The organism is Paenibacillus sp. TC-CSREp1, assembly GCF_050171015.1.
GTDB classification, from domain to species: Bacteria; Bacillota; Bacilli; order Paenibacillales; family Paenibacillaceae; genus Paenibacillus; species Paenibacillus silvae.
Window position 1 is genome coordinate 57,672 of the sequence record NZ_JBNOKM010000002.1, and the last position, 57,671, is coordinate 115,342.

At 45.5% G+C, this 57,671-nt stretch carries 54 protein-coding genes (2 of these 54 cut by a window edge); 12 read left to right on the forward strand and 42 right to left on the reverse strand.

All coding sequences use genetic code 11. The features are described from left to right. The 7 genes from ACQSGY_RS02940 to ACQSGY_RS02970 all read right to left on the reverse strand — a co-directional run. A protein-coding gene (locus tag ACQSGY_RS02940; RefSeq protein ID WP_427050599.1) for an ABC transporter permease crosses the window boundary here: on the reverse strand, positions 1-2,381 show its 5' portion. It extends 271 nt beyond the left edge of the window; the window shows 2,381 of its 2,652 coding nt (coding positions 1-2,381); the start codon lies at positions 2,379-2,381; the stop codon falls past the left edge of the window. After that, on the reverse strand, positions 2,374-3,066 hold the full coding sequence (locus ACQSGY_RS02945; protein ID WP_427050600.1) for an ABC transporter ATP-binding protein: 693 nt from the start codon (positions 3,064-3,066) through the stop codon (positions 2,374-2,376). The genes ACQSGY_RS02940 and ACQSGY_RS02945 overlap by 8 nt, the downstream gene beginning before the upstream one ends. Positions 3,067-3,179: 113 nt before the next feature. After that, on the reverse strand, positions 3,180-4,424 hold the full coding sequence (locus ACQSGY_RS02950; RefSeq protein WP_427050601.1) for an ATP-binding protein: 1,245 nt from the start codon (positions 4,422-4,424) through the stop codon (positions 3,180-3,182). After that, positions 4,424-5,125: a response regulator transcription factor gene (locus tag ACQSGY_RS02955; RefSeq protein ID WP_427050602.1), complete on the reverse strand. Its 702-nt coding sequence runs from the start codon at positions 5,123-5,125 to the stop codon at positions 4,424-4,426. The genes ACQSGY_RS02950 and ACQSGY_RS02955 overlap by 1 nt, the downstream gene beginning before the upstream one ends. 249 nt (positions 5,126-5,374) lie before the next feature. Next, positions 5,375-5,563 (reverse strand): hypothetical protein, encoded by a 189-nt coding sequence (locus ACQSGY_RS02960; protein WP_248062012.1) that lies wholly within the window; start codon positions 5,561-5,563, stop codon positions 5,375-5,377. Positions 5,564-5,623: 60 nt separating this feature from the next. Further along, positions 5,624-5,950, reverse strand: coding sequence for a methyltransferase type 12 (locus tag ACQSGY_RS02965; RefSeq protein WP_427050603.1), 327 nt, complete (start codon positions 5,948-5,950; stop codon positions 5,624-5,626). Position 5,951: 1 nt separating this feature from the next. Further along, positions 5,952-6,299, reverse strand: coding sequence for a class I SAM-dependent methyltransferase (locus tag ACQSGY_RS02970; protein ID WP_427050604.1), 348 nt, complete (start codon positions 6,297-6,299; stop codon positions 5,952-5,954). Positions 6,300-6,440: 141 nt separating this feature from the next. On the opposite strand from ACQSGY_RS02970, the gene ACQSGY_RS02975 reads away from it, so the two are divergent. Both ACQSGY_RS02975 and ACQSGY_RS02980 read left to right on the forward strand, forming a co-directional pair. Then, positions 6,441-7,643 carry an MFS transporter gene (locus ACQSGY_RS02975; RefSeq protein ID WP_427050606.1) on the forward strand — a complete coding sequence of 401 codons (1,203 nt, stop codon included), beginning with the start codon at positions 6,441-6,443 and terminating at the stop codon, positions 7,641-7,643. After that, a complete protein-coding gene (locus ACQSGY_RS02980) occupies positions 7,630-8,292 on the forward strand; it encodes a TetR/AcrR family transcriptional regulator (RefSeq protein WP_427050607.1) in 663 nt (220 codons plus the stop codon). The genes ACQSGY_RS02975 and ACQSGY_RS02980 overlap by 14 nt, the downstream gene beginning before the upstream one ends. 146 nt (positions 8,293-8,438) lie before the next feature. On the opposite strand, the gene ACQSGY_RS02985 is transcribed toward ACQSGY_RS02980, so the two are convergent. Continuing rightward, positions 8,439-9,320, reverse strand: coding sequence for an alpha/beta fold hydrolase (locus ACQSGY_RS02985; protein ID WP_427050608.1), 882 nt, complete (start codon positions 9,318-9,320; stop codon positions 8,439-8,441). Positions 9,321-9,471: 151 nt separating this feature from the next. Here ACQSGY_RS02985 and ACQSGY_RS02990 point away from each other — a divergent pair, with 151 nt between their 5' ends. Further along, positions 9,472-10,182, forward strand: a complete 711-nt coding sequence (locus ACQSGY_RS02990; RefSeq protein ID WP_427050609.1) for a MerR family transcriptional regulator — start codon at positions 9,472-9,474, stop codon at positions 10,180-10,182. Between the two features lie 77 nt (positions 10,183-10,259). Here the strand turns inward: ACQSGY_RS02990 and ACQSGY_RS02995 are convergent, their stop codons facing one another. Then, positions 10,260-11,297: a ketopantoate reductase family protein gene (locus tag ACQSGY_RS02995; RefSeq protein ID WP_427050610.1), complete on the reverse strand. Its 1,038-nt coding sequence runs from the start codon at positions 11,295-11,297 to the stop codon at positions 10,260-10,262. A 13-nt stretch (positions 11,298-11,310) separates the two neighbouring features. Next, on the reverse strand, positions 11,311-12,057 hold the full coding sequence (locus tag ACQSGY_RS03000) for an acetoacetate decarboxylase (RefSeq protein ID WP_427050611.1): 747 nt from the start codon (positions 12,055-12,057) through the stop codon (positions 11,311-11,313). A 149-nt stretch (positions 12,058-12,206) separates the two neighbouring features. On the opposite strand from ACQSGY_RS03000, the gene ACQSGY_RS03005 reads away from it, so the two are divergent. Continuing rightward, positions 12,207-13,091 (forward strand): LysR family transcriptional regulator, encoded by an 885-nt coding sequence (locus tag ACQSGY_RS03005; RefSeq protein WP_427050612.1) that lies wholly within the window; start codon positions 12,207-12,209, stop codon positions 13,089-13,091. Positions 13,092-13,309: 218 nt separating this feature from the next. After that, the gene (gene arr, locus ACQSGY_RS03010; protein ID WP_111270969.1) at positions 13,310-13,726 is read left to right on the forward strand and encodes an NAD(+)--rifampin ADP-ribosyltransferase; all 417 of its coding nucleotides are present in this window, start codon (positions 13,310-13,312) and stop codon (positions 13,724-13,726) included. 1 nt (position 13,727) lies between these two features. On the opposite strand, the gene ACQSGY_RS03015 is transcribed toward arr, so the two are convergent. The 6 genes from ACQSGY_RS03015 to ACQSGY_RS03040 all read right to left on the reverse strand — a co-directional run bounded on the left by ACQSGY_RS03015 (position 13,728) and on the right by ACQSGY_RS03040 (position 21,245). Continuing rightward, positions 13,728-14,906, reverse strand: a complete 1,179-nt coding sequence (locus tag ACQSGY_RS03015; protein WP_427050849.1) for an MFS transporter — start codon at positions 14,904-14,906, stop codon at positions 13,728-13,730. A gap of 143 nt (positions 14,907-15,049) precedes the next feature. Beyond that, the gene (locus tag ACQSGY_RS03020) at positions 15,050-15,352 is read right to left on the reverse strand and encodes an ArsR/SmtB family transcription factor (protein WP_427050613.1); all 303 of its coding nucleotides are present in this window, start codon (positions 15,350-15,352) and stop codon (positions 15,050-15,052) included. A 173-nt stretch (positions 15,353-15,525) separates the two neighbouring features. Then, a complete protein-coding gene (locus ACQSGY_RS03025) occupies positions 15,526-16,992 on the reverse strand; it encodes a glycoside hydrolase family 1 protein (RefSeq protein WP_289372873.1) in 1,467 nt (488 codons plus the stop codon). Positions 16,993-17,081: 89 nt separating this feature from the next. Next, positions 17,082-19,058 (reverse strand): beta-glucoside-specific PTS transporter subunit IIABC, encoded by a 1,977-nt coding sequence (locus ACQSGY_RS03030; protein WP_427050614.1) that lies wholly within the window; start codon positions 19,056-19,058, stop codon positions 17,082-17,084. 158 nt (positions 19,059-19,216) lie between these two features. After that, a complete protein-coding gene (gene licT / locus ACQSGY_RS03035; RefSeq protein ID WP_289372877.1) occupies positions 19,217-20,065 on the reverse strand; it encodes a BglG family transcription antiterminator LicT in 849 nt (282 codons plus the stop codon). 244 nt (positions 20,066-20,309) lie between these two features. Continuing rightward, complete coding sequence (locus tag ACQSGY_RS03040; RefSeq protein WP_427050615.1) at positions 20,310-21,245, reverse strand: ArsR/SmtB family transcription factor; 936 nt, start codon at positions 21,243-21,245, stop codon at positions 20,310-20,312. 239 nt (positions 21,246-21,484) lie between these two features. Here ACQSGY_RS03040 and ACQSGY_RS03045 point away from each other — a divergent pair, with 239 nt between their 5' ends. Continuing rightward, positions 21,485-22,996 carry an alpha-N-arabinofuranosidase gene (locus tag ACQSGY_RS03045; RefSeq protein WP_427050616.1) on the forward strand — a complete coding sequence of 504 codons (1,512 nt, stop codon included), beginning with the start codon at positions 21,485-21,487 and terminating at the stop codon, positions 22,994-22,996. A gap of 376 nt (positions 22,997-23,372) precedes the next feature. Here the strand turns inward: ACQSGY_RS03045 and ACQSGY_RS03050 are convergent, their stop codons facing one another. The 10 genes from ACQSGY_RS03050 to ACQSGY_RS03095 all read right to left on the reverse strand — a co-directional run bounded on the left by ACQSGY_RS03050 (position 23,373) and on the right by ACQSGY_RS03095 (position 33,817). After that, positions 23,373-23,849: a hypothetical protein gene (locus ACQSGY_RS03050; protein ID WP_427050617.1), complete on the reverse strand. Its 477-nt coding sequence runs from the start codon at positions 23,847-23,849 to the stop codon at positions 23,373-23,375. After that, entirely contained in the window at positions 23,836-24,627 is a 792-nt protein-coding gene (locus tag ACQSGY_RS03055; protein ID WP_427050850.1) for a MerR family transcriptional regulator, read from the reverse strand. The genes ACQSGY_RS03050 and ACQSGY_RS03055 overlap by 14 nt, the downstream gene beginning before the upstream one ends. Before the next feature lie 173 nt (positions 24,628-24,800). After that, positions 24,801-25,400: a hypothetical protein gene (locus tag ACQSGY_RS03060; RefSeq protein WP_248061987.1), complete on the reverse strand. Its 600-nt coding sequence runs from the start codon at positions 25,398-25,400 to the stop codon at positions 24,801-24,803. A 193-nt stretch (positions 25,401-25,593) separates the two neighbouring features. Beyond that, positions 25,594-26,238: a hypothetical protein gene (locus tag ACQSGY_RS03065; RefSeq protein ID WP_427050618.1), complete on the reverse strand. Its 645-nt coding sequence runs from the start codon at positions 26,236-26,238 to the stop codon at positions 25,594-25,596. Between the two features lie 164 nt (positions 26,239-26,402). Continuing rightward, entirely contained in the window at positions 26,403-26,588 is a 186-nt protein-coding gene (locus tag ACQSGY_RS03070; RefSeq protein WP_427050619.1) for a hypothetical protein, read from the reverse strand. Between the two features lie 89 nt (positions 26,589-26,677). Next, on the reverse strand, positions 26,678-27,496 hold the full coding sequence (locus ACQSGY_RS03075) for a CPBP family intramembrane glutamic endopeptidase (protein WP_427050620.1): 819 nt from the start codon (positions 27,494-27,496) through the stop codon (positions 26,678-26,680). Between the two features lie 217 nt (positions 27,497-27,713). Continuing rightward, on the reverse strand, positions 27,714-29,531 hold the full coding sequence (cydC, locus tag ACQSGY_RS03080; RefSeq protein ID WP_427050621.1) for a thiol reductant ABC exporter subunit CydC: 1,818 nt from the start codon (positions 29,529-29,531) through the stop codon (positions 27,714-27,716). Beyond that, the gene (gene cydD / locus ACQSGY_RS03085) at positions 29,528-31,327 is read right to left on the reverse strand and encodes a thiol reductant ABC exporter subunit CydD (RefSeq protein ID WP_427050851.1); all 1,800 of its coding nucleotides are present in this window, start codon (positions 31,325-31,327) and stop codon (positions 29,528-29,530) included. The genes cydC and cydD overlap by 4 nt, the downstream gene beginning before the upstream one ends. Before the next feature lie 100 nt (positions 31,328-31,427). Next, positions 31,428-32,441, reverse strand: a complete 1,014-nt coding sequence (locus tag ACQSGY_RS03090) for a cytochrome d ubiquinol oxidase subunit II (protein ID WP_427050623.1) — start codon at positions 32,439-32,441, stop codon at positions 31,428-31,430. After that, positions 32,438-33,817, reverse strand: a complete 1,380-nt coding sequence (locus tag ACQSGY_RS03095) for a cytochrome ubiquinol oxidase subunit I (RefSeq protein WP_427050624.1) — start codon at positions 33,815-33,817, stop codon at positions 32,438-32,440. The genes ACQSGY_RS03090 and ACQSGY_RS03095 overlap by 4 nt, the downstream gene beginning before the upstream one ends. Positions 33,818-34,290: 473 nt before the next feature. On the opposite strand from ACQSGY_RS03095, the gene ACQSGY_RS03100 reads away from it, so the two are divergent. Next, the gene (locus ACQSGY_RS03100) at positions 34,291-34,824 is read left to right on the forward strand and encodes a GNAT family N-acetyltransferase (protein WP_427050852.1); all 534 of its coding nucleotides are present in this window, start codon (positions 34,291-34,293) and stop codon (positions 34,822-34,824) included. Between the two features lie 192 nt (positions 34,825-35,016). Here the strand turns inward: ACQSGY_RS03100 and ACQSGY_RS03105 are convergent, their stop codons facing one another. Next, positions 35,017-35,931: a DsbA family oxidoreductase gene (locus tag ACQSGY_RS03105; RefSeq protein ID WP_427050625.1), complete on the reverse strand. Its 915-nt coding sequence runs from the start codon at positions 35,929-35,931 to the stop codon at positions 35,017-35,019. Positions 35,932-36,116: 185 nt separating this feature from the next. Between ACQSGY_RS03105 and ACQSGY_RS03110 the strand changes: the two genes are divergently transcribed. Beyond that, positions 36,117-36,467, forward strand: a complete 351-nt coding sequence (locus ACQSGY_RS03110) for a winged helix-turn-helix transcriptional regulator (protein WP_184181608.1) — start codon at positions 36,117-36,119, stop codon at positions 36,465-36,467. Here the strand turns inward: ACQSGY_RS03110 and ACQSGY_RS03115 are convergent. After that, complete coding sequence (locus tag ACQSGY_RS03115) at positions 36,450-37,505, reverse strand: alkene reductase (protein WP_427050626.1); 1,056 nt, start codon at positions 37,503-37,505, stop codon at positions 36,450-36,452. The genes ACQSGY_RS03110 and ACQSGY_RS03115 overlap by 18 nt on opposite strands. Before the next feature lie 115 nt (positions 37,506-37,620). On the opposite strand from ACQSGY_RS03115, the gene ACQSGY_RS03120 reads away from it, so the two are divergent. Continuing rightward, entirely contained in the window at positions 37,621-38,484 is an 864-nt protein-coding gene (locus ACQSGY_RS03120; protein WP_427050628.1) for a LysR family transcriptional regulator, read from the forward strand. Between the two features lie 144 nt (positions 38,485-38,628). Here the strand turns inward: ACQSGY_RS03120 and ACQSGY_RS03125 are convergent, their stop codons facing one another. The 5 genes from ACQSGY_RS03125 to codB all read right to left on the reverse strand — a co-directional run bounded on the left by ACQSGY_RS03125 (position 38,629) and on the right by codB (position 44,464). After that, the gene (locus ACQSGY_RS03125; protein ID WP_427050629.1) at positions 38,629-39,639 is read right to left on the reverse strand and encodes a hypothetical protein; all 1,011 of its coding nucleotides are present in this window, start codon (positions 39,637-39,639) and stop codon (positions 38,629-38,631) included. Further along, positions 39,636-40,130, reverse strand: coding sequence for an RNA polymerase sigma factor (locus ACQSGY_RS03130; RefSeq protein WP_427050630.1), 495 nt, complete (start codon positions 40,128-40,130; stop codon positions 39,636-39,638). The genes ACQSGY_RS03125 and ACQSGY_RS03130 overlap by 4 nt, the downstream gene beginning before the upstream one ends. A gap of 288 nt (positions 40,131-40,418) precedes the next feature. Continuing rightward, positions 40,419-41,483 carry a polysaccharide deacetylase family protein gene (locus ACQSGY_RS03135; protein ID WP_216513958.1) on the reverse strand — a complete coding sequence of 355 codons (1,065 nt, stop codon included), beginning with the start codon at positions 41,481-41,483 and terminating at the stop codon, positions 40,419-40,421. A 466-nt stretch (positions 41,484-41,949) separates the two neighbouring features. Further along, on the reverse strand, positions 41,950-43,218 hold the full coding sequence (locus ACQSGY_RS03140; protein ID WP_427050631.1) for a cytosine deaminase: 1,269 nt from the start codon (positions 43,216-43,218) through the stop codon (positions 41,950-41,952). Next, positions 43,187-44,464 (reverse strand): cytosine permease, encoded by a 1,278-nt coding sequence (codB, locus tag ACQSGY_RS03145; RefSeq protein WP_427050632.1) that lies wholly within the window; start codon positions 44,462-44,464, stop codon positions 43,187-43,189. The genes ACQSGY_RS03140 and codB overlap by 32 nt, the downstream gene beginning before the upstream one ends. A 494-nt stretch (positions 44,465-44,958) precedes the next feature. Between codB and ACQSGY_RS03150 the strand changes: the two genes are divergently transcribed. Both ACQSGY_RS03150 and ACQSGY_RS03155 read left to right on the forward strand, forming a co-directional pair. After that, a complete protein-coding gene (locus tag ACQSGY_RS03150; protein ID WP_427050633.1) occupies positions 44,959-46,392 on the forward strand; it encodes an N-acetylmuramoyl-L-alanine amidase in 1,434 nt (477 codons plus the stop codon). Positions 46,393-46,446: 54 nt separating this feature from the next. Beyond that, positions 46,447-47,013: a GerMN domain-containing protein gene (locus tag ACQSGY_RS03155; protein WP_427050634.1), complete on the forward strand. Its 567-nt coding sequence runs from the start codon at positions 46,447-46,449 to the stop codon at positions 47,011-47,013. A 97-nt stretch (positions 47,014-47,110) separates the two neighbouring features. Here the strand turns inward: ACQSGY_RS03155 and ACQSGY_RS03160 are convergent, their stop codons facing one another. Both ACQSGY_RS03160 and ACQSGY_RS03165 read right to left on the reverse strand, forming a co-directional pair. Then, the gene (locus ACQSGY_RS03160; protein WP_216513952.1) at positions 47,111-47,458 is read right to left on the reverse strand and encodes a DUF4260 domain-containing protein; all 348 of its coding nucleotides are present in this window, start codon (positions 47,456-47,458) and stop codon (positions 47,111-47,113) included. A gap of 1 nt (position 47,459) precedes the next feature. Next, entirely contained in the window at positions 47,460-48,092 is a 633-nt protein-coding gene (locus ACQSGY_RS03165; RefSeq protein WP_427050635.1) for a TetR/AcrR family transcriptional regulator, read from the reverse strand. A gap of 216 nt (positions 48,093-48,308) precedes the next feature. Here ACQSGY_RS03165 and ACQSGY_RS03170 point away from each other — a divergent pair, with 216 nt between their 5' ends. Further along, positions 48,309-48,866: a shikimate kinase gene (locus ACQSGY_RS03170; RefSeq protein WP_427050636.1), complete on the forward strand. Its 558-nt coding sequence runs from the start codon at positions 48,309-48,311 to the stop codon at positions 48,864-48,866. A gap of 335 nt (positions 48,867-49,201) precedes the next feature. Here the strand turns inward: ACQSGY_RS03170 and ACQSGY_RS03175 are convergent, their stop codons facing one another. The 7 genes from ACQSGY_RS03175 to ACQSGY_RS03205 all read right to left on the reverse strand — a co-directional run. Then, positions 49,202-49,630, reverse strand: coding sequence for a DUF3237 family protein (locus ACQSGY_RS03175; RefSeq protein WP_427050637.1), 429 nt, complete (start codon positions 49,628-49,630; stop codon positions 49,202-49,204). Positions 49,631-49,698: 68 nt separating this feature from the next. After that, on the reverse strand, positions 49,699-50,673 hold the full coding sequence (locus ACQSGY_RS03180; RefSeq protein ID WP_427050638.1) for a diguanylate cyclase domain-containing protein: 975 nt from the start codon (positions 50,671-50,673) through the stop codon (positions 49,699-49,701). Positions 50,674-50,675: 2 nt separating this feature from the next. Beyond that, positions 50,676-51,302: a chemotaxis protein CheC gene (locus ACQSGY_RS03185; RefSeq protein WP_111268803.1), complete on the reverse strand. Its 627-nt coding sequence runs from the start codon at positions 51,300-51,302 to the stop codon at positions 50,676-50,678. Continuing rightward, positions 51,292-51,666 carry a response regulator transcription factor gene (locus tag ACQSGY_RS03190; RefSeq protein ID WP_111268804.1) on the reverse strand — a complete coding sequence of 125 codons (375 nt, stop codon included), beginning with the start codon at positions 51,664-51,666 and terminating at the stop codon, positions 51,292-51,294. Before ACQSGY_RS03190 ends, ACQSGY_RS03185 begins: the two co-directional genes overlap by 11 nt. Positions 51,667-51,976: 310 nt before the next feature. Beyond that, complete coding sequence (locus ACQSGY_RS03195) at positions 51,977-53,767, reverse strand: L-fucose isomerase (RefSeq protein WP_427050639.1); 1,791 nt, start codon at positions 53,765-53,767, stop codon at positions 51,977-51,979. A gap of 31 nt (positions 53,768-53,798) precedes the next feature. Continuing rightward, positions 53,799-56,624: a family 78 glycoside hydrolase catalytic domain gene (locus tag ACQSGY_RS03200; protein ID WP_427050640.1), complete on the reverse strand. Its 2,826-nt coding sequence runs from the start codon at positions 56,622-56,624 to the stop codon at positions 53,799-53,801. A gap of 17 nt (positions 56,625-56,641) precedes the next feature. Next, positions 56,642-57,671: the final stretch of a glycoside hydrolase family 2 protein gene (locus tag ACQSGY_RS03205; RefSeq protein WP_427050641.1), read on the reverse strand. 2,114 nt of this gene lie beyond the right edge of the window; the window shows 1,030 of its 3,144 coding nt (coding positions 2,115-3,144); the start codon falls outside the window, past its right edge; its stop codon occupies positions 56,642-56,644.

The window sequence follows — 57,671 nt, forward strand, 5'->3', positions numbered from 1 at the left end:
ATGCCAATGGCTTTTAATACAGCGAATTCCTTCGTTCGCAGAATGAGATTCGTACTCACCGTATTCAAAATATTCAGGAACGCAATGGCTGAGATGACACCTATGAAGCCATATAGGAAAATATTTAACGTCATCGCATCGTTCCGGGCTTGCTTCATTTCCTCTACCCGATTCTGGTAACTATACCCTGCATCCTTTTGGACAAGGCTTTTGAAATAATCTACAATTGCCCCTTTATCTGTATCAGGATTGGCTTTAATGAAAATTCTGTCGTAGGTGTTATCACCAGTGATGTTTTCAATCACCTTTGGTGTTGTTATCATTTGAATAATCGCACTTTCGGAGTATTTATCAGAGAGAGGACCTTGATCTGCTATTCCGACAACGGTCACTGTTTTGTATGGTTGCTTATCATGCATTGATCGGACTTTAATTTTATCCCCAACCTTGAAGCGGGTTTGATCAATGATCATCTTGGTTCCTTGTTCGGTGATCATGCTGATTTTCTGGATAACAATGACACCATTTTCATCGTTCATCTGGCTTGCATCAATGCTTCCGGACGTGAGTTTGGGACGAAGCTCCTGAAGCCCGTTTACACCGTAAGACATCAGAAAGTTGTTACCCATCCGATATCCATTTTCCTGTTCAACCGTGTACATTTCTTTCCGATGCTGGTAGTAATCCGGATTCACTTTCTCTTTCGGAATGACCGCCTGGAGCTGATGATTGTAAAAAGGGTAGGCTTGGTTAACTCCATCAAGTGCAGCCAGCTTGTTATACACCGAATTAGGGATACGTTTATTCATACCCTGATATTCCAAGGAGTAAGAGTAATTGATGCCCGATGAAGAGGTTGTGCTTAATGTGTTCACCAAGCCGCTAAACACAATGTACATGACAATGCTGATAATCATTGAAAAGGCCGTAATGCGAAATCTCTTTCGGTTCCGCCGAATATTTCGACTGGCAAACCTCCCTTCGAATCCAAGCCATTTGCTTCCAGCAAAAGACAAGCGTTTGAAATCCCCCTGCTCTACCACCGTGCTACCTGAGGTTTTCAGTGCTTCAAGTGGCGAGACGCTGGATGCCAGCTTGGCCGGACCCAGCGCTGATACATAGGCAACCATCAGTCCTAAACCGGCAGCCGCAAGTAGAATAGGTACTGAAATAATCATGTGCATATCGTTCAAGAAACCTAATGTCAGGAAACTGATGTTATAGAATAAAACCTTCATCAAAATGGTTCCTGTAAACAATCCGATCGGAATAGCAATTAAACTAAGCACAGTCGCTTCCTTAAATACAATTTTGCGGATCTGAGCGGGTGTGGCACCTATGCATCGCAGCATGCCAAATTGAGAAATGCGTTCAAGCACTGAAATATGAAACGTATTGTAAATTACTGCGCTTGTGCATCCCATAATGATAAGAACAACGGCTGCCAATGCATACATTGAACTTTGGTTAACATTGTTATAGGTACTCTTGCCAAACAGTTTGAGCAGTTCATTGTTATATTCGATCCGAATATTTTTATTTACGGATTCCCGGTTCAACTCCTGAGCCGAATCCTGATCTACGCTTTCCCAACCCAAGGATGACAGAATGGCTTCCGTTTTATCCTTTATTTTGTCCATTGATTTCATCGTGGCATAGATAAAGAAAGTCTGAGAAGGATCGATTTTTTGATGATCATCATACGTAATTGCTGAATAGATAAAGGTGGATGACCACATTACATTTTTGGCTGGTTTCATCACACCGACGACGGTATATTGCTGTTTCATGCGCGGTTTGAATTTCTCATCCAGGTCCCACCCATAATCACCAACGGAGTTCGCACTCTTCACCTTTCCTGTCGAAGCTTCGATCCGATCTCCCAGGTTTAGCGTTATCTTATCTCCAATTGCTGGTTTTGAAGCGAACGTATTCAGGCTCCAGGATGACAGGATGATTTCGTTAGGCTTTTGCGGCAAACGTCCACTCTCTAACTGAACTTGAAGCTTGGACATGGCTTGCGAGTCGTATCCTTTCACATTCAAATAACGATACGGCGCAGCAAACGGGTTTTCCTTTTGCTCCTTTTCACTCGTGGAGCTTATGATTGCATAACCAATACGATGAATGACTCCCGCACTGCCTATGGCGGCCTGATTCACAATACGAGGTACGTCTTTGCCTGATACCCCATTGAACGACACTTCATAATCTCCATAATCCCGAATCGTCTGTCGTACCAGTTTGTCCTGATAACTCATGGCAAGTGTGCCGACAGCCGTAAGAAGCGTTACCGATAGAATGATACCAACAATGGTGAGAATGGATCTTTTTTTCTGACCAAGCAAATACTTCTCTGTGAGCCCTGTGTACTTACGCATGGTTCTCTCCTCCAGATTGCTGATCGAAAAGAACCCCGTCTTTAATGTTCACAATTCGATCCGATCTCCGGGCTATATCGGAATCATGTGTAATCATAATCAAGGTTTGATTGTATTTTCGAACCGAATAGGTGAGCAAATCTACAATTTCCTTGCTGTTTTTGCTATCCAGATTCCCCGTCGGTTCGTCAGCCAGAATGATCGAGGGTTTGTTAATCAACGCGCGTCCAATGGCTGTACGCTGTTGCTGACCACCCGATAGCTGGTTAGGGAGATGATGCTTTCTGTCTTTTAGCCCGAGTACGTTCATTAGTTCGTCTGCATAGTCTTCATCGGCTTGACGATGGTCGAGCAGCATAGGCAATTTAATATTTTCCTCTGCGCTTAGAACCGGAATCAGGTTATAGGCCTGAAAAATGAATCCGATCTTTCGTCTTCTGAATATCGCTAAATCCGTCTCGTTCAGAGAATATAGATCCGTCCCATCAATATGGACTTGTCCACTGGTTGGGCGATCTACACCTCCAAGCAGATGCAATAACGAACTTTTCCCCGAACCGCTTGCACCAACAATAGCGACAAATTCACCCTGTTGAACCGTTAAATTAATATGTTTTAATGCCTCAACCTTCGCGTCATTACTTCCGTATGTTTTACATAAATCATGCGTTTTTAAAATTTCCAAAGCATGTGCCTCCTTAATGAGCTGTGAACACTTGCTGTATTCATATGGGTTATTATAGGCTCGGAAGCTTACGTTAAAGTGAAGAGGAAGCTTACGTTATTGTAAGCTTCCTCTTAATATACTGTTTTCATGAATGTAATTCGGAATTCGGCTCCCTTTCCAGGTTCACTTGATACCGAGATGGTTCCACCCATGCCTTCAATAATAGACTTCGTCAGGGACAGACCAACCCCGGTACTATGTGGTTTGGCATTACTTCTTCCACGGTAAAATCGGGTGAACACATGAGGAATTTGATCCGTGTTAATTCCTTCTCCTTCATCCCGGATGATAATCGAGTGAAACAAGCCCTCGTCCTCCATCGTAATGTACACTTTGCCTGATACGGGAGAGTGTTCCAGCGCATTTTTAGTCAGATTAATTATCGCCTCGGTTAACCATTCTTCATCCGCATGCAGAAACATGCCCTCGCCGCCCTGAACAATGATGGTCTGTTTCTTTTGCTCCGCCAACGTCTGCAAGGTCAGCACGGTTGATTCAATAATGTCTTTGGGTTTAACGTTTTGCATTTGAAAAACGATAGCGCCCGCTTCCACCCTTGCCAGCTTCAGCAGGCTGATAATCAGCCATTCCATACGTTCAATCTGCTGCCTGCTTCGTTCCAGAAAAGTGGTTCGGATCTCTTCTTTCATACGTGGGTCATGCAGCATATTGTCATTAAACACAAGCAGGGATGCGAGCGGTGTTTTAAGTTGATGTGATATATCCGTAAGAAGATGGCTTAGAAAGGTTTTCTCCTGCTTCAGCTGATCCACACTATGACTTAGTCTGCCTGCCATCATGTTAAAGCTATGACCAAGGGCACTGAAGTCTCCCTCAGCATTCTCAGGCAATGAGGTATCGAATTGACCTTCCACCACCTGCTCTGCTGCATGTGTAACACGGCGTATTCTGGAAAACAGCTTGCGGTACTCCCAAAATATAAGCATCAAAACCGGGATACCACACAGAAAAAAGATCAACGCCGTATTCCCGGGCAATGCTGTTCCCGACAGAGCAGGCTGATCCTGAATGTTCATTTGCTCTGTATACCCATATTGAGACAATATTTGTTTACCTAACATAAGATCCTGTTGGTCTGAACCTTGAGTAATATTATGAACGAGCTGATCTTCGAGCTGTGGCTGCTTACTTAACACTTGTCCAACAAAGGCCGCATGCTGGTTTACAACCGTTTCATTGATGCTTTGTATTTGCAGGTTCATCACAACATAAATGATTGCAGTAAAACCTAATTGAACAAGGATGAATTTCGTAAAAACAGACTTCCACTCCGGATTACGGATGACTTCATGCATCAGCGGTATGCTCCTGTCGTTTCAGCGTTCCATTTGTATCCAACCCCACGAATCGTAACAATATACTGAGGTACGGCTGGCGTTTCCTCCACCTTTTCCCTTAATCTGCGTATATGTACGGACAGCGTATTATCATCAATGAATTCACCAGAGACATCCCATAACTTCTCAAGAATCGATGTTCTACTGCATATTTGTTTGGGATGGGACATTAACATGAGAAGCAGCCGGAACTCCAGCGTTGTCAGCGGAACTTCCATTTTATTTTTGAAAACAACACCTTCTAACACACGGACCTCAAACTCTCCGGATTTCCATATGTTTGAATGCTGTTCAGGTCGGGAATTACGCCGTAAAACGGCCTTGATTCTGGAAAGCAGCTCCTTGGTGCGAATTGGCTTGGTCATATAATCATCAGCGCCCAGATCAAGTCCTGCGACCACATTCATTTCTTCATCCAGTGCGGTGAGAAAAATGATCGGTACCTGTGAGTCCACACGAATTTCCTTGCATAATTCATATCCCGTTCCGTCAGGCAAATTGATGTCCAGCAAAATAAGTTCTATCTCCGTCTGCGCAAAAGCGTCGCGAGCTTCCTTCAAGGTTCCCGCATGAGTGACCTTATAGCCTTCATTCGTTAACGTATACTCTATCCCAAATACAAAATTTTCATCATCTTCAACAAGTAAAATGTGTTTCATTGCAGCACCCCTATCCTAGCGTAACCTCTTAAATCCAAGTATATGTGCCTCATCATTCTACTAAATGTAACATTTGAAATACAAGCGGGGGCTCGTTGCGGTTTCTTGCATGAAGATGTTCTGCTGCTGACGGGAAAAACAAAAAAGACAACCGATGTATGTATCGGTTGCCTGTGACGAAAAATGATAAAACGATCAAGTTGTGCTAAAGGTGAAGGGTTCCTTTTGTAATCTCTCCCGAGACCTATTTTATTTCATCAACTTCTCTGGATTCTTCACCTTAATTGAAACAACTTCACCACAGTTCAGACAGATCGTATATACACGTTCAGAACCAAGAGACATCTTTTTATCCAAGGGTCGAAGATTAATAAAGTCAGTTGCTTCCACAAACGATGTACCTCCACAATCGTTACAAGTCTTAGATGTTGTTGTCATAACAAATATTCTCCTTTCTACTTATGTAATTTCAACCTATCATTTCAATCATTTAAATGCTTACTTACCTTTCTTACATACACCAATTACCATTGGGCTTGAAGGTTGAAACGGCGTTAGATCCCAGTTCGCATATTGCCTCTCTACGGTAAAACCTCGATTTTCCAGCAATTGCTGAAGTGTCTTTACATCTGTAAAGCGACAGGCAATTCGTGACGTCGTACGGCGATGCCCCCAATCCCGATACGTCACCCAGTGCATAATTTGTTTCGAAGCATCGTATGTCTGAGTTCCGGAAACCTTGACGGTAGCTCCATCCATATCGGTAAATGTGCCCCAGCTCTCTTCTTCCTCATCCGACAAATCTGTCCCGTCCGGATTTCGCATTTCAAATGCAAATATACCGCCGGGCTCCAGAAGGCAGAAAAATCATGGAAAAGCGCTGATCGGTTTCAAATGTACGTGCATCTGCTTCGATAAATTTAACCGGTAGACCCTTCGCTTTGACCCTCGCATACGCGAGCATGGGCTCCACAATGTCCACTCCTGTGATCGGTATGCCCCTTTCGGCTAAAAAAAGCGCCACTAGTCCGGTCCCGCAAGCCAGTTCCAGCACATGCCCCGGATGCTGCTTCGCCAGTTCAAGGAAAAATTCATATTTGTCAGTTTCGCCGCCAAATTCCAGATCATAATTCCTCGGGTCCCGATACTCCTCCTGATTGTTGTGATCAATCAATACATCTCAACCTCCTTCCATAAAAAATGTATTTACAACCGAGATTATAACACAATATAATGGTTTACATTGAGTAAAGGTTAACTACGTGTAAACCATAGCAAAAATGACTACATGACGGAGAAGGAGAAATTTAAACGTATGAGTACGATGACACCATCCACCCGCTTTCCAATGTTCATTCTGATGTTAAATCTGTTTATTGCTTTGTTAGGTCAAGGGATGCTGATTCCCATCTTACCAGAGTACCTCAAGTTGTTTCATGCAGGGGGGACCGTTGCCGGATTTTTGGTAGCGGCCTTTGGCGCAGCTCAATTTCTATTTTCGCCGATCGGAGGACAATGGGCTGACCGTTTCGGACGTAAAAAGCTGATTATGGCCGGCATGTTTCTGGTCGTTGTGTCTGATCTTATTTTTGCCGTATCCACATCTCTGCCTCTGCTCTATATCGCTCGTTTCATCGGGGGAATCAGTTTAGGTCTGATGGTTCCAGCCAATCTGGCATATGTTGCTGATATTACAACTCCTGAGACCCGTGCCAAGGGTATGGGTTATTTCGGTGCATCGATGAACCTCGGTATGGTACTTGGGCCAGGTCTGGGCGGTTTTATCGCCGAGATGGGTGTGCGTATGCCTTATTTCGTCGCTTCCGGTCTGGGTCTGGTTGCAGCACTTCTTACCCTTCTTTTGCCAGAGACTCTTCCACCTGAAAAAAGAACGATCTCAACGGAGAAGAAAAAAGGGTTTAACATGGGCAAACAAATCTGGAGTTCGTTCAAGGTTCCCTATTTCGGATACTTGTTAATTATTCTTGTTATGACCTTTGGTCTGATGAGTTATGAGACTGTATTCTCACTGTTTGCAGAGTATAAGTACGGTTTTAATGCCTCAACGATCTCTATTATCATCACCATGGGGGCGATTATCGGCATCGTAGTGCAGATCTGGCTGCTGGACTTTTTTGTGAAACGGTTAGGTGAAATCAAGCTCATTCGTCTGTCCTTAATCATGACCCCGATTGCTCTTTTGTTCATGTTAATCAAGGTGAATCTGATCTTCCTGTTATTTGCTTCAGCACTGTACTTTGCTTTCAATGCATTTCTGCGCCCAACTGTCAGCTCGCTAATTTCGCAAAACGCTGGCGATCGGCAAGGTTATGCCTCAGGCCTGAATACCACGTATTCCAGCTTAGGTACCGTCTTTGGCCCGCTTGTTGCAGGTATACTGTTTGACAAAAACGTAAACTTTCCGTATATTTTTGGTGCCTTTATGTTACTGGCGGCGTTAACACTTACCCTGAAGACACAACGTTCCAGGAAAGGAAATCGGTATGCAACTGAATGAAAATTGGCACCAGCAGTTAAAAAATCAGAATCGTGACGAGCTGATCGAAGCGGGCAAGCAACTGTTTCTAAAGCATGGACTGCTTCAAGTGAAAATCAAAGACATTTGTGCAGAAGCAAATCTTAGCCGAGTGACCTTCTATAAACATTTTCAATCCATCGATGAGCTGTTGCTCACTATTCAGATGCAATTGGTTGAAACCATGACGGATCATGTGAGGCAAGCCGCAAAGCCGAATGGTAGTGGCCGTGAACAACTAGCTATAATGCTGAACGCATGGGTTTCTTTTGCCAAAATGAATCCTGACCATATTCGTTTTATCCAGTTGTTCGACATCAATTATGAAGTTGTTCATTTTCAGCAAGAACTGAAAGATACCTATGAACGGTTTATCCAAAACGGTAAAGAGAACCACTTCCTGCTTCAAGCATTGATCTCAGGAGTTGCCGACGGCAGCATCCGCAATGCTACACCTCCGCTTAAGCTGGCACAGTTTATATTTACGGTGATGATGGGCATGCTTCAGAAAATGTTTACACAGCGATCTCATGAACTACATCAACTGGATGATCAGATGACGAAGCAGTTGGTCGACATGCTGCTGCAGTTTGCAAGCAATAATAGTACTGAAGATAGAATGAACGAATAGATTGAGCACAGCACCTCCAACAAAATATGATATGAAAACAGGTATTCAAATTCTATGCTGAAAAAGAAAAAGGGTCATTATGTGACCCTTCTTCAATTGTGGCTATACCCTTTCTTCAATTAACTCTATCAGTCTCCTGATCATATTCAGCTCTTTATCTTATTCAAACTTTTAATCAGCCAGCGCCTTATCAGTGACACCACCGTTACAGGCTGCATGGCTTTGGTGTGATCCATATCATTTCCTTTTATGATTTCTATATCCCATCCAAGGTGTTCTAATACTTGCTTATTTTTTTGAAGTATACCGATGATATCTACGGTTACACTGCCAAAGTTTTCTCCATAAACAATCGTGTCTTTCTCCCCGGCGAATGCCAATCTTGGAATACTTAATTTATGCTGGATTTCACGATCATCAAAGTCCATCAGATTTTCGTACATTGTCACAAATTGTTTAGTTTGATTCGTGTCGATCTTTACTTGTATGTTATCCCAGTCAACCTTTTCTGGATTCATAGGATCATGTTCCTTAATATCAGGAGAATTCTGTTTATCCAGAGCTTGCTCATATGTTTTACTTGTTACCACCATCATTTCTTGATATGGACCTTCTATTGGAGGAAAACCACCCATGATTAAGCTTTCTAATCGATCCGTGCGAATCGCTAATTGTAACCCGACCAAAGCTAACCAGGAATATCCGTAATAGCTAAACTTCTTAATTTTCATTTCATCCGCAATGGTTAACAAATCCTTTACTATATGTTCTGGTGTGAGATTATCCGGGTTCGGATTTTGCAGACGGTGTCCTTCATAGTCAAAATATATAATCTGAAACTTGTCCATGAGTCCCTCAATAAAATGTTTTCCTGATTCGGGGTCTACTCCCCACAATTTCAAGTTTTCAGCCTCTTGTCCATATACAGATTCTTTAGCAACGGGAAGCATGATTGTAGGAGAGTCAGAATTCCCAACTAAACCAACCTTTAATTCTGATTCATCCATAAGTTTTATGATCTTCTCCATATTGATCCCCCCTTAATTGTTTCTACTAAATATCTTATAACATTCATGCAATATTTCGGTTTCCCGTCATTTCTCCTTTATATACTGGGGTTTTATTCAAAATTATGTTATCGTAGCACTTGAAGGTTTTACTTTAATAAGGAGTCAATCCATGGAGACATATACCCCTAAACAAATTGCAAACGCCTTACAGGTTAGTACAACAACATTGAGAAGATATGAAGAACAAGACCTCATTCCAGTTGTACCGAGAACGAATAGTAATCACCGATGTTATACATCGATTCACCTCCATGCTTTTACGACCATCAGAGCCTTGTTAAAAGGATATAATATACCTGTTGTTTATGAAGTGATGAGAATGATTAAAAGTTCGAGGTGGGAAGAAGCTCTTTGGTTAGTGAATGAACAGCAATTCCAGATACAAGTGGAGAAACAGCGAGTGGAAGAAATCCTGACTATGATTCAGCATGCTGAATTTAATCAATATAAAAATGTAAAATTAAATAAATATATGCGTATTGGAGAGGCCGCCAAAATAGCGGGAGTAAATACTTCAGCGATCCGCCATTGGGAAAACGAAGGATTGGTCCATTCCGAAAGAAATAATGAAAACGGTTATAGAATATATTCGATATCTGAACTTCGGAAAATACTGATCATAAGCAGTTTGAGAAAAACCGTTTATTATATCGAAAATGTGAAGAAATTATTAAACGATATAGACACACAAAAATATGATAAAATTGAACGTTCCTTTCAATTAGCATTGGAAAAGCTGAACAATCAACTCTTTTCTCAATTAAAAGGAATTGCCGAACTGATGAACTATGTACACTTTTACCAAAAAGTGAATTCATAAAAAAAAGAAGCTCTCCACCCATGATTATTTCTCGGAAGCATGAGGTGGAGAGCTTTTTTATTGTTTATCGTTTAAGTCTAAGCCTGTGACACATTCAAAAGCTGTTCAAAAGCATGAATGTTGGTTGCAAACTCTGGTACGTTCCGTGCTTCTTCTGCGGCTTCGACGAGTTTAACCACCATATCATTATATGGTGTTGCAATCCCCGTACCCTTTGCCTTGCTCGAAACTACGCCGTTGATGTAATGAATCTCCGTTTTACGTTGTTTCTCCAGATCCTGCAGCATGCTTGCTTTAAGCAGTCTGGAAGGTTCCATTACCTGACGCAGCGTTTGAATACGTGCCGGGATTTCGTTTTCGCTCTGCAGCTCCAGTGAAGCTATATCGAATCCGTTCATGGTGACAAAAGAAACACCGTTTGCATGTCCAACCTTGATTGTTTCGTCAATAATATGAACAGCACTTCGAATACCTGTCTCATGATCCAGAATATCTCCATACGTCCCGTTCAGTGCGGCGGACAAGCCACTGAAAGCATTGTTGATCAGCAGTTTTGACCATTTGGTTCCTACCAGGTTATCCGAGATATGTGTACCGCCAACCAGACCCAGCACTTCTTTTACACGCTGAATTCGTTCGGTCGTTGCTCCGTTCAATTCTCCGATCTGGAATGCATACTGCTTGAATTGAGGATATGCCGTGGTCAGACTGGATACGCCAGGTTCCATGAATGTAGCGCCAAATTCAACGGAACCAGCGATAACTCGATGTGCCCCGACAATAGATGCCACGCTGTCTTCAGGAATCCCGTTTTGAAGGGAGCATACGATGCTATCTTCATGCAGGTATGGGAGCAGTTCATTCAGCACTGATTCATTAAACAGTTGTTTCGTTAACAATAGCACAAGATCATATTGCCCTGACTTTTGTTCAGGGGTGATTGCCTTTACTTTGGCCTGAAATTCGGTCGTCCCGGTGACTTTCGCTCCTGTCTGATTCAGCGCATTAACATGCTCCTGGTACGTATCAATTAACTCTACATCCATTCCACCATCGGCCAGATAAGCACCAACGATAGTCCCTAGTGAACCTGCACCTACAATCGCAATTCTCATATGTGTTGCCTCCTTATTTTTGTTCCAGATAGTTATATACAGGCTGTGCTGCATTCAAGGTTAAATTGGTGAGGATGTGGGAAGCGGACACAACTTCAAGCACCGGCAAATCCGCCAAAGGCGCAAGTGCATGTTCAAATAGCTGCAGCCGGGCCGGCCCTGTCCACGCTTCCTTCACCTCGATATCGGTAATTCGGGTACGAATCAGGTCACAGATGCGAAGATTACCTGTATAATCTGTGGCGATTTTGATCATAAAGTTGGGACGACAGATTTCTTTTTTCGCAAGCTCTTTGTCCAGCTCCACATGTTTGAAACCCATCGTTGCTGTCGCAACCCGCAGTGATCCGTAGTCCAGCGTGCCCACGAGTGTATCAGAATCTGTGTACAGCTTGGGAGCACCGAGCTTTTTCGGATAGGCAGTTAACTCTCGTCCGCTTGCAATGGCGGGGAAGTTATCCACGTACATCGAATGCACATAATCCCCGTCTTCTCCATTAAATTGCACGGGAATGACCTGTCCAGCTTCGGTGTATGCGCCGAGTCCGGAAACGTCCGGCATCCACATCACTTCGAATTTCACCAATGGTTCGGTGATTTGCAATGGCTCGGGAACAGCTGCGCGTAAAGCCTGCTCATCCGTCCGATAGATAATATTCAGGTACTCGCGGTTGACGAACTTATAAGGTGGCATCGGATATGCCGGGGCTGTTAAAGGTGTATTCAGATTTTTGGCAATATTGTGCACATCGATTTTCATAAAAAGACACCTGCCTTTACATCAAGTTATTGGTTGATTGTTTTATTTGATTATTTGCTATAAATAAAGTCTACATCTTTCTTTAAATTTAATATAATACATAATAAGTACTATATATATTTATTAAGATAAATAAGGAGTGCATACAAATGGAGCTTCTCCAGCTGAAATATTTTCAAACCGTCGCCTATACGGAACATATCTCCAAAGCCGCTGCACAATTAAATATCGCCCAGCCTTCGTTAAGTCTTACGATCAAGCGGCTGGAGGACGAGATGGGTACACCCCTCTTTCATCGAAAAGGCAGAAATATTGAATTGAACGCGGCGGGAAAAATTATGCTGAAGCATGTCAACCGGATTTTTGTTGAATTGGAAAATGCACGGCTGGCAATCAAGGAAAAGCATGATGAGCTTTCTTCGCTGATCCGTATTGCGATTTCGAATTCGAGGTTTCTTTCGGGGCTGATCAGCGAATATATCGAAATGTGTCCAAACGCTCAGCTCCATCAAGGGGTTGCAAGTCGAAGTGACATTGTGACACAGCTGAAAAAAGGAGATATTGATCTGGGGATCACAGGTCACCCCATTGTGGACGAGGAGATTGAAAGCGTGGTGCTGGTTGAAGAGCATATTGTGCTTGTCCTGCCTTCCACCCACCCATATAGCGGGGAACAGGAAATCTCATTACATGCGGTTGCCAATGAACCTTTTCTGGCGCTCGCCAATAATGATGAATACCGCCGATTTACCACGATGTTATGTGAGAAAGCGGGGTTTGTTCCGCATCTTGCTTTTGAGGTTGATTCACATACGTTGGTCGAGATCATCCGACTGGATCGGGGTGTTGCATTACTGCCGATCTCCGTTTGCCGTAATCTTGGACTGCATTACGTTCCCATAACTGACGATGCTGCAGTCTATCCTATCAGCTTGTCATGGGTCAAACATCGAAACTTCTCACCGTTCTTAGAGCAGTTTCGTGATTTTATTACCTCGTATTATGTGACCAATGCTTCGATGTTCAGAGTGTAGAGCGCTTGGGGCACTACTCAAACAACAACATAAAAAAAGTCGCTATAATAGCGACTTTCGTGGATATATATACGCTTTGTGATTCGACAGTACCGTTCAATATCGTTCTCTCTACTTCAATTATAACGTTTTTAAGAATGATATAACAGACTGTTTTTTCACCAGTGTCTCCACTATACTGCTAAATACAAATCCAAAAAAAGTAGAGGTGTGTCCGTATGGATGACAAACAAAATGTCTTGGATCCAGGTCCTTTTTTTCACGGTACAAAAGCAGAATTAAACATTGGCGATTTATTAGAGCCACAATTTTTATCCAATTATCAAGACAAAAAGTCGAATCACATCTACTTCACCGGAACATTAAATGCTGCCAAATGGGGTGCTGAATTAGCCAGATCGAGTGCAAAGGAAAGAATCTACATTGTCGAGCCCTTAGGCGATTTCGAAAATGACCCCAACGTAACGGATAAAAGGTTCCCTGGAAACCCGACTCGCTCCTACCGATCAAAATCACCGCTAAAAATAGTAGCCGAATTAGCTTCATGGGAAAGACACTCCGACGAAGAAATTGATCATATGGTGGCCTCTTTGAAAAAGCTAAGTGAAGAAGGCAAAAATGTAATCTATGATTAATTCAGCTTAGTTGCTGATTGACATTTACTTTTGAAACGACATTCACTTTATTCAGGATGACCAAAGCAAATATGGCAATCACAATTCCAGCAGCACCAAGCCATGTAATGGATGAGAGGGAAAAGCTCTCGACAGCAATTCCACCCATACCAGCGCCTGCTGCCATAGCAAGCTGCATCATGGACTGATTAAGACTTAACATCACTCCTGAAGCTTCCGGTTCAATGGTCGTCAGATGATATTGCTGCGTTGGACCGGAGGACCAGGCGGAAAAGGACCACAGCAAAAGTACGATCATTACGCCCACTAATGTATGGGTTACAACGGACAACAGGATCAGCATCATAATATGCAGTGTAAATCCACCGAATAATGTTCGATTAACGCCCCATCGATCCGCACTGAGGCCACCAAGTTTGGAACCAATCATGCTTGCGATACCAAATACAAGCAAAGCTCCGCTGAGATATTGTTCATTTATTTCCGACACTTTAAGCAAATAGGGAGAAAGATAGGTATAAGTGATGGAGTAACCTCCAAGCCAAAAGAAGGTAATCGCTAAACCCAATGCAACTTTAGGCTTTTTCAATAAACTTAACTGTTGTCTGAGCGGGACAGGTACGTCCCCCTGCATACGTGGAATGGCGAAAGAAAGAATAACCATAGCGATGATCCCCAAAAGTGCAATTGCGCCAAACACAGATTTCCAACCCAGCGTATCGGCTGTGATTCGTCCAAGAGGTACACCAACGATTAAAGATGCCGTGAAACCCATAACCACTGTAGCAATAGAACTTGCTTGTTTACCTGCAGGTGCAATTTTAGCGGCAATGTTCAAAGCAGTGACCACGACAACTCCTGCTCCAATCGCCATCAGGATACGAGCAACGACAAAGAGTCCATAGCCTGGCAGGACAAATGCAAGGATATTGGAAACAACAAATATGCCCATACTGATAATGATTAACTTCCTTCTGTCCATACTCGCGGTGACTGCCATTAGAATGGGTGTACAAAGAGCGTAGATCAAAGAAAAAATGGTGATTAGCTGACCTGCTGCAGCCAATGAGACATCTAAAGAAGCAGCTACCTTATCTAAAATACCTGATAAAGCATACTCGGAAGTCCCGACCAAAAAACTAACGATTGCCAAAATGTAAACTTTCGAACTTGATGACATCAATTGAACACCACTCCTTAATAAATTAATAAAATGTTATATCTAAATTTGTAGATATACATAATTACAAAATGACATATTAAGAATTGTCGATATGAAATACTAAAGAAAAACTGAATTCTTGGTAAGAACTCAGCTGCAACTTACATATCACTCATCATATAACGAGTAAATTCAGCTATCGCTTCCTCGTCTCTCTGATAATACGTAAATTTGCCTATCCGTTTTGTTGTGATCAGCCCTGCCCGCTGCAATATCGTAAGATACTGGGAAGCCGTTGACTGTGTCATGTTAAGCTTGTCGGTTATTTGACTTACACACACCCCTATTTCGTTCATATCCACTCCTTCATGGGGTTTGAAATGCTCGTAAGGTTCTTTGAGCCATTGTAAAATCTGAAACCTGGATTCATTTGAGACAGCTTTTAAAATTTCAATTGGATTCATAATCATCATTATATCGATCTTTTGCGATATGTCAATTTAAAATGGTTGTTTTATTTTTTGGTCCAGACTTCAGGAATGTGAGATCACATATAAAAAGACTGCCCGACGGGCAGCCTTCTTATATTTGCATTAAAATATTAGTGCTTAATTAATGAGTCCTGATTGCAATTGAATTAAAGAATCTCTCCGTTAGACTCAATCACTTGTTTGTACCAGTAGAATGAATCTTTACGGGTTCTATCCAAAGAACCATTACCTGCGTTGTCCTGATCTACATAGATAAAGCCATAACGTTTACCCATCTCGGAAGTAGAGCAGCTGATGATATCAATCGGTCCCCAGCTTGTGAAACCCATCAGTTCCACACCGTCAGCTACCGCTTCCTTCATCTGCTCGATATGGCTGCGCAGGTAATCGATGCGATACGGGTCATGCACCGATCCGTCTTCTTCCAACGTATCCGTAGCACCCAGTCCATTCTCTACGATGAAGAGCGGCATGCGATAGCGGTCATACAAGCGATTCAGCGCGATGCGAAGACCGATTGGATCGATCGGCCATCCCCACTCGGTAGCTTTCAGATGCGGGTTTTTGATCTGACTTACCAGCATACCGGAGTTGCTGTTGTCGTTCGGATCGTATTTTCCGATATACGTCATGTAATAACTGAATGCAATAAAGTCCACCGTATTGTCGCGGATAATCGCATCATCTTCAGGACCTTTCACCAGTTCAATGCCTTGTTCTTCGAAATATCTTTGCATGTAGGACGGGTACTCCCCACGCGCCTGTACTTCAGGGTAGAACAGGTTCATCTGATCTTCCTTCATCGTCTGCAGCACATCTTCCGGTTTGCTGGATGCAGCGTATGTCTCCAGACGGCAGATCATACAACCGATTTGAGCGTTCGGCATTTTTTCTTTACCACTTTTCACAGCCAGCGCACTCGCTACAAACTGATGGTGCGTTGCCTGGTAGGCTACCTGCTCCGGTGTACCCTTGATTTTATCTTCCAAAATGCCGCCGCCCGTATACAGGCTTGTCAGCATCATATTCATCTCATTGAAGGTAATCCAGTATTTCACTTTATCTTTGTAACGGTCAAACAGTGTGTTGGCAAATTTCAAATACAGATCAATCATCTCGCGACTTTCCCAGCCGTTGTATTTGCGGGTTAACTCAATCGGCATTTCATAGTGCGAGATCGTAACCAGCGGCTCAATGCCGTATTTCAACAGTTCGTCGAACACTTTATCATAGAAAGCAAGCCCTGCTTCGTTAGGAACGGCTTCTTCTCCTGTCGGGAAGATTCGTGGCCAAGCGATGGAAAGACGGAATACTTTGAAGCCCATCTCTGCAAACAAAGCGATATCTTCTTTGTAGCGGTGGTAGAAATCTACGCCATTACGTTTCGGGAAATACACATCGGTGTTGCCGCTCAAATATTGCTCCAGCTCCACGGAATTAACGTCAAACGTGAAATCTTTGCCATTCCGCTCCTCATGCGGCACATAAGGTGCCATATCAGAGGTGGAAAGTCCTTTGCCGTCAGCATCAAATGCGCCTTCAAGCTGGTTGGCAGCGGTAGCGCCGCCCCATAGGAAGCCTTTAGGAAATGAGTGTTTTGTTGTTTTTGTCATGATGGTTTCTCTCCTTTTTTTGTGTAAATATAACGTTTGATTTTAACTTGCTGTAAATAGAAAGCCTTCATTCGTTTTGTGGTGCACGGTTAACGAACGGTGAGCAGCAGTAATTCATTCATTGGAATCACCCCCTTCACCTGAACGGGTACTACATCAAGATAATCTGGTGTGTTGGCTACAATGATCGGGGTGATCAGATTAACGCCGGCCGCCTGAATGCTTTGCATATCAAATTCAAGCAGCAGATCGCCCTTCTTCACCTCTTGTCCGGCAGTCACCTTGGTGACAAAAAACTTGCCTTTCAGGGACACTGTGTTTAGTCCAACATGAATAAGAATGTCGATCCCACTGGAGGAAGTCAGCATGATAGCATGTTTGCTTTTCGCGATCATCGTTACGGTTCCGTCAAACGGCGCGGTTACACGTCCCTCTTTGGGATAAATCGCAATACCCTTTCCTGTCATTTCTTCTGCAAAGGTAGGATCAGGTAGTTCCTTGAGCAAGACCAGCTCGCCAGTGAGCGGGCTGTAAATTTCACCTTTCTTTTCCTCAATGGAATGAACCGTTACAGACGGAGACATGTCTTGATCAGACGATTTTGTTGATGCTGTTGATGCCAAACTTGTTGTCGCTGCTGCTGCCTGCTCTGACTTCGTTGCATCTCCTTGCTCGGATGCAGTTGGCGCTGCAGCCTGAACAGCATCGGGTTCATCCCACTTGAGCAGCAAGGTAACCGTAAAGGAAACGACAAAGCTGATGCCAATTCCGATGAGTGCATACCAGAAGTTTGCCATACCCCCATCTGGGCCGATATATAAAGGCAGTGACAACAGGCCGGGTACGGCAAAACCGAAACATTTCAGCCCAACTGCTGTAATAAAACCACCGCCAGCTGCTCCACCGATTATGGAAGCATAGAACGGTTTTTTCAGCTTCAGTGTCACACCATAGATTGCAGGTTCTGTAATGCCCAGAAAAGCAGATATACCGCTGGATAAAGCAATGGATTTCATCGATTTGTTTTTCGTTTTGAGGAATACAGCCATTACGGCACCAGCTTGACTCATATTGGCTACAAGGTTGAGTGGCAGTAACAGCACGTCATAACCGAGCTTGCTCAAATTCTGTAATGTTCCCGGGAAAAACGCATAATGCATACCCGTCATAACGATCACTGGCATAAGTCCGCCTAGCACGATCCCTGTTAATGGACCCGAGTGAGCAAACAGCCAGGATGTGCCGATCTCCAGATAAATACCGATGTAATTTCCAAGTGGTCCAATCGCGATTAACAAGATAGGAACAGTGATAATCAGTACGATCATGGAGGTAAAAATCACTTTGACAGGTCCAGGAATGAACCGATCCACCCAGCGATGCACGTAACTCAGGAGCCATACTCCGAGGATAATCGGAATGACAGACTGGGTATAATTGACGATGGACACCGGCAGCGAGAGAAAACGAATCGGCTCCAGATGATTTTCCAGATAAGCATTCAGAATGGTCGGATATAATAATGTGCCTGCAAGGGTCAAAGCGATATATTCATTCACTTTGAACTTTCGTGCAGACGATACAGCAAGCAGGAAAGGCAAGAAATAAAAGGCTGCATTGGCTACAGACGCCAAAATCTGATATTCACCGCTTGTCTCCTGAATAGCTCCCAAAGTCACGAGTAATGCCAATATGCCTTTGAGCATGCCTGTACCTACAATGGCAGGAAGGATCGGAGTGAATATGCCCGAGATCGTATCCAGTACGGCATTGATGCCTCTGGAACGCTTCGGTTCCGCTTCTGCTCTTACTACGCCGCCTTGCTTCAATTGCTCCTCCAGCTCTTCATACACCGCAGCAACCTTGTTGCCAATCACGACCTGAAACTGGTCGCTTTGGAACTGTGCCCCAAGAACACCATCCAGTGCGCGGATCTGTTCGAGTTGAACCTTGTTTTCTTCCCGCACATTAAAACGCAAGCGAGTAATGCAGTGCCAAGCCTGTGTAATATTTTCTTGTCCTCCCGTTAAACGAATAATCTCTTTGGACAACTCCCGGTGATTCATGCTGCTTCCTCCTTTTTTGGCGAAAAAAAAACCAAATGTAAACCCGGCCCGCTGCAGAAGCGGTATCGGAAACATTTGGTGGTGCCTGATCGTATCAGTAACACTCCATATTCAATTCACATGCATCATGGTATAACTTCAAACTGGTTGCATTGAGGTCAACCCGCGTCGGTACGGGATGTCACTCTCTCGATGTGAATCATGAGGTATACCATCTCATCGGGAGTAATCACGAATCCGCGCTGCTGCTCCATCGCCTCCTTTATCTTGAGTGCGCATTGGAAGCTGACAGGATATCGCTCCGACAATACATCATATAAAAACTGCTGATCCTTGAATGAGAGCACTTCCCGGTTCATTTGTCGAACGATGAAGTATCTCAGATGGGTGATGAATCTGGAGAAATCAGCCGACTCCTGATTCAGCGCCATTCCAAAATGAGCAGTCATGATACCTAAAATGTCGTTAATCATCTGGGTGATCTTGATCGTTTGGTTCATACTGCCCGAATCAAATTGCGAATTCACAAAATGAAGGGCAATGGAGCTGGCCTCACCAGAGGGCAACGAGACCAGAAAAGCGTCATTGATTCTCTTGACTGCCAATTCTCCAACGCGGTATTCCGCAGGATACAGATGCCGGATATCCCAGTGAAGCGGATTTTGCATATCCACCCCTTTTCTGAAACGATCCAGAGCAAAATGAATATGATCCGCAAGGGTTAACAGGATGGAGTCATTCAGCTTTTTTCCGATAATCTCTTTGCCTTCTTCAATAATCTGATCCGTGATATCAATGACTTGCAGAGGGATATCGCTAAGAAATTGCTCGACTCGCTGATATTTATCATTCGAGCCAACCCGGAACATTTTCTGAATCTGGCTCTGCTCGATCGGCTGTCCCTTTACTTTTTTGAAGCCAACGCCTGTCCCGATGACAATGACTTCACAGCCTTCGGCGTCTTCCGCCAGGGCGATGTTGTTGTTTAATGATTTCTTGAACCTCATGATGTTCTCACCCCCCAATATGCAAAAAGCACCACCATGGTCTAATACACAAGCCAATACACTTGTGAAATCCAGACTGTGGTGGTGCCTGATCGAATCAGTGACACTCCTTATATAGCTGTATTCTATACCAGTCATGTAATCGTTGTCAATACCATTACTCTGGAATAATGATATGCTTTTTTGGGTATCTGACTTCAGGCCTGATACCGCCTTTATTTAAATTGATAACAAATAGCATATTCTATTCATTCGAAATATTGATTTTCTGTGCATCATAATAATATCGAATCATAATATCCTGATCGTAGTTGCCAAAGCCCTTGCCAAACAGTGTAAGTCCCCCACGTCCCGCCGCGCTTTCCTCCGGCTTCAATCCAAACGTCCAATAGGTGGCTGACTGGAGCTTCAGGTCCGAGATGGAAACATCCGAGATTCGCTGGCTATCCATAAACGTACCCTCGTTATTGATACGCAGCACCTTCAATACCCCATACTGGTTAACGTCTAATCTCCACCATAAAGGGGTATGCTTCCCCTTCCGATCACCGAAATCACCTGGACTTGTCCATGTACCGAGATCATAGCCGTTCAGTGTAAAGCGAATATCAGATGGCCAGTTTTCATTGACTTTAGGTGCTTCCGAACTGAGTTCAAGTGAAATTTCAATCTCTCGCAGATGCTGATCATTATGCAGATAATTGGGAATCTTATATTCAACAAAACCTCTCGCCATCCAAAGAATTCCCGCATTAACCCGATCGGGGTCCATGAAGCAGGCGGGTGTATCGAATTGTCCAATAACCTGGGTTGTTGTTGCAATTCCGCAGGTCGGCCAGGCTTCATAGTCTGTATATTGTCCTACCGGGATGGATACTTCGTGGTAAGAACTATCCACAGGCATGGGTGGTGAAAGATTGATGGTCATGAATTCTTGCACGATAAAGCAATATTTGTAGGTGCCGCCGTTTTCCCGTTTCATTCGGCTGCCGACTATGCCTGCTTTTTGCAGCTTGCTGACATGTGTACTGACGATAGCTTTGCTGAGATAAAGCTCCCCAGCGAGAGCATTAATGTGCATCTCTCTGTTTTGAAGCAGCAGCCGCACGATATTCAGGCGAGCTTCACTTGCCAGAGCCTCGTACACCAGCAGTGATTTCGCATCGGTTCCAAGCATCATAGATTCCACTTCCTTATTTTCCTATAGTTCACCTTCAGGATGGTTGTTTTCTCTTTCAGGATTCGTTATTTAGCGAACTGTATAAAATGAACTTGCTCAATCTAATAGCATTATGATACATATTAGATAACAAATCAATGTGTTGATTTTGCTTTTAAGCGAATTCAATTTAGATGAAAACAAAATAATTAGTCGTTGTATTACAAAAACACCAATTCAAATTTATGGAGGTTTTCGTTATGCTGCAATCCAAAATGCTAATCGATAAAGATTTTCAAATCGCTGAAGTAGACCCGCGTGTCTATGGCTCATTCATAGAACATCTGGGACGTGCCGTATACGGCGGTATTTATGATCCAGGTCATCCAACAGCAGATGCACAGGGCTTCCGTCAGGATGCTATTGAAGCAATCAAAGCGCTGAATGTACCGATTGTTCGTTATCCGGGCGGTAATTTCGTATCCGGTTACAACTGGGAAGATGGTGTCGGTCCGGTAGCGGAGCGTAAACGCAGACTTGAGCTTGCTTGGTGGACGATTGAAACCAATGCGGTGGGCACAAACGAATTTGCGGATTGGGCCAAGCAGGTCGGCACCGAAGTGATGATGGCAGTTAACCTGGGGACACGCGGTATTGATGCAGCCAGAAATCTGGTTGAATACTGTAACCACCCATCCGGCACATACTGGAGTGACCTGCGTGTCTCCCACGGCTACAAAGACCCTCATAAATTCAAAACATGGTGTCTCGGTAACGAAATGGACGGCCCTTGGCAGATTGGTGCAATGACTGCTCATGAGTATGGACGTATTGCTAACGAAACGGCCAAAGCGATGAAATGGGTAGACAAGGATATCGAGCTTGTCGCTTGCGGCAGCTCCAGTTCCGGCATGAGTACCTTTGCCGATTGGGAAGCAACTGTGCTGGACCTCACTTATGATAATGTGGATTATTTGTCCCTGCACCAGTATTACAACAATAACAAGGACAACACGTATGACTTCCTGGCAACATCGCTGGATCTGGACCAATTTATTGATAGTGTTGCTTCCATCTGTGATTTTGTACAAGCCAAAAAACGCAGTAAAAAGAAATTGATGCTCTCTCTGGATGAGTGGAACGTGTGGAACTCCATCGGAACAAGCCGTATGGAAGAGCGCTGGCAGATTGCCCCGCCAGAATTCGAGGATGTATATACGCATGAAGATGCACTTGCCGTGGGCTGTTATCTGATTACGATCCTGAAGCACGCTGACCGTGTAAAAATGGCTTGTCTCGCACAGCTGATTAACACGATTGCTCCAATCATGACGGAAAACAACGGAGCGATCTGGCTCCAGACAACGTATTACCCGTTCCTGCACGCTTCCAACTTTGGACGTGGTACAGTGCTGCGCTCTATCACAAACTCACCTAAATATGATTCCAAAGAATTCACTGATGTGCCTTACCTTGAAGCAATCAGTGTACATGATGAGGAAAACGGCACCATCACGATCTTTGCAGTGAATCGCCACCTGGATGAGTCCATGGAACTAAATGTTGATCTTCGTTCCTTCGGAGAAACGACATTTGTGGAACATATCGTGCTGGAGAGCAATGACATTAAAGCAACCAACACCAAAGAAAATCCACATAACGTGCTGCCTCACAACGGTGGACACACTACAGTGGATCAAGGGAAAGTGCAAGCTGTGCTGAACAAGGCTTCCTGGAACGTCATTCGTTTGAAAACAACGAAACAGGCTTAATCGCTGTTTAGTCGTTCCTTACTAATGTAGTAAATTCAAGAATTTTCACCCCGTACTTGGATTGTGGTACGGGGTGTTTTGCTGTAGACAGACACGAATAATGTTAGGCATCGCTCTAACGATCTCAGGAAAGCTTATTTACCTCTGCCAAGTTCAATTGATGAGCTAACGATCCCGGACGACACTATTTTGAACAAACTGGCTTTTTTCTGCACCGAAAACCTGTTTCAGAGCGAAATAGCGTTCCCCGGAATCTTTAAATTTTCCAATGCTCGATTTTTGCCCGAATAAGCTCTCTGGGAATCGTTAGCGCTCACATGACATCCTGCTGCAAGGTGAAATATGGTAATATCGGTAACTGCAATACTTCCTAAATTTATCCTGGGCCCAGTCGGAAATTTTTCTCGCAAAGGGCTTTCGCCCCCTTTCCCCGTGACTTGTGAGTTACTACCAATTCTCCATCATACAGAATAGAACAGCTTATCCAGCTGGCACCTTCCTGTATGCCTGCTTCGACATGGGTGGATGTCAGCGGAATGAAGGTGTCTTTGGGAACGACAAAGCTCTCCCTGTAGGGAACTTCAACCGATTCCGAATAAACACTTTGCGGATGTTTTCGAGCATCGATCTCCACCTTCAGGTCAACGACTGAATCCAGATCACTTTCCACAAGCACCTCTACATTAATTACATCTGAGTTTTGTTCAGCTTGGCTTTTTGAATGTTCACGATTCATTTCATCGGATGCATCTTCTATATTGCAACAAGCAGACAGTATAGTTAGTAGACCTGTCAGCAAGATCAGGAACCAGGCATTGTTACTGTACACCCGTACTTTTTTACGTTCCAGCATGTCCATTGTCCTCTCTTTGTTTGAGAAAATAGTCGATCATCTCATTCACATAAGACATGAATTCCTTGTCCATTCCCATCACTACAGGTTCCACACCATCTTCTTTGGGGAGGATAAGTTCCCAGTATTTGTCCAACAGGCTTTCATCCTGATCAAATAACACTAATGCCTTTTCGTACAAATGTCCGGCAACCATCTGGGCTTCTGGAGAATAAGGAGAAGAAGACATCAATCCACGTATGTGCTGAAAAATCGTGATAAGCTCTTCTGTTCGTGGATCATTACTGCCGAGGACAGGCAAACGTTGCAATATATCCTTTTCTCTTGAAGTTAATTGTAAATCATCGCTGAATTCAGATTGTATTATACCCTCTTGAAGGGGAAGGTCCTCCATCTTGGATATAACTTGTAACAAGTCTTCAAGATCATTAGTTCCTTTGAGTTGAATGCTGTGAATCGTTGACCTGAGATAATACTGCTTCCGGCTCAATTCTTGCTTTTTCCGTTCAATAAGCTCTATTTGTTCGTTTAAAGAGGTTACCCAATCTTCGTTTTCTTTCATATTGTTTTTGCTTTGAAGCAGTTCCTTAATCTGTTCCAACGTAAAACCAATGGATTTCAACAGAATAATTTTTTGAAGTCTCAAGATGGCATGTTCATCATAGTAACGATATTTATTTTCCAGTATACGGGTGGGTTGTAACAACTCAATCTGTTCATAGTAATGAAGTGTTCTTTTGCTAATGTTCGTTTTTTGGGCTAATTCTCCAATGAGCATCACGGTTCTTCACTCCTTCCTTCAACCATTATAAACAATAACGTTAACGTCATTGTAAAGCCTGTAAATTCTCACATACTCCTTTTGCTTCAAAATAGAACGCCAAAAAGGCGATGTATCCATCGCCCTTGGTGGAAGCTGAAGCCGAAATTCTTCCTCGTCTATTTGAATTTTCAAGCCTCTTGCTCCTCCGCTTCAGCCTCGGCTTGTGTGGCTTGAGCCTGATTCTGCGGTGTCATCAGACCCTGCACAGCACCCATAAACGGCTGGATCTGTTTGATCATGCCGTAGCCCATTTTCACAACAGGCACGAAACGCTGAATCATGCCAAACAAACGCATCCCGCCGCCAAGCATACCGCCAACCGCACCTGCTCCGCCCAATCCACCGAAGCCTCCCAACAGGGAGCCCATCATTGGCATAAAGGACGACACCTGAGCTTGACGCGGTGAAGTACGGGAGGCTACCCGAGATCGTGTGCATGACTTGCGGGCACCATTGACCTTTTTCCGACTTCGGGAGGATGTGGTTTTACCGGCTCCGGCTGACTTGGGTTTCATTTTAGAAGAAGCGCTGCGTGCTGCACCTGCTGTTTTGGTTTTGGTCGTGGATATTTGAGATTGTGCAAGTTTCCCGCCCCCGCTGAGCATTACGCCCTCGTTGTTCACGCCAGAGATGTACCCGATGTACGTTTCGCCATTATGAAGAGTCACGCAGACCGGGCGATCCTTGAATCGCTTTGCCTTGTCGTGTATTTCACTGGTTCTAGCCATGGAATTCACCTCACTCGACTTGATCTACTGTAGTCTACGCAATGGGTGGACGACTTGCCTGTGCGAATAACACAGCTGTCAGTTCAAAACAGGAAATGCTTTGCAGGTGAAACGAAAAGATGAAACCTGGGAAGCTTCAACGAAAAGAACACATTGTGCCTGATCGCGAAATATGTTCTTCCTTTTAGAGAAATTATTGAGCAAGCTGATCCTTCGTATAATATCGTTCAACTTCTTTGGTCATGATGTACCTGTTAACCCCTCTGCTTGCATGAATAGCCCTGGCAGCATATTCTCGTGCCTGCTCAAGATGATTTAATCTGCGTTCAATCTCGGCCAGAAGTGCAAAGCGCATCCACTCTTTTTTGATTGAAGCCAAATGTACTCTGGCCCGCTCACTTTCGCCTTCCTCTACAAGTAAAATGGTCTCATAATATGTACGGTAATCCGATCTGCGCATCTCGCGCACGGCTTTTCTCACTGTGAACAAATCTTCACGGTACATGCCATACGCAGCCTGATAGATTGCTTTTGTAGACTTGCTGGCTGTTGTATTATTCATCAGTTTCTCAATCGTTTCCTCAACTTCTTCATCCAGTCTGTTGGCAGTTGCGTAGAAAATGTAAATGTAAGGCTTATGCTTTTTGTTTCGCAAAAAAGCGTCTAACCGGTCCATTCGCGTTTCCCAAGCCATCGGATATATAATGTGAAAAGTAAAAGCGATTAGTGTAGTGAAGAGCACGATTCCTAAAACTAGAATAATCGACTGGTCATTCCACACCATCACAAGGGTAAATATAAACACTGCAGCATAAAAAATAACTTCCCGCCTATCCACGATAACTTCATTCCTCCCCATATCAATTCATTTTTATGAAATTAATAGTATAACAGAAATGCTGGCAAGTTTGTTAAAATTACGTTCACTCAAGTGTGCACTTTTTCTTGGTTGGAGAGATACGAGAACAGTTCATAATGAAGCTGATCCGGCGTAAACAAAGATCAATAGGATTTTTCCACCATAAGTAAAGGCACGGAGCACATGTATCCCCTCTCTTCTGCGTGAGCATAGAATTCCTGAATATATAAGCCCAGTTGTTTTTCGTTCTGCAATAAAAGAGTACTTGTTACATATGAGCCGGCTGGCAGCATCAGATCATTTTTATCATTGCCTTCCTGCGTGTACATGCCAACACGCCAAAAAAGCAAGCCGTTTCCCGGCTTGCCTCTTGCTTGCGAGTATGGTGAAAACACGGTGTGAAGACGAGATCGCTCCTTTATTCCCTTGAGTGAATATGTCCTTTACGCTGTGCACGGATCAACATCGGGATCGCAATCATTAAACTGATCATGACAGGTACAATAGAAGCTTCAAGTCCGAAGCTGCCGCCTGTCAACAAGGCTGGCCCCGACAGCTTTACATCAAAAAATCCTTGGGAGACAATCCCCGAAACCGGAATGCCCAGCAGACCCTCCACTGCATTCCACGCAAAATGAAGTCCGATCACAAACCACAAATTGCGTCGCCACAGAAAGCCTGCCCCAAGCAGAATGCCTGCCTCAATGACAATCGCAATTGAGCTCCACAGCGTTGCTCCCGGGTTCGGCAGATGAGCCAGACCAAAAAAAAGAGACGTTACCGCCAGAGCGATCCAGCTCCCGCCGCGTTTCTCAATCGCCTGCAGGAACAAACCGCGAAAGATCAACTCCTCTACCACAGCCGCACCAATCGCCAAAGCAATAATCGAACCAGCGGCGTGCTCCTGCGACCATGTGAAGCTGTATCCGCCTAGCAGCATAATGATCAATGCAGAGACTGCAATCAGCAGCGATCCGACTCCCGCACCGAACACCAACTCGCTTACTGCGCGCTGCATATGTAATTCCTGCACCTTTCGACCAGCCATGAGCTTCATAATTAGTATGTATATCGCAATGGATAGAGCGCTTCCCGCAAGCGCCAGCACAATTGACATGATGCCTTCTGTGCTAGTGAACATCCTTTGAGTGATGAAGCTTGATACTCCTAGAAAAACCAGGCCTGTAATCACCCATATCAACGGGAATTGAATCATCGTTCTCATCTTTTTTTTCATCTTAACAAACCCTTCTTTCAAGTGTTGGACTGACTTCTTATATTATACATCTATGTCTAAATTCTGGAACTGATATATTTCGTCAATATCTGCAACACTGCTTTCACTTCAAGCATTCAGAAAGTAGCTGTCATGCTTGGGTGTATACGTAACTTGGACTATGCCCGTAACTTGTAACGCAAAAAAGCCGCGTATTGCGGCTTTTCTTCCTCACAGGTTAAGCGCCCTGATCTCCAATCATCTGCAGTTCAATTTGCTTCATCTCATAAAAATAACCCTTTTGACTCATTAATTCATCAAACGTACCCGTTTCCACGACTCGTCCCTGATCCATTACGACAATCTGATGCATCTGTTCAAGTCCCGTCAACCGGTGACAGTTGAGCAGCAGTGTATCATTCACTGCTTGGGCCATCAGGTTCTTCATTACACGAGCTTCTGTTACGTAGTCCAACGCAGATGTAGGCTCGTCCAGCAGCCATAATGTTCCAGGGCGAAGCATTGCTCTTGCTATGGCCAGGCGCTGCTTCTCTCCATCTGACAGATTTTCACCCTTTTCGTACACGACGTCTTCCAGAGACAGATGCTGTAATTGAGCCGCATTCAGCACACGGAGTAACCGCTCTGCCTCCATTTGCTTGTCCAGATTCTGATCGTCTGCCAGCAGGTTGTCCCGAATTGTACCACGGAAGAAATGGCTTTGCTGCAGCACAACGCGAGTATTGTGCCAGATACTCTCTTCATGCAGTTCATTAATCGAGACTTCATTCAGCCTCAGAACGCCGGATGCTGGAGTACGCAGCTTGAGCAGCAGATCGAGAATGGTTGATTTGCCTGAACCGCTGGGTCCGACAATGGCCGTTTTGGAGCCAGGTGCAAAATGAAGAGAAATCTCCTTCAAGGCAGCACGCCACTCGCCCTCATACTGAAAAGAAACATTAGCAAGCTCGATCGCAACCGCTGATCCGTCTATGATCATTGAGTGATTTCCTTGCAGATCCTGACTTAGCTTACCTCGCTTATCTTGCTGACCCGGCTCATCTTGTTCGGCTCGTTCAGCCTGTATATCCTGCACATCTCCGGGCTGTACAGTCCCCGCAAGACGTTTGGCAGCATACTCACTATCTTGTTTATAAGCAGGCAGCACAGCCATTGCGGCTGATTCCTCGAATACCGTCTGTGCCGCGAGAATCAGCATCCCCAGGAATACACCAGACAGCTCTCCCTTTCCGATCAAAAAAGCAGCGATTGCAAGCACTCCCCAGGTTACCAGGTAAGTGACCAATATATGCATTGACTGTCCTCGAAGCAACTGCGTCGCAGCTCTCTGCTGTTCACGGGCAAGTGAATCAGAGGCCTGCTCCAGCATCTGCTCGCGCTGTGCCAATTGCCCATAGATTTTCAGATCACGAAAGCCATATAACACTTCAGTCACTTCGGTAGACAGCTTTGCGCGCTGCTGGCGCATCTGATCACTTCGTTTACGCTGCCAGATGACCACCAGTCCGGGTACAACAAACGCTGTAATCAGCATGCCTGCCACAAGCAAACATGCAATCCAGAAGGAATAAACGGCGGAAAATATGACGGTGCACAGGAACACCATCACGACCATCACTGGAGGATAGGCTACACGCAAAAAGTAATGCTGCAAGCTTTCCACATCACCAACGATGCGCGCCAGCAGGTCTCCGCTTCGATTCTTGTTCAATATGCCCGGAGTGAGAGGAATCAGCTTGGCAAAAAAAGTGGTGCGCAAACGGCTCAGAATGGAGAACGTTGCCCGATGTGAAGCGAGTCGTTCCCCGTAACGGCTCGCTGCACGCACAAACCCCAGCAGTTTGACCATCGATGTGAGCACAATCAGCGTGTATAACGGCGGCGCAAATACGGTCTGGGAGATCATATATCCACTGGCGGAGAAGAGTGCTACTCCCGCTGTACCCGCAATAAATCCGAACATAATGGATATCAGAATGTCTTTGCGTTCCTGCATCATGGCTTTGGACAGTACGGCCAGCTCCTTGACCTTCATGCGATCCCTCCTCTTTGCTGCATATGAACCATCTCGGCGTATGCGGGTAAACGCTCCATAAGCTCCTGGTGTGTGCCTTGATCTACGAGCGCGCCATCTGCCATAAACAATATCCGATCCGCTTGCTGAATGGTATACAGCCTGTGCGCTACGGTAATCATCGTTGCTGTCTGAGCCAGCGATGCAATCGAGCGCTGTAGAATTCGCTCGGTATACAGATCAAGTCCAACCGTCGGTTCATCAAACAAAATAACGGCAGGTCGTTTCAGGAAAGCGCGAGCAAGAGCAAGTCTTTGCTTTTCGCCGCCAGATAATCCTCTGCCTGCTTCTCCCACAGGGGTGTCCAAGCCCTTCTCCAGCCCGGCAACCATGTCAGCAAGACCTGCCTGCTCAGCTGCTTCTTCGATATCCTTTCGGGATACATCCTTCCCTGCACCGATAGCGATATTTTCAGCAAGCGTGCCTGCAAAAATATACGGATGCTGTGTAATATAGCTGATCTGCTTGAACCAGTTGACTTCATTCCATTGCGCGAGCGGCCTTCCGTTAACGAGAACAGCTCCTGCTGTTGGTTGTAATAAACCCGAAATGACATGCAGCAAGGTCGTTTTCCCCGATCCGCTTTTGCCAACGATTGCGATTTGTTCTGCCGGATGAAGCCCAAGCTGCTCCACTTCAAGTTCAAACCCTTCTGGTGCATAGCGAAAACGGAGATTTCGAAGTTCAATCGTTGGCGGCAGATAAGATGTAGATCGATTCTCACCGGATACGCTGTATGTCTCCATTTCCGATTGTGCAAACGGATGCGTCATCTCGTCCAGAGGTGAGCCGGATAGTTGATGTGCCTCTTGAGATGCCTCTTCTAACAATTGCTCAACCTTGCGAATAGCCCCCATACTTGTGCGTCCGGTGTGGAAGGCCGTTCCTGTATTTTTAAGCAAACTATAGAATTCAGGAACGAGCAACAGCACCAGAAAAGCCGTATGAAAAGTCATGGACTTGAACACTAGCAGCTGAAGGGCAAGCTCCAGCGCAACAATGCCGATGCTTAACATAACAATTGCTTCCAGCATAAATGTGTTGGTGAACGCAATTTTCAGAATGCTCATCGTTGTATCACGGAATCCCAGACTGCTGCGTTCAATCTCCTGCTGCTGACGGTCTGCACGACCGAACAGCTTCAGTGTCACGAGGCCCTGGAGCGAATCGAGAAACGTTCCCGAGAACATAGCCAGCTGTTCATACTTCTCTTCAGACTTGTTTTTGGTTTGCAGGCCCACCAGAATCATAAAGAGCGGAATAAAAGGTGCAGTGCATAACATAATCCAGCCTGTATTTGCATGTAAGGCGAAGGCAGCCGTTAATATTAAAATCGGAATGATCGCTGCCTCCATCATACGCGGAGTGTACTGACTAAAATAGCTATCCGCTTCATCTACTGCATCCAGTGCTACACTGACTTTACTTCCTGTCTGCCCCTGTAACGAGGAAAACATGGAGGCCCGGGTCAGGTGCTGCAGCACCATGGCTCGCATCCGTGTCTTGGCATGGGCTGCCATATGCAGACCAATCTTTCCGTTACCGTACATGAGCAGGGTTCGGATGATCATAACCGCGAGCAGCGTGCCGAGCAGCAGCACAATTGAGCCCAATGCAGCTTTCTCCACAAAGATTCGCTGTACTGCTTCGGCCGTTAATACGGCCTGAGCGATCACAGCTGCCCCAAGGGCTAGTGAAAAGGCCATAAGGAGAAGCCTGCTTTTACGAAGTGATGACATTTGCTGCTGAATCAGCATGGACTTCCGCCGACCAGCTTGTTTCCTTTGCCGTGCAGCTTGCTTGCTAGTGGATTGTTCGGCTTGCTTTTTCCTTTGCCTTTTCACAGGGCACCCTCCTTTATCTTTTTCCTTTGACATAATCGGCATCAAATAGAAACAGCCTGAATACCAGAATCAGGGAAGGAATGAGCAGACACAGTCCTCCAATGAATACAACGACAAGAGCGAATCCCATCGCTGGCGGGGTTGCGCTGCTTTGAATGGTGATATACGGATCCAGAATGTAAGGATACTGACCGATGCCATAGGCAAAGAACGCACAGAAAAATTGCAGCATAACACTGATAAATGCCAGTCCGTAACGACGACCGTTGTACAGCAGCCACATCGCAATCATGAAGAACGCCACAGATAAAGCGAGAAGCCACCAGAGGTCCATCATATTTTGAAAATGACGCTCATTGTGCTGACCCAGATATATAAAGGAGGTCAGGGCCAAAATGATCGTTGGAGTGCTCCAGAACAGCGCATAATTCCGCATGAGTTGAAGTGCAGCACCGTCCTCTGCCCGCGAGGCGTAAAAGGTTAGAAACGAACTGCTGATAAACAAGACCGAAACGATGGCGAGACCAACGATGCTCCAGGACAACGGATTAGTCAGCAAGGCCCAATAGTCCAGCGACACGGTCTCACCCTGCTTCAGAATAAATCCCCCTTCCGACAAGGTCAGTGCCACGGACAGGGATGCGGGAATGAGCAATCCGGTTGCTCCATATAAGAACAGGTAAACGATGTTGTTTTTGGAGCCATAATTTTCAAAGGCGTAGAACGAGCCCCGAATGGCGAGCAGAATGACGGCAATACTGCCCGGAACGATCAATGCTGCGCCATAATATGAAGCCGTATCTGGAAAAAAACCGACGATGCCAATATAGAAAAATACAAAAAATACATTCGTAATCTCCCATACAGGAGATAAATAACGAGAGATTAAACGATTAATCAGATGGTCCTGCTTGGTCAGGCGTGCGTGAAAGGCAAAAAATCCGGCTCCGAAATCAATCGATGCAACGATCAGATATCCGTACAGGAACAGCCAGAGCACCGAAATGCCAATCAATTCATAGCTCATGACAAATGTCCTCCCTTCCCTGCTTCAATAACTTGATCCCGATCTTCCCTCGTCTTAATCCATTTCTCCATTTCAAGCTCGGCCGGGTTGTTATTGAACAGACGTTTCAGAACGAGTGCACATATCACACCCAGCACAATATACAAGAGCAGGAAAACAAAAAATAAAATGCGTACACTCGGGGATGTCGTAGCAGCCTCCTCTACACGCATGTATCCTCGAATAATCCAGGGCTGTCTCCCGATCTCGGCATAGAACCAGCCCATCTCTACTGCCAGAAAGGCAAGCGGTGCGCTGACAGCAACCAGACGAAGCAGCCATTTGTTGAGTGGATTACGTCTCTTCCAGAGCACAAAGAGAAAGTACAAAGCAGACACAGCTAACAGCGCGAACCCGATACCTGCCATCACATCAAAGAGATAATGCACCAGCAGAGGCGGTTGCTCATCAGGCGGGAATTCATTCAGCCCGGTGACCTCGGCATTAAAATCCCCAAAGGCCAGAAAGCTGAGCACCTTGGGCAGATGTAGTGCACCTATAATCTCGTGCTCGGCATTCAGCCAGCCCAGTAAAATCAAATCTGCACCACGTTCAGTCTCAAAATGCCATTCTGCAGCTGCCAGCTTCTCCGGCTGATGCTCAGCCAAAAATTTGGCAGATACATCACCAGCAAGTGTATTTAGCAAGCTGAACACCAGCACAACGGCCATCATCAGATTTAAGCCTTTTTTGTGGTAGGATGATGCACCTCTTCTTAGCATCGCCAGCGCTGCGATGCCCGCGAGCAGAGCGGCTCCAGTAACATAAGCAGAACTAAGCACATGAAATACCTTGGAGAACGATGCCGTATTTAACATGGCCTGCACAGGATTGACGGCTGCGAACTGCCCTGCCTGCATAACAAAACCTTCAGGCTGGTTCATAAATCCGTTCACCGTTGTAATAAAAACAGCCGACATGCCTGCTCCCGCCACAACGGGAATGGTTAACAGCCAGTGGATGTAAGGATTTTTGAACCGATCCCATGTGTACAGATAAATGCCCAGGAAGATCGCCTCGAAGAAAAACGCGAACACTTCCATAAATAACGGCAGTGCGATGACATTGCCGGCCAGCTTCATAAAGTTTGGCCAGACCAGAGCCAGCTGCAGGGATATCGCCGTACCAGTCACCACCCCTACGGCCACTGAAATGACAAATCCTCGCGACCACCTCTTGGCCATCAGTATGTAATGAGGGTCCCGCTTGCGAATGCCGATGAATTCTGCAATCGAAATCATCAGGGGTATACCCACACCAAGTGTTGCAAAAATGACGTGAAAACCTAGGGTCAGACCTGTTACAAGTCTGCTCCATAACACCGTATCGATTGCCATCTTGTAATGCCTCCTCTGTTGTAAAATAGGTCTGCTGCTCCTGAACGAAAGTTGTTTACATGTGTGCGCAGGTGATCGTCAGCTCTGGTATAGGCATAAGTAATAAGCTTGTGCATCATGAGAAATATTTCACAATTCAAATGACAGCGATAGATTGCCACTAGGCCCAGACCTAATATTCAAAATTAGTATATCCTCAATTTTAAGCAATTCAATCGATGACACGTCTTCGCCTCCAAACGTTCAAGAAAGGCTCAACACTTTCTGACAAGTTGGTGAAATTGTTCACAATCACCCTTTCGGGCTATTGATTTATCGGATGAAACCCATTATAAGAGCAACGATTTATGTTAAACTGAGGGAGCTTGCTTGCTTACCCCTCTGCTGCTTGATTCAGACATGCTGTATTATTCGAATAAACCCATACATAAGGAGATGTTTTATTGAATATTGTTGAAGGTCCATTTGATCATATGTCGGAGACGACACGATTAGTGATCCGCCCATTACGGAACGAAGACTATGCGAACTGGCTGCATGAATTCGAAAGCCGCGCTCCCTCCTTGCATCAACATGATCCTGGAAAAATAGATATGAGCGAGTGCACACCGGAATGGTTCGAACAACTCGTTGAACGGCACCAGGAATTGGCGCGTACCGATAAGGTTTATATATTTGGAGTATTCAGCAAAGAAGACGGTACCCACCTGGGCATGATTGATATAGCCACGCTGGCTAGGGAACCATTTCAATGGGCCAGCTTCGGTTACACGATCCACAATCAGCATTGGAGAAACGGATATGGCAAAGAGGCCGTAAGCGAGGTGCTTCGGATTGCGGCTGAAATATTGAAGTTTCACCGCTTGGAGGCCCATATTAATCTGGATAATCATGCTTCGATCAAGCTGGCTGAAAGTGTCGGCTTGCAATTTGAATGTGTCCGCAAAGGCTTTATCTATGAACATGAGGAATGGGTGGATCATCTCGTTTATTACAAAAACCTGTGATACGGACTTCATCTATCTAAAATGTATATCTAAAAAGCAGCTGCCCATTTTCAGAGCAGCTGCTTTTCCACATTAGTTTAACGAACAATTTCACATGTATTAATGTGACTTTTTCAGAATATATCCCTCGGGGAATTTGTAATAACACATGGATAAATGTACTAATTCTGCTGTTATCTTTTTCCTGAGACTTTACACCCGCTGAATAGCCATTTCATTTAGAATTTGCTGTACCCGGTAAGTGTTTTCTTGTAGTTGGGATTGCACATAAGACTCCACATCTTGCTGCTCGATGTCGTACAGCACTTCAATTTCTTTGGAAAACAGAAGATGTCCTTCTTCGATTTTGTGAGACAATGCTTTGATCTTCTTCGGCTTCGGTGTTTCACCCAAAACCTGCTGCAGTGCTTGAACATACGTCTCCAGTGTGCGGGCGCCAACCACCTTGATGCCTTGCTGCTCTTTATTCACAATAATAATGGATGGAAAACCTCGAACCCCCAGCCGGGCCACCATTTCGAAATCTTCTTCCAATAGATCTTGTGCCGATTGCTGTGATGCTGCTTCTACGATTTCTTTGCCATTCAGCCCCAGATCATCAACAAGCTCAATAAGCACGTCATCTTCTCCGATATTACGATTCAATGCAAAAACAGCTTCACGTGCAGCTCTTAGAAATGCCTGCTCCTTCCCCGGAACCATACGTTGAATGACTTTAAATACACGAGACGGCGGATAGGAAGACTGAATCGGATGATCATACCACAAGGAACCGTCAATTGGCATCCGTGAGTGCTCCCCTACTTCTCTCCAATGTCCACCCACATCTGAAGGCTTCTGAATCCCGTTTGCCCCATCGGAGAACCCTTCCCAGCTTGCTAACAAACCGCCCATTTTAGTTTCCACACGAAAATAATGACCGTACTCCTCTATAAACCGATTCAGCACAGGCTCCAGTGCCCAGCAGTGTGAACAGATCGGGTCTGTCGCATAATACAACGTTATTTTTTTCTCTTCCTGCTTCAGATTAATAACCTGCATCTCTTCTTCATCATTTATTCCGCATACACCTGTTTCTAGGTCACACATCATCGATTCATGACTCATCGTTTTCCCGCCTTTTTGATCTTATTTAATAGATTAACTTGTGTTAGTATGATTATAATATCTATAATCTTTAGAACAAGTACGATTCTTTTTCTGACTAAGTATCAAAAAGTATACTATTGAGTCACATCAAGGTTTTTCATAAAATCATTTGTTTCACAAAAAAATTCTCTGGGGGTTCTCGTATGAAATATGACTTTAATTTTGATCAGCTTTGCCCGGCGACATATGCTTTTCAGGTGATTGGCGGCAAGTGGAATCTTCCGATTCTGGCTATTTTGAGTGAAGATGACAGCATTCGATATAACGAGTTAAAAAGAAGACTTCCCGGGATCACACCAACGATGTTAACGAACTGCCTGAAGGACCTGATTCAATACGGAATTGTTCATCGGGAGCAGTACAACGAGATACCGCCAAGAGTGGAGTATTCACTCACATCATCCGGTAAGGAGCTGGTTCCACTCATTGAATCGATGGTGCTGTGGGGTCAGAAAAATATGCAAAGAGTCACCGAATCACCGCAGAATGGATAAATGCTCCGTTGGATTATACGCAGTTATCGGAAGCCCAGATTGCCACCTTTGTACCAGGTCGGGATTCGCGATAAATGGCCGGCCAAAGGCTGCAAGGTCGATAACTCCGTCATGGATCGCCTTGTCCGCGGTTTGCAAATCAAGGTTCCCTACTCCGATTACAATATGCTCCCACTGTGCCCGCACCGCCTGATGAAAGTGAAGTCCATCTGACCAATTCTTAGTGTAATTTTCAGTCGAAGGATGCAGGATGGTGATGCCCGTTTCACGGAATAGCTCCAGATATGCGGCCAGTGTCTCTGCTTTAAGGGCCCATTCATAGGATGAATCATCATCCTTTTTCTCGGAAAACCGGATGCTTATACGGTCTGCGCTAATTTCTTTTTGTACAGCTGCAATGATTTCTTTCAAAAAACGAAGTCTCTGATGAAGGTCACCCCCATACTCGTCATTCCGTAGATTGGTCCGCTCATTGATGAATTGATCAATCAGATAGCCATGTGCTGCGTGAATCTCCACCCCGTCAAATCCCGCCAGAACCGCATTGCGAGCAGCCAGCTGAAAATGAGCAACCACGTCCTCAATCTCTCGAATCGTCATGGCATGAGGGAGTTCATAGGGTTTGTGAAGTTTATGAACCCTTCCTTCAGCCTGTATGCTCGATGGGGCCTGCGGCTTCCCGCCAATCAGGTCGGAATGCGACAGGCGTCCCACATGCCATAACTGCGCGATGATCGTGCCGCCGTGCCGATGAACCGCCTCGGTTACTTTTTTCCACGAAGCCGTCTGCGCCTCCGTATATAATCCGGGTATGCCATAGGTCCCTTTGCCTGAGAGCACAGGGTTGATGCCCTCCGTAATGATTAGTCCTGCACCATCTTTGGCACGTTGCTCGTAATATGCGGCAATTTCTTCTGTTACTGTCCCATCCTCATCTCGTGCATACCCCCGGGTCAACGGAGCCATGACGATACGATTACGCAGGTTCCACTGGTTGATCGTTACGGGTTTAAAAATGGCTAATTCCGAATTTGACATGTCTTTTCCTTCTCTCTATTTGAATTAAAGCTATTGTAGAATGGATAAGACATATCGTAAAATGATTAAAATATATAGGTATATCACTCAGAGAGATACCTTGCAGGAGGCTGTCATGGAATTATCCGATATTGATATTATGCTCGCTGTTGGTCGTTCGGGTAAAATCTCTCAAGCCGCCAAAGAGCTAAACTATGCCCAGTCCAATGTGACGACACGTATTAAAAAGCTGGAGGAAGAATACCAGGTGCAGCTGTTTAACCGCTCTTCCAAGGGTGTGATGCCTACGGAAAAAGGAGAGCAGTTCCTTGCTTATGCAGCACGCATTCGCAATCTGCTGTATGATCTGGAACAAGAGATGACAGACCCGGTGGAGCCATCCGGCACATTGCGAATCGGAATTGTAGAAACAGCCGCCTCACGTCGTTTCATCGACATTCTGAACGAGTATCAGATCTTGTATCCAGACGTGTCCATATCGCTTGTGAACGCCACCTCACCCAAGGTATTGCGGCATAAAATCGAGTCTTCCGAGCTCGATGGCGCTTTTATCAGCGGCGCTTGTGTTACAGAAGGGTTAAAGGTTGAATACGAGATGCAGGATACCGTTCACATCATATCCAAACGGACCGACCCCCCTCTGGAAACGTTTTGTCAAATTTCATGGGTTGTGTTTCCACAAGGCTGCCCATATCGGGAAATTACGGAGAAATTCCTTGAGGAAGAGGGACTGTCTGCCAAAAAGCTGATTGAAGTCAGTACAATGGAAAATCTGCTCAGCTGCGTAGAATCCGGCATTGCGGTTACCATTATGCCATGCAGCGTTGTGCACAATCATCCCGAAGCCTATTCACTGCATGATCTGTCTGATGTACTCACGCCAACCTCCACCACTTTTGTACGGGGTGAGAATCGATATATCAGCAGCGCGCTTCAGCAGTTCATGAGACTGTTAAACGAGAAGTGTATCACCTTCTGAACTGGCAGGTCGCACTTTTTCTTTTGACAACAATTCATATATAAAAAAAGAGCAGCTCTGGCTGCTCTCTTCGATTCCAATGTAACCTATCAAATGTAACAACGTATTTACTTCATGTTGCATCTAAACTGCATCCTGCTCCATTTATTTACTCAAACTGTTCCAGAATTTCTGGAATGCCCCCTGCTCTACTTCAAAAAATACAGGCACATGACCGTACCGCACCAGTCCTTCTTCTCCAAACAGCACAAGAGCAACCGTTGTTTTATCTTCCAAAGTCAAGTAAATCAGTTTGCGATCTTCTTTTCCATAGAGCTGTTCTTCCAGTTCCGGGGTTGATGCAATCGGCTTTGCATTATATAATGCCTCCACAAAATGGTTCAGAGAACCATCTACAGGAAGGTTTTGCAGCTGTTGCAAACCGTTGTTCCAGCTATCAAAGCTTTCCCAGTGTGCGCTGGTCACATGATCCTTGATGTTAAGCTTGCCAATCAGGTCAGCACCGCCGCTGATCGTCATATCATTGGTTTTATCAAACAGCTGCACATATACTTGACCGTCTATCTCGGTATAAGACATAATCCGAAAATCGGTATCATATCCTTTCACAGCGTAGATATCTGCCTCGCCGATCGTCGAAGCCAGCTCTTTGTAGTCTTCCTTACTGCTCAACTCATGGATGCCGCCGCTAGTTGTACCGAGCTTCGCACCTCGGAGCGCCAAAGCGTCCGCGCCTTCCAGCGTCGTTGCAGATTCCGTATATACATTGTCATGATAAACAACTAACGGCAGCATGCTTGCCTTAATCCCCTTGTCATCACCACTCGGTAACTCCGTTTTCGGAATAACGACCGGCCCTTTAGATAATTTATTTTCACCATCGGATGCAGCAGGACGGAGAATATCATTGGATGCTACCTCTATAGCGGGTAAAGCCGGTGAAGTTCCATTCCATTGCTGCCATACGGTCGGTGCCGCAAGTCCAATGCTTGCTGCGACCACAACGCTTGCCGCGATATACAACGATTTACGAGGTCGTCTAGACATTGTACGCCGTGCATTCACGTTTTGCTCCATGCGTTTTTTCATCTGCTCATCTGCTTTCATATGATGCACCGCTTTCTTGTATTTTTGTTTAAATTGCTGCTCGTTCATAGCTGTTCCTCCTCTTCAAGCTCCAGTTTTAACAGCTGTCTCCCCCGCTGTAACCTCATCTTCACTGCCGACTCGCTAATCTGCAAAATCTCGCTAATATCCCGAATGGCGTAATCTTCATAATAATAAAGATGAACGACCGATCTATACTTTACAGGCAGGGACAGCACCAGCTCGATCAAAGCCTGATCTTCAGGATCATCCGTAAGCATGGATTCAACGCCCTCCAGCTTGACTTCACGTTTGCGCCAGCCTCGACGAAGCAGAGATTTGCAATGATTGGTAATCACCCGAATCAACCATGCTTTCTGATGTTCGGCATCGTTGAACGCAGGCGCCTTTTCCATCAATTTAATGAACGTATCCTGAGTCGCTTCTTCCGCGTCCTCCCGCCTGCCAAGGTGCACCATCGCAATCCGGAACAGCGTATCGGCGTAAGTCTCATAGATGCTCATGATATGATCGCCCGTCTGGGACATGGATCGCTGCATGCTTGTTTTGCCTCCTTTATATCCTAAACACTCTTACGGACGACATTCGGTCACATTTTGTTTTCACTTTTTTATCTGAACGAGAAGGAACGCAAAAAGAGGTTATTTCGCTGACTATGCAATGCGCACGCACTGTACAAGTCGTTGAAATAACCTCGATATGAGAATCACCTGATTAACCACACACACATCATAACTTTGATTAAAATAAATGTTCTAGAATGCCCGGTACTCATGATTGTCCCTCAGGATATACGATCCGTTCATACACAAAGATAAATCGACTGATTAGCTTATCTCCAGATAATCCAGATATGCATCCCATGTACCGTCATCTGCGGTTACAATCAGCTCAATGGTCTGGTTTCCTGTACCATGACTGATATTATTCAGCGTATATACAGCGGGACTGCTGCCTCCAAAATAAAACGTACCCTTGGTCTGACCGCCAATCCTCAGATCTACCCTTGCCATATTATTATTGTTGGATGCCCCGCGAAGCGAAAAGGAATGTGTTCCCGTCGTAAAGTTATGTGTGGTTCGCACAGCGTCATTGTTGGCATACAAGGCTACGCCGTTGAATGGAGAGCTGATGTTGGAAGTATATTGACCGCTCTTGGTCATATTCTCCGTCTCAATTCGTACGGTGGTTGCCGGCGGGTTGTTCGTGCCTCCATCCGGTGCTACAGCACGTCCAGTAGTCGGGGAGATCATACCAGCACACAGGCCGCGGTTCTTCAGATTCTGGGCAATCTGCGGAATGGCCTGAAGTGTAGTCTGGTACTGATCATGCATCAGAATGACGTCACCGCTCGCCATGCGATTTACAGCTGCTACGATCTGAGAGGCACTAGCTCCATTCCAATCCTGAGAATCGACATTCCAGAGCATCTCCCTTAAACCGTTCTGACTTATAACGGATTTCAAGGTTGCATTGGTAGCGCCATATGGCGGTCTGAAAAGCTTTGGCGTTGTGCCTGTAATGGATTGAATGGTTTGCTGGGTGCGAGTGATCTCGGAAGCCATCTGCGAAGCGTTCAGCTTTGTCATATCGGGATGGGTGTAGGAGTGATTGCCAATCCACATCCCAGCTGCCACCTGTGCCCGCACCAAAGCCTGGTTGTTCTGCGCATTTTGTCCTGTATTAAACATTGTGGCACGCAAGCCTGCCTGCTTCAATGCATTAAGAATATTGTTTGTATTGTTGGAAGGCCCATCGTCAAAGGTAAGGCCCACGTACCCGTTAGGACAGCTCGCATCAGCGGCAGTAGCTGAAGGAAGCGGCGGAATTGCAAATATGGAACCAAGGAGAGCAACGGACATAACGGCTTTGAACAATTTGGACTTAAACATGAACACACCTCCGAATGTTTTTGGTTTACATAATATTTGTTTTGTTTCAATCTGGTGCTGTAACTGCCAGGACTCGGATTCCTCCTCTCCACATTTCGATATACCGCTTACGATGAAGCGCTTTCAAAATAAAATAAAGCAAACTTCCTCTCTCTGGATGTCATCTATGAAACTTCGGGTTGAATCTAGTATAAGCGATGTTTATATTGAAGTAAATTCAAATTATTACAATATATCCTATATGATTCGGACAAAGAATTAACACAAGCCACTCCGATGACAGAATAACCTGGAGAGTAGCGGTTATCCCCAGATTTTTTCGTTAAAAAGAAAACTCCTTGATGAAGGGATATCATCGTTGTCGATGTTTAGCCCTGCATCAAGGAGAGAACATATCTCGCTTGGCACAATTGTAAAGAAACTTTTTGGTTATATGCTATATCACAAAACCATAGTTGTTCTGAGACTATTTGTTAAACGTAACCTTTTCCACGCTGCCATCCAGAATAATAGATGTGTCACGCGGTTTCGATTCTGCGATTTTTCGCCCTTCTCTGAAGGAATACAGAACCGCTGCCTGTTTGCGAACCGCTTCGTATTCATTCTCCGCCTCTAATACGATGAAATTGGCTGGCTTGCCTTGCTCAATACCGTAACGATCCTCGATGTGCAGTGTTCTTGCACTATTTTGCGTAATCAGGTCAATAGAATTTACAATTTGGTCGTAACCCAGCAGCTGAGACGCGTGTATGCCCATGTGCAGCACTTGCATCATATTGCCTGTTCCGAGCGGGTACCATGGATCGAAAATGTCATCATGTCCAAAGCATACATTCAGGCCTGCCTCCTGCAGCTCCTTCACGCGTGTCAAACCTCTTCTTTTCGGATACGTGTCAAAACGTCCCTGAAGGTGAATGTTCACTAGCGGATTGGACACAAAGTTCAGCTCAGCCATCTTCAGCAAGCGGAACAGCTTGTACGTATACGCATCATTATAAGAGCCCATCGCCGTTGTATGACTCGCCGTGGTGCGTGAGCCTAAGCCGCGTTCATATGCCTCCTTGGCTACAACTTCGATGAATCGGGACTGCTCATCATCAATTTCATCACAGTGAATGTCGATGAGACGATCATATTTTTCCGCCAGATCAAAAGCCACTCGCATCGAATCCACACCATATTCACGTGTAAACTCGAAGTGTGGAATGCCGCCGACAACATCTACACCCATTTTCAACGACTCTTCCAGCAGTTCAGCGCCGTTCGGATATGAGTGAATGCCCTCCTGCGGGAAAGCAACCAGTTGAATATCGATATAAGGAGCCAGCTCCTGCTTCACTTCCAGCATCGCTTTGACTGCCGTCAGGCTTGGATCTGTGACATCCACATGTGTTCTTACGTGCTGAATGCCCTGAGCCATCTGCCATTTCAATGCGGTTTTGGAACGGGTTTTTACGTCCTCATGTGTCAGAAATGCTTTGCGCTCCGACCAGCGCTGAATGCCTTCAAACAAGGTCCCGCTCAGATTCCATTCCGGCTCTCCTGCTGTCAAGGTAGTATCCAGATGAATATGCGGCTCGATAAATGGCGGCAGCACCAGGGCTCCGTTCACATCCAATGTCTCCTCGTTTCCAGCAGGCTGCTGTTCCTGTGTAATCTGTTCAAATATCCCGTCTCTGACGATGATGTTCCATAGTCCTTCTTTACCCCGCAATTTTGCGTTCTGTATAATCATTTGTCTTCCCCTTTTCTTTGGATGATGTCATGGACACGATGGCCTTGATTACGATATAAGCTACAGCTGTACCGAGCAGTGCATTAAGTGGCGTTACACCAGGAGCGAGCTGTGCAAAGGCAACACCAATGGCCCATGCGGCCATGGCAGCCCAGTTTACTTTTTTGAAATTCATATCAGCAAATGGTGCGTAGTTTCTTCTTTTGACAATAAAATAATCTGCAATAATGATGGCTCCAATCGAAGGGATGGCTGCGCCCAGCACGTTCAGGAACCCTACAAAGTTGTTGTACATCCACATCGCGAGCACAGTGCCGACAATACCGTTAACGACTACAAAAAACTTCTTCGAAATCTTCGTAATGTTGGCAAAGCCAAGACCCGAAGCATACAGCGCATTGTCATTGGTTGTCCAGATATTCAGACCCAGTACGATGATGGCGGGAATCAGCAGACCTTGCAGGAACATGACTTCCGATATGTCAGCGAGATTATAAGCCATAGCGCCAACTGCGCCGAACAGGAACATCAGCGAGTTACCGAGGAAAAAGGCAATCACGGTAGCGGTTACAGCCTGACGGGACGTACGGGAAAAGCGTGCAAAATCGGGAGTGAGTGTGCCCCCGCTTATGAAAGAGCCTATACAGATCGTCAGTGCCGCAGCCGCAGTAAGCGTCTGTGTTGGTGTGTAATCCAGCAAGCCTTGCAGTCCACCCAGCGCACCGGCCCCCTCGAACATGGAATATCCTCCGAGAATAGCAATTGCCGGAACCGCTATATATCCAAGAATGACAAGTGATTTCATACCGAAGATCGCTGAAGCTGTCATCGCCAGACCGAACAGGAAAATGAGCAGATACACATTCCAATCCATCGCTTTGGCAACGGGAATAGCAAACATGGCTACGCCAACCCCGAACCAGCCAACCTGTGTGAAGCCTAACAGAAATGATGGCAGATAAGAGCCTTTTTCACCAAACGAATATTTCGCCAGTAGATGGGTGGATAGCCCCGTCTTGGCAGCGATATGTGCCAGCGCTCCAGTGTAAATGCCCAGCACCAGATTGCCTGCCAGCACAATGGCCATGAATTCCATAAATGTCAGGCTGACACCAAGTGTGCCTCCTGCCAGCATACTCGCCGAGAAGAACGTGAAACCAAGCATCACGGATAACGTTTTCCAGAAGTTGTTCCGCTGTGTCTTGGGCACCTCTTGCCATGAAAACTCTTGATCTTGTTTGCTCATCAGAAACCCTCCAGATAAAGTGTTCTGATACCGTAAAAAGCAGAAAAAGAGGCTACTCATCGCGATTTACGCTGACAAGTAGCCTCTCTTTGCATCATAATCCGCGCGAAGACGCAGAGCATTCTGTGGAAAGAATGCCCTTCTGTCGCGTGATTACAAAATCCGCTGCCCTTGCCAGCCTCTCTGGACTGAATTAAAGGTACCAGTGTTCAATTGCTTTCTATTATTTTGGAAAAACCTGAAATTGTCAATGTAATTATGTTCCAATGAATATTAATTTTATTCTGCATGAAACAGGACAATCAGGCTCAATCCCGGAATAGACAAGGCTTCAACACTGTTCTCACCACAGGAGTACCTCAGAACATTTTATTAAAAAAGAAACTGCAAACAGGCAGGGGAATTTCGCATATATGTAGAATATTGTCATAAGTGTTGTCTGTTGGCTGCTTGCTTTGCCCTTCCCGTAATATCGATTAAAACAGAGGTGTACAATGAAAAAAATGGCAAGTTTGCTTTTATTCAGTTTGTTATTTCTGCTCGTCTTGACTGATTCGGGACATGCTGCCACAGCATCCCCGCAAACCAAAATTATTTTAGATGGACACGAGTTAGTGCTGCCTTCCGATGTTGAAGTTGTCAATATCAACAAAAACGTGATGATTCCGATTCGTGTTGTGGCTGAAAAATTGAAGTTTAAGGTGAAATGGGATCAAAAAAAACAGAATGTAAGCATCGAACAGAACAACAAGGTTATTTCCTTGCATGTAGGCAGGACGGAGGCTTACGGGCAGAATGGAAAAGTCACTCTGAACACCGCACCACAGCTGATTAAAAATACGGTTGTTGTTCCCCTGCGTTTTGTGAGTGAAGAAATGGGACTTTCGGTAAGCTGGAACAACAAGGACAAGATTGTTGGTCTGACAAGTGCTGCTGTACCTTCTGTTGAACCTGCGCCCTCTCTGCCTCCTGTTGTTTCTGGTCCGGGTCAATCCAGCGAATGGAGCAAAGTAAACGATATCAGCTTTGCGAATCATCAGCTTGTTGTATCCATTGACCATGAGGTTACACCACGGATTACAAGGTTGAGCAACCCGGATCGGATCGTGGTGGATCTACCTGACACAACCTTCGGAGACATGGCGCCAGGCATGAAGCAAGGCACAATGGGAAAGCTTGATGTCAGCGGTATACCGAATGTGACAGAAGTTCGATATTCACTTTTTACCAATGATCCGGCTCAAGTCAGAGTTGTCATGGAATTGAACAATCTGAGTGACGTTCAGGTTAATGTTCAATATGTCAGCGGCAAGCTGATTGTGGATTTAGCTGTAACTGGCATAATCGGAATCCCGGTTTCCCCTGCTCAGCAGGATAACGGCAAAAGCATCGTTGTCATTGATCCCGGCCATGGAGGCAAGGATCCCGGTACCATTGGCATCTCGAAAACCCAGGAAAAAAACTTCACGCTGCCGCTTGCTTTGAAGGTTCAGGCGCTCCTAGCCCAGGAGCCTGATATAGAGGTGGTGATGACACGTGAGACAGATGTTTATCCCACTCGTCCGGAACGCGTGCAGCTCGCCAACACATTAAATGCAGATGTATTTGTATCCATTCACGGGAATAGTGTTGAGGCTTCTCCACAGATCTCGGGTACCGAGACATTCTATTACAAACGCAGCAGCAGTAAAGCACTGGCAGATATAATGCACAGACATCTGGTTGAAGCATTAGGCTTTAAAGATCGAGGTGTCAAGAACGGTAATCTGGAAGTGCTCAGGGACACAACGATGCCAGCTGTGCTGCTTGAAATCGGTTTTCTAAGCAACCTTGCCGAGGAACAAGCGATGCTGAGCGAAACGGTCCAGGATAAAGCTGCTCAGGCGATTGTTGATGCCATCAAGGAGTTTCTGCACCAGCCGTCATAAAAAACACCGCTTGCAGCAAGCCAAAAACGAATGTAACGATGAGGATGTGCTTATATGAGAAAAAAGTCTAGCTATACACTCGTATTCTCCTTGATCAGCTTAATGCTTGTGCTTGCTGGCTGCGGCGATAAACCAGCTGTAGACCCTGGTAACAAGCAATCTGAAGCCGCAAATCCGTCTACATCGAACGCCTCTTCCCCCACCAACACACCAGATAACGAGCCAACGAAGCAAGAAATTGAAGTGGGTTATGTAGACGCTGAGCTGACTGAGGTCAAAACTAAAAAAGCCGAAATCACATTTTCGGATAGCAGCGAAAAATATAGACAAGCTTTTGATGTCATGCAGCGTTCGGATGATCCGGCATTCATCTCCTTATGGAGTGACATCGGGCTTGAATCCATGGATTTTCAAGACGGAAAGCTAACGTTAGACATTCACATCCCGGATGAAGCCAGACTTGGTGCTGGCGGGGAACTTCTCTTTCTCGCGGTGCTGCAGCAAACAATGTTTCAGTTCGAAGAAGTGCAAAGCATTCAGCTGCTGGTGGATGGGCAAGAAACCGAGAGCCTGATGGGCCATGCCGAGCTGCCGAATCCTATACTCCGTGAATCGGAATAACACAACGGAGTGTTCATTGGACTAATAACCTTGCTTCCTGTAATGGAAGCAAGGTTTTTTAGTATGAGTACGAACATAGCTTTAGCACAATTAAGCTCTACACACGCTGTAAATGAGTATCCTTGAACTCTGTTTCATACTTTAAACCATAGCCGAACATGCGGTCCATGCCGATATGTGCAATCCAGATGAAGCTGATCAATATCAGGAAGTCCACCTTCATCATATACCCTGCCGCCAGAAATGCCATTGGCGTAATATACGTATGTGCCAAATTATAAATCCGGGCTCCGACCTTATTGTTCACTGTATAACCGATCATGAATACATCGGGGAAGAGCAGCAGCAGCAGAAAGAGCCACCAGGAATAATCATTGTAGAAATACATCGTTGCTGCTGCTGCCAATACGAATAGCCCTTCTAATCGAATCCATAGTCTGGTCATTTCAGTTATTCTCCTTTGTTCGTTCCATAGTGTGAGAAGTGTGAATACCTTGCAGCATCCAGCCGATGCCTTGCGTTACCTGCTTGTGAGAGAGCGGATCACTTGACAGCAGCACTGGTGATTGGAGCGTAAGTCCATCAAAAACGGCTTGAATCAAGGCTGCCAAGGTCTCGTGCTCCGCTTCATTCAACGGCAGCTCCAAGCGGTCAATAATTAACCGGATACCTGCTTTCATCTCCTGGTACAGCTTCGTTAACTCTTGAGCCAGTTTCACGTTGTTCACACTTTCAGTCCACAAGCTGATGAGAAGTGTAAACCACTCCGGGTTATTTTTACGAAATTCCACAACATGCAGCAAAGCCTGCGACAGAAGCTCTGACGGTGCGGCCTTCATGTCGAGCTGCTGAAGGGCCTGCTGCATACCCCGGTTAATCATCCACTCTCGCACTACCTCCACCAAAAGCGTTTCTTTGGTATTAAAATGGTATCCGATTAGCCCCTGTGCTACGCCCGCTTTGGCTGCAATCTCTTTCATTGTTGCTTTGCTGTAACCTACCTGCCCGAATAGTGTAAAAGCGGCTTGCAAGATTGCATTTCTACGTTCGTCCTGATTTGTTGCTGGTTGTTTTGCCACCTCATGCTCCTCCAATACTGTTTGGTTGAACAGTCAATTTCATGTACTCATCATAAAACTGTTTGCTCGAACAGTCAATAGTCATTTTTTAAAATAGTTTTCGTTAAATCAAGTTGTTGATAATCGATCATTGCGAACAAACCATCTGTGATAAAGGAGCTATTATGGCTCGAATTGTGATAATATTATTGAAATATCTTCCAAGGAGATGATGGAATGAAATTGGTTATAATCTTTGGCCCTCAGGCGGTAGGAAAAATGACGGTAGGACATCAATTGGAGAAGGTAACTGAACTAAAGTTGTTCCACAATCACGTAACCATTGAAATGTTAGCTCCCCTATTCGGTTTTAATAGTGATATGTGGAGATTGGTAGATCAATTTCGTCAAGACATATTTGAAACCGCCGCCAGTAGTGATATGTATGGAATGATTTTCACTTATGTATGGGCATTCGATCTGCAGCAGGATTGGGACTATGTTGATAAAATTTGCAAAATCATTGAAGATAAAGACGGAGAAGTGTATCTTGTAGAGCTTGAAGCCGATCTGGAGAAAAGAATTGAGCGTAACAAGACGCCTCACAGACTTGAACACAAACCAACCAAAAGAGATGTTTCTCGTTCTGAACAGAATCTGATACAGACCATGGAGCAGCATCGATTAAACTCCTTCGAGGGAGAAATCAAAAGAGCAAATTACATCAGAATTAACAACTCTAATCTAAGTGCTGGTGAGGTTGCGGAGACCATTAAGAACAGATTTGCTTTATAATGATTTTATAACATATAGAACGAACATAGCCAAAAAATGTGATATGTATGATACTTCCAGTTTATTATGTTATAATATTACAAGTTTAATTTTAGGATACATACAGGAGGTTTCAAACGATGCTTAGTAGTGTAAGTATACCGGGTATGATTGTTTTGATCATTTTCCTGGTTCTTGTAATCGGACTGATTCGGAGAATTTTGAGACGTTAACGTTGCATATATGTCAAAAAAGCGTTGGCCTGGAGCACAACGCTTTTTTTGTAATGTATGTAAACGATCTGACCTTCGAATAATGATGCTTGCAAAGGAATCGGTTATTATGCCTTGGCAGTTTCAGGATATTGCCCTGAAAAACTTAATATCCACGCCGCCGGCTGCAGAAAAGCCCTCACCTATCAATGGTTCCAGATTCAGATATGCCAAGGCTTGGCTGTTGGTTATGATGCGTGGAGAGGTACGAAACAGCCTCGTGCCCTGCGGTTTTCCGATATAACCGTTATTCTCGATATATATTTCACACTGCTGTCCGGTATAATCTTGTCCCTTCAGCATATATCTGGCTGACAGGCTGTGACTTGCTCCATCTTTTCCGATAATCTGGGTATCCACGCCGCCCTCCAGTACTATGCCTTCGAACATTGCTCCGGTAACATGCCCGCCGAAAGTAATCAGTATAACTGATTCACCGTGTTTGTTCTCCAGTTGAACGGTATCCTTGATCTGCACATGTACAGTAAACATCTCTTCCATCTCCAGCGTCATCGTTAATCACAGCATCCTCTCCACTCAGGAATAAACATGAATAAAGCATCGGATACAGCTTGCTTATATTACCAGAGCTGCTCCATCTCAGGATCATAGAACGAAAATCCACGCTTCCCGTTTTTCTTGATTCTGTACATCGCCATATCTGCAAATTTCAGAAGCTCAGAAGGGTCTTGCGCATGCAATGGAAACAAGCTGATCCCAATGCTGACAGACAGGTTGATCTCAATGGAATTCACATGAAATGGCAGATCGAAGGCATTCAGTAAATTAGCCGCAACGGTACTCGCATCCTCATCCTGCTTGAGATGATTCAGAATAATACAAAATTCATCCCCGCCCAATCTGGCTACGCTATCTGTACTGCGTATTCTTCCCTTCAGACGCTCAGCCACCTCCTGTAAAACCAGATCCCCAATCTCATGACCATAGGTATCATTCACCTTTTTGAATCCGTCAGTATCTACAAACATCAAGGCAAACCGTGATTCGTTGCGCAGCGCATTGCTGACAGACCACGCCAGGCGATCCTTGAATGCCAGACGATTGGGCAGATCAGTCAATGAATCATGCAAGGAAAGATGTTTGCTGATTTTCTCAGCCTTTTTAATCTCGGTATACTCGCTCTCCAGTTCTTTGATGAGGTTTTTAAGTTTATATACGCGAGTGCTTGTATTGGTAGTATCACTAACCTGAAGCATTGCATAGCTATGGTCATTATCATAGAGCGGTTCTACATGTAAGTTCTGTCTGTACAGACTTTCCTCTCCCGCATCCTTCGGAAGAAAGAACGTCTTATGTAAAGCGCTGGAGCAAAATCTGCTCTGCCCGTGATAAAGTGCATTTTGTAATATATCCATATACATCTTGATCTTGAATCTAGGGCAGATTTCCAGCAAGTTTTTCCCCAGCACATCCTCAGAAGCCAAGCCTGTAAAACGTTCAAGCCAGCCATTCCATACGATAATTTTCAGTTGTCTATCCACAATTAAAATGCCCATTTTTGTTTTGTTCAGCGCTTGTACAATGAGATTGTCCATGGTTATCCCCCCAGTAGAGCATCTATTTTATCCAGCAGACTGGAGATGGAATCCATGCTGAGCGCAATAACAATAATCCCCTTTACATCTGTATCGGCAAGTAAAAAGGACGTATGCAACACCAGTATGTAGACTTCATTTTGAAGCAAAACTTGCGGGTCGGAGCGTGTAACATGAATCAGCTCTATTTCAGGCAACACGTACTCCAGCTTCATTTCAAGGAAATTTCCAAATTCACCAATAATTGCATTGAGCAGCACATTGCTGACTTCCTGAAGCACATCCAGATCGGTATCCATTAACCTGAAATCGTTTGGGTCTACATGCTCTGTAAGCTCTCCCAGACACATGTTAGCAAGCACTTTTGCCTGTTCCGCCGGAAACATCAGAAAGGCTTTACCTTGAAATTGATATCCAAATTGCAGAGAGGATCGAAATAGATGGCCTTCTGTAAACAGAATGTTGTATCTCCGATCCTCGGGATCAACCTCGGTGATGGAGATTAGTTCAACTTCAGGAATACTCAGCACAATATGCTTGTCTACAATTTCCGATAACATATTGGCTGCTTGTCCAACATAAACGTTCACGAGCTCAGTAAGCAGATCTTTCTGCAGCTCATTCAGCATGATATGCCACCTGAATCATTTGAAGCAACGTACTGGCTTTTTCAGCCGTTAATGGTTTGTTCAGAAATCCCGACACCCCAAGCTGCTCCACTTCCTCACGAGTAGCCTTCTGAATATCCGCGGATAATATAATAATTTTGACGTCCTGATCCATCTCCCGAATCATGCGAAGCATGTCTTGTCCGTTCAATCCAGGCATCAAAAGGTCTGTGGTGATTATATCCGGTTCAAACTCCTGATAAAGCCGGAAGCCATCTTCTCCATTGGTAGCCGTTCGAATCTCACAATTGGGAATATGATCGCCAATTAACTTACTCATCATCTTCTGTACAAATATCGAGTCTTCCACAATTAATACTTTCATGATTCAACTCAGTCTCCTCGATTACATATTAGGGGCGCAGGGAAAGCAGGCGCTGTAGACAGTTCTTGAGAAGGAGCTTCGCGCACAGGTGGAACCCCTTAAAAGTGACTGACCGTTGGAACGGCAAAACAATATAATTATATTAATTATAAAATTAGATTGTCAACAACATTATAGATTAAAATAGAACGCATTCATCTGTCAATCCTATGAAGCTTACGGCTGTATCTAACGTAAAACAACGTAAAACAAGCTGCAGACATGAGTCCGCAGCTTGCTGGATTTATAAATATTAACGATTGATATCATTTCAACCATAGAGCGGGCCATATGCGGCACAAGCCCGGTAATCTGCTGCCTCAAGGTCTTTGGTGCCAAATGCAGACCAGGCGCTAGGCCTGAAAATACGACTTGTTTCGATATTATGCATATTAACCGGAATACGCAGCATACTTGCCAGCGTAATCAGATCTTCACCAATATGACCATAACTTACAGCACAGTGGTTCGATCCCCACGCTTCCATCACCGTGTACACATCCCCGAAAACCGGATCATCCGCAACCAGTCTTGGCACAAACCATGTTGTAGGCCAGGTTGGCGTTGTACGCAAGTCCAGCTGCTCATGCACAGCTTCAGGCAAGTCTATCGTGTACCCTTCGGCAAGCTGAAGTACAGGCCCCAAGCCTGCGATCAGGTTGATACGGGCCATCGTAACAGGCATCCCCCCACGCGAAGTATAATCGGTGGAATATCCTCCTCCGGCAAATTGATCCATATAAGTCGGCCGCCAGCTGACAGCATCCAGACAAGCTTGTACCTCATGCTCCTCAATCTCCCAATGCGGCTTCATCACCGGCTGGCCGTCTCGCTGCTGCTCCCCTGTTCCATCAAGGGCAGCAGGTCCGGAATTGATCAGATGTATGAACCCTGACGCCGCCATGCCATCGGCCCTCCAGCCTGTCACCCGCTCTACAGCCTCCGGGCTCCAATAGGCGCGAACATCGGCAAAAATCTGAGCGGTGTACGATACATAATGATTCAATAACATAGTGATTGCGTTCAGATTATCATTCTCTGTAGCAATCATGTAAGGTTCTCGAATGCCGTTCCAGTCAAAAGAGCTGCACAGGACGGCTTCCAGCACATCAGCACTTGGCAGATGGTCCGTCCACTCCCGCTGCCCTTGAAACCCTGATGCAATAGCGTTGTAACCGTAGGCCTCTTCTTCATATCCCTTTTCGGCCAGTCTGGGATTACCAATCATGAGATCTCGTACAATCATCGTCATCCGGATCGAGGTCTCCCAATTCTTCAATTTGCTCTCCGGGCTGATCTGAACGGATTCAGGATTAGGGTCCGGGCCTTCCTTGCAATGGAGCGCTGCCCAATCCATCGCCTTTTGAAATTCCTGCTCATCGTAGATGTGTTTTTCCATTCTCCGTCTGACCTCTGTCATATCGACATAGGCATTTCGCATCCCCAGATAACGCTGATAGAAATTTTCGTCCACAATGCAACCGGCTATGCCCATTGAAACAGAGCCAATGGACAAATATGACTTGCCTCGCAGCAAAGCAGCTGCCATACCCGCACGAGTGAACCGGATCAGCTGATCACGAACGTCCTGCGGCAGCTTGCCTTCGTGCTGGTCCTGAATATGTCTTCCGTAGATTTTGAAAATTGGAAGCCCCTTCTGGTTATGTGCCGCATGTAAGGCAGCCAGATAGACTGCACCGGGACGTTCTGTGCCATTAAATCCCCAGACCGCATGCGGCAGCGTCGGGTCCGTCTCCATCGTTTCAAGCGGATAACACCAGCCGCTTGACACAGAGACCAACACGCCTACGCCTTCTTTGCGAAATTGCTCAGCACAAGTGGCAGCTTCCGTCATACCCGAGATGCATGATTCAAAGATAACCACCTCCACAGGAGAACCGTCCGGGTTACGCAGAACAGCTGTAATCTCGGCAGCAGCTTCTCGAGCAAGATTCATGGTGCTTTCGGCCAGTGCTGCCTTTACCAGCTTGCGGCGGTCCACGATCGGGCGTATGCCAATTTTGGGAAATGCGCCTTCGTAGCGATGTGAATTGGGGTTCATTGGTATCTCTCCTTCACTGAATTACGCTAATTCACTCAACTTGAAAAGATAGAGTAAAATGATGTCGACCCGGGGCCAGCTCGTGAATACGCGACAGCTTTGCTGCCGAAGCCATAACCGAGGGAAGAACAAGTGTAGCCGTCGTTCCCTCTGGAATTTCCACCTGAAGTTGAAGCCCTGCATCCTGTTTCTTCCAGGAGGAAGATATAAGACCATATGTCGTTCTAAGCGAAGCACTAACGGCATTCAGCTTGGACGGAATACAAGGCTCAATCCATATTTTCTGATACCCTGGAGCATCCGGTCTTATGCCCGCCAGTCTTGTGTAAAAAGAGGCACTGATCCCCCCGAACATGGCATGATCATGGGAATGCATCCCGCCCTTCTCACTCCACTGCTCCCACAGTGTTGTGGCTCCGCGTTCAATCTGATATCCAAACCCCGGGTACTCTTTTTTGCTTAGAAGTGCATAGGCCACATCGATGTGGCCGTAATCTGCCAGTACATCCAACACGTATCTTGTACCGTAAATACCTGTATCGAGGTGTCCGTTTTTCTCCGCAATGGATTGTACCAGCCTGTTCGCGGCAGAAACGCGTTGCTTCACGGGTACCATGCCGTAGGCAAGCGGCAGAAGCTGTGCGGTCTGTGAGCCGCTGCCGTAGATGCCGTCACCTGAATGAAAGCGACGCTGAAAGGCTTGATTGATATGATCAGCCAATTTCCTATAATAATCGTGGTCTGAATCGATGCCTAAAACAGCTGCTGCTTCGGCAGTAATCGAAGTTATTTTGTAATACACACTGGTATTCACCAGCTCTACCTCATGAAAATAGTTTTCCCAGCCATCCTCGTTAGGAGGACACCAGTCCCCAAAGCCGTCCTTTACCACATGCTCAGGCCACTTCTCATGCAAATGGTTAATGTATGCCTTCATGGATGGATAACTGCGGCTTAATGCGTCGAGATCGTTATAATGCTGATAGAGATACCATGGAAGCGAAACCTTGTCTCCGCTCCAGTCGGGATTGGTCATGCTGTCTTCAATATCATCCAGCCATTTGCGGTAATAACGCTGCATATTGAAGTGGTGCATGCCTGACTCCTCCACGACCGCAGAATCCATGAGACAAGGGGTACGTTCATCACGCTGACAACAGTCCGTCGGGATGCTCATCAGATTATTGAGATAGGACCAGCGAATGTTGCGGTACAGTTGGTTAAGCCTTTCATCCGAACTCTCAAAAGTTCCTGTCTGTTCAACATCGGTATGAATCGGAACAGCCTCAATCGAAACCCGGCTTGATCCTGCGCTGACCTCTACATACCGAAAGCCATGATACGTGAAGCGCGGTTCATAACGCTCTTCGCCATCTCCACGGAGAATATAAGTGTCGGCTGCTTTGGCATTTCGATTCGTCCAGGAGTCAATGTCGCCTGTTTCATCCACGAGTTCACTGTATCTCAGTCTCACTTCACTTCCTGCCCGGCCTTTTACTTGTATTCGAGCCCATCCTGCGATGTTCTGTCCAAAATCGTAGACATTAACACCGGGACGGGGATGAAAGACAGCTACCGGTTTCAGCGGTGTAAAAGTGGTAATGGGAGGCTGATGATTCTCTACTAGCTCTCCCTCAGGTGGCTCAGCTGTGACAGCGTTTGACCAATCATGATTTGTAATAAAACCGGTACGGTTCCAGCCGTTATACTCTAAACGGGCATCATAGGACTCCCCGTCATAGATATCATTGGCAAGGATCGGACTCGGGGCACACGACCAGGATTCGTCCGTGACAATGGTCTGCGTGCTGCCATCCTCGAAGCGGAGGTCCAACTGCAGGATCAGCGCTTTATCCCGATTCCATTTCCACCCCCAACGGGAATAATTAAAATAGTAGCCGTTCCCTAGCCACACACCGAGTACATTTTCCTTCTCATGGAGCAGTTCCGTTACGTCATATGTGTCATAAAGCATTCTTCGTTTATACGGCGTGTTGGCTGGAGCCAGAACGCGATAATCGGAACGCTCTCCATTGATATAAAGTTCGTACCACCCCAGTGAATATATGCGTAATCTGGCTTCAATCGGTGGTGAGGGCAAGACTATTGTTTTACGAAACAAGGGACTGTCTACCGGTACAGGGGTGTTACAGATGGACAGCATATTCTCTTCTAGCACCAATCCGTTCCCTGAAGCATGGATGGTCCCTGCTGAACAATGGGTGGTCTGTGGATCATAAAAGCGGTTGAAATATAACACGCGGCCATCGGAGCCTGTGAGCTTCAAGTCACGGAATATAGCCTTCTGCCCGTCTTTTGTCCGAAAACCAACCCTTCCCCGATAAGGAGCTGCCTTGCAGCCATACGTTTGCTGTTCATTGATCGTAATCTGCCAATCATCTCCGATTGTATTGATCTTGAGTCGCATGTACGCCGATTGCTCTGCGTTTTGAGGTAAAGGAAACTCCCCCAATGTATGACGCAAACCTTCTTCAAAACGATAAATGTTAATGAAGGAATGATGAGCATGCGAAGGATGTTCCGTTTCCTGCTCGTTCAGATTGCAATCAAGTTCAACACCACAATGATGCTGCTCATCCTGATAACCAAACAGAAATGAAGCGCCGCCAGTTTCCACATAAACAATCACCTCAACCTGATATGAGGTCCACTCAGCAGCATCACATCCCGAACGGGTAATCCACCGGGCAAGCCATGGCTTCGATTCATTTTCATACCTCTTCGCCAGCTCAACTGGCTCTTGGGCCACCGTGATCCATTCGCTCCCCGCCACCCGTGCTGCGTCTCCAGTCTTTTCCGATGTTCCGCTTGCTCCAGTTATCTTCATTGATGTCATCTTGCTGCTCCCTCCTGTCAGTCAGCTTGGCGCAAAGGATGTGCCTTGTTTTTCTGCATGCTTCGCGTCACTTCAGGTGCATTCCAGGCACTTATGGTCACTTCATGCAAACTCGTATCGGCCAACGCTTCATAAGCAATCCACCGTTCTTCCCCTGGAGATAGTCCAAAATCATTATCATCCAGATAACTGCTCCAATCATCGGGGAAATGCTGCACCACCACTCGAATCGCGGGCACGCTCCCCGTATTGCGAACCACAATGTAACCTCCCTTGTCATGTTCGGTCAGCATAAACCATTCCAGCGTGGTAGAGGGCAGTTCACGCATCGGTGCATTGGAGAGTTCTCCATACAGCCTGAAAGCACGCTCGGCCTCGGCACCGGAGTATTCGTTGGCATCATGGCGGTGCTCCTGCTCGAAGGTCAGCAGCTCTGCTGTCTTCGGCTGGGCATTAAACCAGTACCACTGATCTGCGATCAACTCTCCATCCTCTGCACAAAGAGCTATTTGGATAAGGAACGGATGAATGGCTGAAGCTTCCGGCAGAAAGACTTCCAGCGTTTCAATAAGAGTCACCTGCCCTGGTGATACTGTTAACGATGGGTAATTTCGCGCCATCATTTCGGCAAGTTGGCTGTTGTACATTTTGACCTGAACCGTTGCATCTGCAAGTGTCTCAAGCGAGTCATTCGCCAGATGAAGCCCTGCCTGAAACAAATCGCCCGTCTGCCAGCCTTCCAGTCTGGAAACGGTGACAAAAGCATTTTGCGGACGAGAAGCCTGCTTTGCCCGATAGTAGGAGAGCTTGGCTGTGCCGTAATAGTCAATTACTGCCCATGAATGTCCAGGAAAGCAATCCGTGAATTTGTAATACCAGAAGCCGCTCTTGTCCTTTCCCGCTCCTGCACGCTGCAGATCAGCAGTAAAACGAATTCCGTCACCTTGCGCGGTCTGCGAGTAGGTGATGTAATCCTGCCAATTCCGAATCGGACCGTATGCTGCATAACGCATAACTTTGATGATATCCTTCAGGCTAAATTGATGA

What these genes read in the sequence shown, in the direction of transcription:
- ACQSGY_RS03170 (WP_427050636.1), top strand. Translation starts at nt 48,309, where the DNA reads ATGAAATTGGTTATAATCTTTGGCCCTCAGGCGGTAGGAAAAATGACG.
- ACQSGY_RS03180 (WP_427050638.1), bottom strand. Translation starts at nt 50,673, where the DNA reads ATGGACAATCTCATTGTACAAGCGCTGAACAAAACAAAAATGGGCATT.
- ACQSGY_RS03020 (WP_427050613.1), bottom strand. Translation starts at nt 15,352, where the DNA reads ATGAATCCAATTGAAATTTTAAAAGCTGTCTCAAATGAATCCAGGTTT.
- ACQSGY_RS03100 (WP_427050852.1), top strand. Translation starts at nt 34,291, where the DNA reads ATGTCGGAGACGACACGATTAGTGATCCGCCCATTACGGAACGAAGAC.
- ACQSGY_RS02950 (WP_427050601.1), bottom strand. Translation starts at nt 4,424, where the DNA reads ATGCATGAAGTCATCCGTAATCCGGAGTGGAAGTCTGTTTTTACGAAA.
- ACQSGY_RS03150 (WP_427050633.1), top strand. Translation starts at nt 44,959, where the DNA reads ATGAAAAAAATGGCAAGTTTGCTTTTATTCAGTTTGTTATTTCTGCTC.
- codB (WP_427050632.1), bottom strand. Translation starts at nt 44,464, where the DNA reads ATGAGCAAACAAGATCAAGAGTTTTCATGGCAAGAGGTGCCCAAGACA.
- ACQSGY_RS03195 (WP_427050639.1), bottom strand. Translation starts at nt 53,767, where the DNA reads ATGAACCCCAATTCACATCGCTACGAAGGCGCATTTCCCAAAATTGGC.
- ACQSGY_RS03090 (WP_427050623.1), bottom strand. Translation starts at nt 32,441, where the DNA reads ATGAGCTATGAATTGATTGGCATTTCGGTGCTCTGGCTGTTCCTGTAC.
- ACQSGY_RS03190 (WP_111268804.1), bottom strand. Translation starts at nt 51,666, where the DNA reads ATGAAAGTATTAATTGTGGAAGACTCGATATTTGTACAGAAGATGATG.
- ACQSGY_RS03185 (WP_111268803.1), bottom strand. Translation starts at nt 51,302, where the DNA reads ATGCTGAATGAGCTGCAGAAAGATCTGCTTACTGAGCTCGTGAACGTT.
- ACQSGY_RS03060 (WP_248061987.1), bottom strand. Translation starts at nt 25,400, where the DNA reads ATGGCTAGAACCAGTGAAATACACGACAAGGCAAAGCGATTCAAGGAT.
- ACQSGY_RS03155 (WP_427050634.1), top strand. Translation starts at nt 46,447, where the DNA reads ATGAGAAAAAAGTCTAGCTATACACTCGTATTCTCCTTGATCAGCTTA.
- ACQSGY_RS02960 (WP_248062012.1), bottom strand. Translation starts at nt 5,563, where the DNA reads ATGACAACAACATCTAAGACTTGTAACGATTGTGGAGGTACATCGTTT.
- ACQSGY_RS03120 (WP_427050628.1), top strand. Translation starts at nt 37,621, where the DNA reads ATGGAATTATCCGATATTGATATTATGCTCGCTGTTGGTCGTTCGGGT.
- ACQSGY_RS03050 (WP_427050617.1), bottom strand. Translation starts at nt 23,849, where the DNA reads ATGCTGGAACGTAAAAAAGTACGGGTGTACAGTAACAATGCCTGGTTC.
- ACQSGY_RS02975 (WP_427050606.1), top strand. Translation starts at nt 6,441, where the DNA reads ATGAGTACGATGACACCATCCACCCGCTTTCCAATGTTCATTCTGATG.
- licT (WP_289372877.1), bottom strand. Translation starts at nt 20,065, where the DNA reads ATGAGGTTCAAGAAATCATTAAACAACAACATCGCCCTGGCGGAAGAC.
- ACQSGY_RS03200 (WP_427050640.1), bottom strand. Translation starts at nt 56,624, where the DNA reads ATGACATCAATGAAGATAACTGGAGCAAGCGGAACATCGGAAAAGACT.
- ACQSGY_RS03045 (WP_427050616.1), top strand. Translation starts at nt 21,485, where the DNA reads ATGCTGCAATCCAAAATGCTAATCGATAAAGATTTTCAAATCGCTGAA.
- ACQSGY_RS03130 (WP_427050630.1), bottom strand. Translation starts at nt 40,130, where the DNA reads ATGCAGCGATCCATGTCCCAGACGGGCGATCATATCATGAGCATCTAT.
- ACQSGY_RS02955 (WP_427050602.1), bottom strand. Translation starts at nt 5,125, where the DNA reads ATGAAACACATTTTACTTGTTGAAGATGATGAAAATTTTGTATTTGGG.
- ACQSGY_RS03110 (WP_184181608.1), top strand. Translation starts at nt 36,117, where the DNA reads ATGAAATATGACTTTAATTTTGATCAGCTTTGCCCGGCGACATATGCT.
- ACQSGY_RS03030 (WP_427050614.1), bottom strand. Translation starts at nt 19,058, where the DNA reads ATGAATCACCGGGAGTTGTCCAAAGAGATTATTCGTTTAACGGGAGGA.
- ACQSGY_RS03125 (WP_427050629.1), bottom strand. Translation starts at nt 39,639, where the DNA reads ATGAACGAGCAGCAATTTAAACAAAAATACAAGAAAGCGGTGCATCAT.
- ACQSGY_RS03055 (WP_427050850.1), bottom strand. Translation starts at nt 24,627, where the DNA reads ATGCTCATTGGAGAATTAGCCCAAAAAACGAACATTAGCAAAAGAACA.
- ACQSGY_RS03115 (WP_427050626.1), bottom strand. Translation starts at nt 37,505, where the DNA reads ATGTCAAATTCGGAATTAGCCATTTTTAAACCCGTAACGATCAACCAG.
- ACQSGY_RS02990 (WP_427050609.1), top strand. Translation starts at nt 9,472, where the DNA reads ATGGAGACATATACCCCTAAACAAATTGCAAACGCCTTACAGGTTAGT.
- ACQSGY_RS03075 (WP_427050620.1), bottom strand. Translation starts at nt 27,496, where the DNA reads ATGAAAAAAAAGATGAGAACGATGATTCAATTCCCGTTGATATGGGTG.
- ACQSGY_RS02985 (WP_427050608.1), bottom strand. Translation starts at nt 9,320, where the DNA reads ATGGAGAAGATCATAAAACTTATGGATGAATCAGAATTAAAGGTTGGT.
- ACQSGY_RS03025 (WP_289372873.1), bottom strand. Translation starts at nt 16,992, where the DNA reads ATGACAAAAACAACAAAACACTCATTTCCTAAAGGCTTCCTATGGGGC.
- ACQSGY_RS03135 (WP_216513958.1), bottom strand. Translation starts at nt 41,483, where the DNA reads ATGTTTAAGTCCAAATTGTTCAAAGCCGTTATGTCCGTTGCTCTCCTT.
- ACQSGY_RS02980 (WP_427050607.1), top strand. Translation starts at nt 7,630, where the DNA reads ATGCAACTGAATGAAAATTGGCACCAGCAGTTAAAAAATCAGAATCGT.
- ACQSGY_RS03000 (WP_427050611.1), bottom strand. Translation starts at nt 12,057, where the DNA reads ATGAAAATCGATGTGCACAATATTGCCAAAAATCTGAATACACCTTTA.
- ACQSGY_RS02995 (WP_427050610.1), bottom strand. Translation starts at nt 11,297, where the DNA reads ATGAGAATTGCGATTGTAGGTGCAGGTTCACTAGGGACTATCGTTGGT.
- ACQSGY_RS03070 (WP_427050619.1), bottom strand. Translation starts at nt 26,588, where the DNA reads ATGTACACGCAGGAAGGCAATGATAAAAATGATCTGATGCTGCCAGCC.
- ACQSGY_RS03175 (WP_427050637.1), bottom strand. Translation starts at nt 49,630, where the DNA reads ATGACGCTGGAGATGGAAGAGATGTTTACTGTACATGTGCAGATCAAG.
- ACQSGY_RS02965 (WP_427050603.1), bottom strand. Translation starts at nt 5,950, where the DNA reads ATGCGAAATCCGGACGGGACAGATTTGTCGGATGAGGAAGAAGAGAGC.
- ACQSGY_RS03105 (WP_427050625.1), bottom strand. Translation starts at nt 35,931, where the DNA reads ATGAGTCATGAATCGATGATGTGTGACCTAGAAACAGGTGTATGCGGA.
- arr (WP_111270969.1), top strand. Translation starts at nt 13,310, where the DNA reads ATGGATGACAAACAAAATGTCTTGGATCCAGGTCCTTTTTTTCACGGT.
- cydC (WP_427050621.1), bottom strand. Translation starts at nt 29,531, where the DNA reads ATGAAGGTCAAGGAGCTGGCCGTACTGTCCAAAGCCATGATGCAGGAA.
- ACQSGY_RS03095 (WP_427050624.1), bottom strand. Translation starts at nt 33,817, where the DNA reads ATGGCAATCGATACGGTGTTATGGAGCAGACTTGTAACAGGTCTGACC.
- ACQSGY_RS03140 (WP_427050631.1), bottom strand. Translation starts at nt 43,218, where the DNA reads ATGATTATACAGAACGCAAAATTGCGGGGTAAAGAAGGACTATGGAAC.
- ACQSGY_RS03040 (WP_427050615.1), bottom strand. Translation starts at nt 21,245, where the DNA reads ATGATGCTTGGAACCGATGCGAAATCACTGCTGGTGTACGAGGCTCTG.
- ACQSGY_RS03015 (WP_427050849.1), bottom strand. Translation starts at nt 14,906, where the DNA reads ATGTCATCAAGTTCGAAAGTTTACATTTTGGCAATCGTTAGTTTTTTG.
- ACQSGY_RS03005 (WP_427050612.1), top strand. Translation starts at nt 12,207, where the DNA reads ATGGAGCTTCTCCAGCTGAAATATTTTCAAACCGTCGCCTATACGGAA.
- cydD (WP_427050851.1), bottom strand. Translation starts at nt 31,327, where the DNA reads ATGCTGATTCAGCAGCAAATGTCATCACTTCGTAAAAGCAGGCTTCTC.
- ACQSGY_RS03160 (WP_216513952.1), bottom strand. Translation starts at nt 47,458, where the DNA reads ATGACCAGACTATGGATTCGATTAGAAGGGCTATTCGTATTGGCAGCA.